This is a genomic window from Cohnella zeiphila (assembly GCF_014212055.1).
Classification (GTDB): Bacteria; Bacillota; Bacilli; order Paenibacillales; family Paenibacillaceae; genus Cohnella; species Cohnella zeiphila.
The window spans coordinates 230687-288151 of sequence record NZ_JACJVO010000002.1; the positions used below are offsets into that span (position 1 = coordinate 230687).

The window sequence follows — 57465 nt, forward strand, 5'->3', positions numbered from 1 at the left end:
GACCCGGCTGCCAAAGCGAGAACCGATAGTCCGCCGCCCCGGCGTCCGCAACGCCCGGATCGGCTCCGAGCCGGCGCAGCGCTTGCCGCAGCACCTCGTCGTTCGTGTCGTAGCCTTCGACGAGCTGCAGCTGCCAGCTCCGCTCGGGCGAATACCAGTCGACGCCGGCGATCTCTTCCATCTGCGCCTGCAGCGCGCCGGAACCGGCCTCCACCAGGAAGTAATGAACCTCCTTTTCCACGGTCGCCTGCTCCGCCGATTCGTAAGAATAGCGAATGACCGACAGCGGAGCGACGATCGCGCCGCGGATTCCCGTCTCCTCGGCGATCTCCCGCAGCGCCGTCTCCCCGATCGTCTCGCCGGGCTCCTGCTTGCCTTTGGCAAGCGCTATTTTGCCGAATCGGTCCCGGATCAGCTGCACTTCGAGGCCGCCGTCCCGCCTCCGGTAAACGACGCCTCCGGCCGATATTTCCTTCATCCCCGACTTCCCCCTCGCGCCCTCGCTTATGTAAGGCGGATAAATCCGCGCCCGATCTGCCCGCTCGAAATAGCAAGGCATGCTATGAAAATGCCAACTATACGTTCAAGAGCCCGTTTCCGTGAAAGGGAAAACCTCCCTTCACTTTGCTCCTTCATGCCCGTTGTTACCGTTAAACGGGAAAATCTCCTTTTAAGCGCGGGCTTCCCGCCGAAAAAGCCGGTCCGAACCCAAATACAAGGAGATTTTCCGTTTCATACGCCTCAAATAGCAAAGAATTCGCCGATAAAAGGAGATTTTCCGGTCCAAAGCCCCCTCGGTCTCACAAATTCGGAAGGCATTCCGCGCCGCGGCAAATCTTCGAAGCCGGAAAGCAACCTTCCTTCCGGCCCGGATATGCCCGTCACGCCGCCTTCTAAGCCCGAAGCGCCTCGGGCCGGGCTCCTTCCAGCATCTCCACCAGCTCGCCGCGGCTCTCGTTGATCCCGCTCTCGGTCATGCGGACGCGGCAGTGCTTGCGGTACATCCATTCCTCGCCCTCGAATTCGATCAGCAGGTAGTTGTCGGAATAGCCCGCCAGCCGGACGATGCCGTCGTCGCCTTTGACCGCGCGCTCGGGAATGACGTCCAGCTCCTGGCCGACCCACTGGCGGCTGTAAGCTCCCTGCATCCGCTCCGACAGGTCGATCAGCTTATGGACGCGCTCGTGCTTGACCGTCTCGTCGACCTGTTCGTCCATCCGCGAGGCGGGCGTGCCCGTCCGCTTGGAGTAAGGGAAAACGTGCATCTCCGCGAACCCGATCCGCTCCATGAACCGGTAGCCGTTCTCGAATTGCTCCTCCGTCTCCCCGGGGAAACCGACGATGACGTCGGTCGTAATCGCCACGCCCGGCATCGCTTCCTTGATCCGCGCGATCTTCTCCGCGAATTCGGCGGTCGTATACTTGCGGCGCATCCGCTTCAGAATCGCATCGTCTCCCGCTTGCAGCGGAATGTGGAGATGACGGCACATTTTGCCGGAGCTGTTGAGCACCGCGATCATCTCGTCGTCGATCTGGCTCGCCTCGATCGAGCTGATGCGGATCCGCTCGAGCCCGTCGATTTTGTCGAGATCGGCGAGCAAATTCGACAGCTTGTACCCTTCCAGGTCGTCGCCGTAACCGCCCGTATGGATTCCCGTCAGCACGATCTCCTTGTAGCCGGAAGCGACAAGCTGGCGCGCCTGATTCAGCACGCTCTCCGGCGCCCGGCTGCGCGACAGGCCGCGCGACCACGGAATGATGCAGAACGTGCAAAAGTTGTTGCAGCCCTCCTGAATTTTCAGGAACGCGCGCGTCCGGTCGGCGAAGGCCGGCACGTCCAGCTCTTCGAACTCGCGGGTTTTCATAATGTTGCGGACGGCGTTGACCGGCTTGCGCGTCGTCTGCACGTCCGAGATGAACGACATCAGCTTGTCGCGGTCCTGCGTGCCGACGACGAGATCGACGCCCGGAATGGCCATGATCTCGGCGGGCGACGTCTGCGCGTAGCAGCCCGTCACCGCGATGACCGCGTCGGGATTGCGGCGCACGGCCCGGCGGATGATCTGGCGGCTCTTCTTGTCCCCCGTGTTCGTGACGGTGCACGTGTTGATCACATAGACGTCCGCCGTCGTCGTCTCGAAGTCGACCTGCTCGTAGCCTTCTTTTTGGAACAGCTGCCACATTGCTTCGGTATCGTAGAAATTGACTTTGCAGCCCAGCGTGTAAAATGCCACGGACGGCATTCCCGTTCAACCTCCCAGCTCTCCGGATTCGTAGGCGAGACAGGCGAGCGCCACCAGCGCCGCCGTCTCCGTGCGAAGAATGCGGCGGCCCAGACCGGCCGCAGCCGCTCCGGCCGCGACGGCTTGCTCCGCCTCCTCGGGAGCGAAGCCGCCTTCCGGGCCAACAAGCAGCAGCGCCCGGGGCGCCGCCCCCAGCTCGTTCTTCTTCGCCGCGTTCAGCACGGTGCGGAGACCTTCCCCGCTCCTGCCCTCTTCCTCATAGCATAACAAAACCAAATCGTAATCCCCGAACGAGCCGAGGAGTTCCTTCCACGAACAAACCGGCCGGACGTCCGGCACGACGCCGCGATGCGCCTGCTCGGCCGCTTCCTTGGCGATCTTGCGCCAGCGTTCCAGCCGCTTGGCTTCCTTGCGCTCGTCGTATTGGACGACGGTGCGCTTCGAGAGGAACGGCCGGAAGGCGAACGCTCCCGCTTCCGTCCCTTTCTGAACGACCGTCTCCAGCTTGTCTCCCTTGGGCAAGCTCTGCGCGACCGTGATCCTCCACGCCATCTCGGCCGGAGACTGCCGCTTCGCTCCGAGCTCCGCTTCGACCAGGCCGGGCGACACCATCGCCGCCTTGGCCGGCCATTCGGCCCCGCTCCCGTCGCAGACGACGAACTCGTCGCCGGGCCGGGCGCGCATCACCGTCGCCAGATGGCGCGCGTCGTCGCCCGTCAGCCGGGCGCGGTCGCCGTCGATCTGCTCGGGAGCTACGAAATAACGCTGCATATGGATCCTCCCGTTTCAATGCCCGTCCCTCATCATACCTCGTTTTGCCTCTTCCGGCTAGCCGATGGTCACACTTGCCAGCCGATTAGGCTCGGGATGATCGGCGAGTCCGAATGGCGGCCGAACAAAAAGCCCATCAGCTCGTGCATGCCGTGCAGAATCGGCAGGCCGAGCGAGAAGAGCGGGTCGATCGTCGCGGCGCTGAGCGGCGGGATGAACACCAGCAGCAGGAACACGAAGACGCCCCACTGCTCGTTCTGGGCCATCTTGACGCGCAGCCGCAGCGGCGCGAACTCTTCCACGATGCGATAGCCGTCCAGCGGAGGCAGCGGGATGAGGTTAAACAGAAACAGGACGACGTTGATATGAAGCCAGTAGGCCATAAAAGTAGCCAGCGTCTCGAGCAACGCTTCGGACGGATGGGCGAGCAGGCCGACGGAGACGAGCACGTACATGACGAGCAGGCCGAGCAGAGCGAGCAGCAAGTTGCTGACCGGGCCGGCCGCCGTCACGAGAATGTTCATCAGCCGCGGGCGCTTGAAGCGGCTGCGGCGCACCGGAACCGGCTTCGCCCAGCCGAAGCCGGCCACGAGCAGGAACAGCATGCCGATCAGATTGAGATGCGCCATCGGGTTCAGCGTGACGCGCCCCTGCTCGTAGGCGGTAGAATCTCCGAACTTCCAGGCTGTCCAGGCATGGGCGAATTCGTGCACCGTGAACGCGACCAGCATCGTCAGGACGACGAACGGCAGATGCTCGAGGGGAAACGCGAGAAAATTCATTCTCCGTCTCCCTTCGGCTTGCCGGCCACGAAGGCGACCCAGTCGTCCTGGCGAACGCGGTCGACAATCTCGAATCCGGCCGCCAGCAAGCCCGCCTCCACATCGTCTTCCTTGTTCTTGTAGATGCCGCTCGCGATATAAATGCCGCCCGGCTTCAGCACGTCCATGACGTCGGCGATGAACAGCAGGATAATCTCCGCGAGAATGTTGGCCACGACCAGGTCGACCGGCGGCTTCACGCTCCGCTGCCCGGCGCCGTCTTCCTGCAGCACGCCGAGGAGGTCGCTGAGCCGGACTTCCACGTCGTCCTGCAAGCCGTTCAGCTTAATGTTCTCGGAGGCGCTGGAGATGGCGACCGGGTCCAGATCGAGCGCGAGCACCCGCTTCGCCCCCAGCTTCATCGCGCCGATCGCCAGAATGCCGGAGCCGGTGCCGACGTCAATGACCGTCTCTCCTCCGGCGATCGCGCCTTCCAGCGTGCGAAGGCAGAGCGCCGTCGTCGGATGCGTGCCGGTGCCGAACGCCATTCCCGGATCGAGCTCGATGATGAGCTCGTCTTCTCTCGGCTCGTACGGTTCCCACGTCGGCTTGATCGTCAACCGCTCCGATACCGCGATCGGCTTGAAATACTTTTTCCAGGCGTCCGCCCAATCTTCTTCCCGCACTTCCGCGACCGAGATCGTGAAATCTCCGGCGTCGTAGCCGAATTCCGGCAGCCCGCGAAGCAGCCCCGCCAGCTCCTCCGATGCCGCCTCCGCGTCCACGTCTTCGCTGAAGTAGCCCTTGATATGCGCAAGCCCTGCCGGTATGTCGTTGAGCGGCTTGTCGTACCATTGCCCGAGCGAAGTGTCCCTCGGCTTGTCAGGCGACCAAGACTCTTCGATCGAGACGCCGCCCGCCCCCAACTCGTGCATGTAGTGGGCTACCATCTCCTGCGATTGCTCCGCCGCTACGACGGTCAACTCGAACCAACGCAACTGTTCGTCCTCCCCGACTGTATCCGATCGCGCGCCCCTGCAGCGCTTCGAATTTTTACCCTTCATTATACACTTTCCGTTTCGATCCGCGCAAAAAATTAACGGGCCGCCTGGTTAATGAAATTCGATTTTTACTCAAAAAGGAAAACGCGCCCGGCATCGCGAATTGAACATTAGCCTGAAAATGAATGAATGGATGGGGGAGAGGATTATGAAAAGCACCGGAATGATGCGGCAAGTCGACGAGCTTGGACGAATTGTCCTGCCGATTGAATTGAGGCGCGTGTTGGAGGTGGCCGAGGGCGATTCCATGGAATTTTTCGTCGATCGGGAAGCCAAGCGGCTCATGCTGCGGAAATACCGGTCGCAGGAATGTTTCTTCTGCAAGTCTTTCGACGAAATTCATTATTATCGGGAAAAATTTATTTGCTCCGCATGTCTTCGGGAGCTGAAATCCGGCGGGTATCCGGACCCGACGGACGAACCGCCGAAGGCGGAGGCTTCGGATTCGCTTCGGCCGCAGGCGGACAGCGCGCCCAAAGCCGGGCGCGGCGCCGTGAAAAGAAAAGATACCTCGGCGCGTCTGGCCGCGGTCATGAAAGAAAACCCGGAAGCGACCCAAAGCCAGTGGGCCCGCATGATCGGCGTGTCCGCCAGCCGCGTCAACCAGCTCCTCCGCAGGGGGCTTCCGGAGTAACGGCGCCGTTGCGGCCATTCGGCGAAGACGGACCCGCCGAACGAGAAACCCCGCGACGGCCGTCGCGGGGTTTCTTTACGTAACGGTGCCGCCGGACTGGGCGATCACTCTTCTGGCCTGGTCCATCGCTTCGGGCGGAACGACGGCCGACAAGCGGAACATCGGCTCGTCCCCCCGGGCGCCAAGCTCGTCCGCGGCTTCGATGCCGGCATCGGCCAGCAGCGACTCCGCAAGCCGGTTCATCGGGACCGCCCCGTCGTAAGCCGTCGACGCCTCCACCGCTCCCCGGACGGGTCGTTCCATGCGAAACCGGTCCGCCCTCAAGGAAGCGAGCTTGCGGATCGCTTCCTCGGCCTGCTCCTGCGAGGAGAAGACAGCCTCGAGCGGCTGCAGCTCCGTCATGGCCGATCCCCCTCATACGCCTGAGCCCGCGCGTCCGCTTCGGCGGCCCGTTGCCGGGCCTCGCGGTCCTCTTCGTCCGCCAGCGCCTCCGAAAATTCCACGTCTTCCGCCCGCGCGATCGGTTCGGCGCCGGCGGCCTGATGGCGTTGATCCTTCGACGTTGTCATATCCGCTACGCTTCCTCCCTTGTCAGCCTTGTAATCGGCTTGCCGTTGATTGGCGTAGTGTGTCTCGGAACTCTCCGGTCTATGCGCTTCAAGCCGCCGGCGCCGGCGCGCAAACGAAAAAGCGCGCCCGCCGGAGGTCTTCCGGTCGAGCGCGCGAACGATCAATCGCCGAGAATGGCTTTCTTCATCCGTTCGAAAATCGATTGGTGCTGCTCCTGCGTCGATTCGCCGGTCTTGGCGGCGAACTCCCGCAGCAGGTCCTTCTGTTCGTCCGTCAGCTGGGTCGGCGTGACGATCGTCACTTTGACGTGCTGGTCTCCCTGCCCGTAACCGCGCAGCTTCGGAACGCCTTTGCCTTTCAGACGGAAATACGTACCCGTCTGGGTGCCGCCCGGGATTTTCAGCTTGACCTTCTCGGTCAGCGTCGGAATCTCGATCTCGTCGCCGAGCGCCGCCTGCGCGAACGTCAGCGGGACTTCGCAGTAAATATCGTCGCCTTCGCGTTCGAAGAAGTCGTGCGACTTCACGCGCAGGACGAGATACAGGTCGCCCGGCGGCCCGCCCCGGACGCCGCCTTCTCCTTCGCCGCTGACGCGAAGCTGGGAGCCGTCGTCGACGCCTGCCGGAATCTTGACGTGAATCTTCCGCTGGCGCTTCACTTGGCCGCTGCCGCTGCACGTCGGGCAGCGTTCGCGGACGATCTTGCCGCGGCCGCCGCACGCGGAGCAGGTCCGGCGGTTGACGATCCGGCCGAACGGCGTGTTCTGCGCCACTTCCTGCTGGCCGGTGCCGTGGCAGACCGAACAAGTGTCGACCTTCGTGCCCGGCTTCGCGCCGTTCCCGTGACAAGTGTCGCACGTCTCCGTGCGGGGAATCGTAATGTCGGTCTCTTTGCCGAAGACCGCTTCCTTGAACTCGAGCGTCATCGTGTATTGCAGGTCGTTCCCCCGCTGCGGAGCGTTCGGATCGCGCCGGCCTCCGCCGCCGCCGAAGAACATGTCGAAAATGTCCCCGAAGCCTCCGCCGAAGTCCCCCGCTCCTCCGCCGCCGAAGCCGGCCGTCGGATCCTCGTGCCCGAACTGGTCGTACCGGGCGCGCTTCTGGTCGTCGCTCAGGACGTCGTAAGCTTCCTTGACTTCCTTGAACTTCGCTTCGGCGTCCGGCTCCTTGTTGACGTCGGGATGGTATTTGCGCGCCAAGCTCCGATACGCTTTCTTGATCTCGTCCGCGGAGGCGCTTTTGCTTACGCCCAGCACTTCGTAAAAGTCATTCTTGCCGGCCACTTCTCCACCTCCATGAGGAAAGTCAAAGCCGTCTCCGGTTGCCGAAAATCATAGGGCAGCCCTTCGTTCTATCGCCTGTGAACGGCTCATATCTTTCTCCGGCCGCTGTCGCTCCACCCATTGCTTGAATGAATTAATCATGGAAGCAATGGGTGCAGCAAAGGCGGGCGTAAACTCCTCCGAAAGATACGAGCCTATTGGCAACACGAAGGGAAACCCGAAATTCGGCAATAAGAGATGCTTTGACTTTCGGTTCGTCAGCAAACCCGATTATTTCTTGTCTTCGTCCACGACTTCGTAGTCGGCGTCGACGACATTGTCTTTCTTCGGAGCGGCTCCCGCATCGGCCGAGCCGGCTTCCGCGCCCGGAGCGCCTTGCTGTGCCTGGGCCGCTTGTTCGTACAGCTTCACGGACAGCTGCTGCACGATCTGCGTAAGCTCTTCGGTCGCCTGCTTGATCTCGTCGAGATTCTCGCCCTCGAGAGCCTTCTTGACTTTCTCTTTGGCTTCTTCGGCTTTGGCGACCTCGCCGGCATCGGCCTTGTCGCCGAGATCCTTGATCGTCTTCTCGACCGTATACACCAGTTGGTCCCCGGCGTTCTTCGCTTCGATCAGCTCGCGGCGCTTGGCGTCCTCGTCCGCATGAAGCTCGGCTTCCTTCTGCATCCGCTCGATCTCTTCCTTGCTGAGGCCGCTGGAAGAGGTGATCGTGATCTTCTGGCTCTTGCCGGTCCCCTTGTCAAGCGCGGATACGTTGACGATGCCGTTCGCGTCGATGTCGAAGCTGACTTCGATCTGCGGAATGCCACGCGGAGCCGGCGGAATGTCGCTCAGAATGAAGCGGCCGAGCGTCTTGTTGTCGCGGGCCATGGCGCGCTCGCCTTGCAGCACGTGAATCTCGACTTGCGTCTGGTTGTCGGCGAACGTCGAGAACACTTGCGACTTGCTCGTCGGAATCGTCGTGTTGCGGTCGATCATCTTCGTCAGGACGCCTCCGGCCGTCTCGATGCCGAGCGACAGCGGGGTGACGTCCAGCAGGACGACGTCTTTGACTTCGCCGGTCAGGACGCCTGCTTGCACGGCCGCGCCGAGCGCGACGACTTCGTCGGGGTTAACCCCTTTGTGCGGTTCTTTGCCGATCAGCTTCTTGATCGCGTCCTGAACGGCCGGAATCCGCGTGGAACCGCCGACGAGAACCACTTTATCGATCTGCGAGGAAGACAGCCCGGCGTCGGACAACGCCTGGCGCGTCGGCGCCATCGTGCGCTCGACGAGAGAAGCGGTCAGCTCGTCGAACTTGGCGCGGGACAGCGTCAGCTCCAGGTGCTGCGGAACTCCGTCGACCATCGTGATGAACGGCAGCGAGATCGTCGTCGTCACGACGCCGGACAGTTCCTTCTTCGCTTTCTCCGCCGCGTCTTTCAAGCGCTGCACGGCCGCTTTGTCCTTCAGCAGGTCGACGCCGTGCTCCTTCTTGAATTCGGCGGACAGCCAGTTCATGATCGCCTGGTCGAAATCGTCGCCGCCGAGATGGTTGTCGCCGCTCGTCGCCTTGACTTCGAAGAAGCCGTTGCCGAGCTCCAGGATCGAGACGTCGAACGTGCCGCCCCCGAGGTCGAATACGAGAATCGTCTGGTCTTCCTGCTTCTCCAGACCGTAAGCAAGCGCCGCGGCGGTAGGCTCGTTGACGATCCGCAGCACTTCCAGGCCGGCGATGCTGCCCGCGTCCTTCGTCGCTTGACGCTGGCTGTCGTTAAAATAGGCCGGAACCGTGATGACCGCCTGGGTGACCGTTTGACCCAGGTACGCTTCGGCATCGGATTTGAGCTTTTGCAGAATCATCGCGGAAATCTCTTGCGGCGTATACTCTTTGCCGTCGATAACTTCCTTATGGTTCGTACCCATGTGGCGCTTGATCGAGATGATCGTGCGGTCCGGGTTCGTAATCGCCTGGCGCTTGGCCGTCTCGCCGATCGTCCGCTCGCCGTCTTTCTTGAATCCGACGACCGAAGGGGTCGTGCGGTTGCCTTCCGGATTCGGAATAACGACGGCTTCGCCGCCTTCCATTACCGCTACGCAAGAGTTCGTCGTTCCGAGGTCGATTCCAATGACTTTGCTCATAATGAATAGTTCCTCCTCGCATCGTATGCACAGATTGGTAGGACTGGGACCGGCAATTCCGTTATCCGCTGACTTTGACCATCGCGGGCCGGAGCACTTTGTCCTTGAGCCAGTAGCCGGGCTGAACCACCTCGACGACCGTGCCTTCCTCGTACTCCTCGGATTCCACCTGCATGATCGCCTGATGGACTTCCGGATCGAACGTCTGGCCGACCGGCTCCATCAGCTTAAGGCCTTCGCCTTCAAGCACTTGCCACAATTGGCGGTAAATCATATCGACGCCCTTGGAGAAGGATTGGCTCTCCGACGATTCCGGGCTCGTCTGCAGCGCACGCTGGAAGTTGTCCACGACGGGCAGCAGCTGGCCGATCAATTTCAGAGAAGCGTATTGAGCCAGCTCCTCTTTCTCCTTGGCGGTTCGCCGGCGGAAGTTGTCGAAATCGGCCTGGGCGCGAAGATAGCGCTGGTTCAGCTCGTCCGCCTGACGCCGCAGTTCGGCGATTCTCGAATCTTCCTGTTCCTGCGGCTGCGCGTCGGCCGTACCGGCCTCCGTCTCCGCCGCATTCGGCTCGGCCGTTTCCGTCTCGTTACGCGCCGCTTCGGCTTCCGCCGCCGCTTCGCGTTCTTGTTCCGTCATCTTTTCAAACTCCTCCGTCTCTGGACTGCTCACGCAGCTTTCGCCTCCTTACCGTTCCCTCCCGCCGCCGGGGACTATTCCCGTCTCACTTCTGCCAGCGGGCCATGAACAGCGCCATGTCTTTGGACAGAAAATCGAGCAAGCTGATCACTTTCCCGTAATCCATCCGCGTCGGTCCCAAAATGCCGATCGTGCCCAGCGACTGGCCGTCGTACGAATAGGATGCCGTAATCAGGCTGCATTGGTTGATCGCCTCGACGACGTTCTCCGTTCCGATCCGCACCTGGATGCCCTCGGGAACGGACTGGAACAGTTGCATGAGCTTGGGCGTCTCCTCCAACATGTCCAGGATGTTTTTGACTTTATCGACGTCCTTGAATTCCGGCTGGGTCAAGATGTTCGTCGCCCCGCTCAGGAACACCTTCGGCTCCGTCTTCTCGGCCAGCGTATTCTCCAACACCTGAAGAAGCTGCTCGCAGCGGTCGACGAACCGGCTCAGCTCCCGGCCCACCTCGTTATGAAGCACCGACTTGATCTTGATGAACGGAACGTCGGCAAGCTTGTCGTTCAGCAGGTTGACGATCTTCTGCACGTCGTCCATTCCGATCCCTTCCGGGAGCGTGACCGTGCGGTGCTCGACATGCCCCGTGCTGGTGACGATAATGGCGACGGCCGACGATTCGTTCAGCGGCACCAATTGGAAATGCTTCAGCGTCGTGCTGAACGTCTCCGGACCGAGAACGATGGAAGTGTAGTTCGTCAATTGCGACAGAATGGTCGCGGCATGAGACACGACTTCTTCCCAAAGGTTCATCTTCTCGGCGAAAAATCCCCGGATCTTGAGTACGTCCTGCTCGCCGACGCCGCCGAGGCGGATCAGGTGGTCCACGTAATAGCGATAGCCTTTAATGGAAGGGATGCGACCGGCGGACGTATGCGGCTGCTCCAGCAGCCCCAGCTCTTCCAGATCGGCCATCTCGTTGCGGATGGTGGCCGGGCTGTAAATGACGTCGCCGCGCTTCGAGATGCTGCGCGATCCGACCGGCTCCGCGGAACGGATATAGTCGTCGACAATGGCGGTCAGAATCATCCTTTGACGTTCGCTCAGCATTCCCTGATCCCTCCTTCGCTGTCGTCGTTAGCACTCAATATAAGCGAGTGCTAATCGTTACTACAAAAATACCAAACCGTTCCGGTCGTTGTCAAGAACGATCCGGCCGATTTGGCCTTAAGCCCATATGTGTCCGTATGACGGAGGGAGCGTCTATGACAGAATCTTCACCACGGCGATCTCGTCGCAGCGGTCCTGCTTGCTGCAGTTGACGCAGTCCGTCCACACCTTCTCGGGGAAAATCTCTTTGTCCACGACCTGAAAGCCGTTCTTGACGAAAAACGAAACGGCGTACGTCAGCGCCATCACTTTGGGCACGTTCAGCTTGCGGGCTTCGGCGATGAGGGCGTCCACGATCAGCGTGCCGAGCCCCCTTCCCTTGTAGCCTTCCGCCATGCCGAGCGAACGAATCTCGACGAGGTCCGAGCCTAGCCGGAAAAGCGAACCGCAACCGATCAGCTTGCCCGCTTCCTCGGCCACGATGAACGAGTCCAAATGGCGCAGCAGCGCCTCTTTGGATCTCGGCAGCATAATGCCCTGCTCGGCATAGCCCCGAATCAAGTCGTACAGCGCGTCTACGTCCTCGGGCAGCGCCTTGCGGCAAGTGATCGTCATGTTCATTGCAGGTCCCTTCTTTCCGGCTCGCCGTAAAATGAATGATGTGTATAAATATACAACAATGCGAATGAAAGCTCAATACCGAAATGGGCGGCAAATCGTAAATATTTCGCGCTCGGCTTCTCTATGAATTCGCTAATCGCTTCTTTCTATATAATTGGGCTCGAATGCTTGCCCAGGGATTGACAGCCGTCCGGCTTCGCAGTAGTATTTCAGCATACTACTAAAATTCGCGGGGGACCGTGCGACTATCGACGGCGAACGGGGTGAATCTTGGTGTCCGACATGATCGAACGCCTCAAAAAACTCGGCTTGTCCGAGCTCGAAGCCAAGTGTTATCTGGAACTGCACGGGCAAGCGAGAATGACCGGCTACGAAGTCGCCAAGCGGGTCTCGGTATCGCGCACGAACGTCTATGCCGCCCTTCGGTCGCTGACGGACAAGGGATTATGCCGCACGATCGAGGGCGACCCGGTGCTCTACGGCGCCGTTCCGATCGAGCAAGTGATCGGCTATCTGCGCTCCGACTTCGAGCAGAACGCCGACGTTCTCGTGAGCGAGCTGAAGGCTCCGCTTCGCGAACCGGCCTTCTTTAATTGGCAGGGAGAAGACAAGCTGCGCATGGCCGTCTTGCGGCTAATCGCCAATGCCGAATCGAGCGTGCTCGTGGACATCTGGTCGGAAGACGTTCCGATCGTCGAGAGCGCGCTGGCTGAAGCCGAGAGACGCGGCGTCGACGTCCGGGTCGTGACGCTCGGGCCGTCGAACTCCCGCCTGAGCAACGTATTCGTCCATAAACGAATGGAATGGCCCGAAGGAGGCAACCGGAACTTCTCCATTCTATGCGACGAACGCTTCGCGCTGATCGGCTCGTTCGGCGATGCGGTCAAGGCGGCCGCGCTGGAGACGGATCATCCGTCCATCGCCTACATGCTGGTAAACGCCTATTATCACGACATGATCATGATGGAGGTGGAGAAAGACTTCGGCGCCCGCCTGACGGAAGCGTACGGAGAGCATTACGACGCGCTGACCGAGCGATTCCGCATCCGGCGCGCCTTATCGTAGAGAGAGAAGCTAAAGACGCGAGAGGAGAATACCGTATGTCCAAAACCGCCTCAGCCGCGGTTCCCGCAGCCGTCACCGTGTTTCCCGTGCTGTTCGCCATCAGCGTCGTTCACCTGTTGAACGATACGATGCAGTCGACCGTGTCCGCGCTGTTCCCGATCCTGCGCGAATCCCAGCATCTCAGCTTCGGCCAGATCGGCTTGATCGCGTTCGTCATGAACATGACGGCGTCCCTGCTGCAGCCGCTGGTCGGCCTCTATTCCGACGTGAAGCCTCGGCCTTATATTTTGCCGCTCGGGGTATGTTTCACCCTGATCGGCGTATTCTCGCTGGCGCTTGCGCCGAACTTCGCGACGGTGCTGCTGTCCGTCGTTTCGCTGGGCATCGGATCGGCCGTTTTCCATCCGGAATCGTCGCGCGTCGCTTATCTGGCCGCGGGCAACAACCGGGGACTCGCCCAATCGATTTTTCAGGTCGGCGGCAATATCGGCTCGTCGCTCGGCCCGATCATGACGGCGCTGATCTTCGTGAAAATCGGCCAGCACGGCGTCATGTGGTTCGTGATCGCGGCCGTGCTCGGCATTCTGATCCAGTTTTTCGTCGCCCGGTGGTACGCGGGCAGCAGCTCGGCGCCCCGTTCCGGCGCCCGCCGGCAAACGGCGACGATCGATACGGCGGACCGGCTGCCGAGGCGGACGCTCACGCTCGCGCTGACGATCCTCGTGCTGCTCGTGTTCTCCAAGCACGTGTACATTTCGAGCATTACAAGCTTCTACTCCTTCTACCTGATCGACGATTACGGCGTCTCGGTAGACGGCGCGCAGTGGTACTTGTTCGCGTTCCTCGCCGCCTCGGCGGTCGGCACGTTCTTCGGCGGCCCGCTGGCGGACCGCTTCGGACGCCGCAGCATCATCTGGCTGTCGATCCTCGGCACGGCGCCGTTCTCGCTGCTGCTGCCTTACGCCAACCTGTTCTGGTCGGGCGTCCTGGTCGTCTGCGCGGGCTTCGTGCTATCCTCCGCTTTCTCGATCATCGTCGTCTACGCGCAGGAATTGCTGCCCGGCAAAGTCGGCCTCGTCTCCGGCCTGTTCTTCGGCCTGGCGTTCGGCCTCGGCGGGCTCGGCTCGGCCTTGCTCGGCACGATCGCCGACGCGACGAGCATCGCCTTCATCATGAAGCTGTGCGCCTTCTTGCCGCTTATCGGCTTGTTCGCGATCCTGCTGCCAAAGGATCGCAGGCTGCGGAATGCCGCGGCGTAAACGACGGAATACAGCGAAAACGGGCGTCGCCTCGAAGGGATCGCCCGTTTTTTTTCAAGAAATGAAGTAGTGTTCTTGTTCGAGATCCGGGATCAATGCGGGATGCGCCGGCCGCCATCCCAGTCGTTCCTGGGTCCGTGCGCTCGACATCGGGTTGTCGGACGACGTAAAGGCGCCGAGGAAGCCGAAGTGGGCTTCTGCCTCTTCACGGGCAATGCCGATCACCGGCAAGTTCAGGCGGCGACCGATGACGCCGGCGATGTCGCGGAACGGCACGCCTTCTTCGCCGACCCCGTGCAGCCGGGAGCCGGCCGTTGCGGATTCGAGGGCGAGACGGTACAGACGCGCCGCATCAAGGCGATGAACGGCCGGCCAGCGGTTGGACCCGTCGCCGATGTAGGCGGAGACGCCCTTTTCGCGAGCAATGCCGATCAGCATCGAGACGAAGCCATGATCGCCCGGGCCGTGCACGGACGGCGCGAGACGGACGACCGAGGATCGCACCCCGCGCTCCGCCAGCGCGATCGCCGCGTTCTCCGCCGCGCCCCGGGGCACGGCGTCGTCGACAGCGACCTCCTCCGTCCCGAGAAAGCCAAGCGGGGTCGACCAAGCGACCAACAAGGTCCCCGAGGTGAACACGAACGGCTTGTCCGAGCCCTCAAGCGCCGCACCTAACGTCTCGACGGCGCGCAGGTCGGCTGCCACTGCGCCGGGGAAGTCCGAGAAGTCGGTCTTGAAACCCAAGTGAATGACTCCGTCTGCCGCGACAGCGCCCTTATGCAGGCTGTCGAGGTCGTCGAGCGCTCCGCGGTGCGCCTCCGCCCCGACTGCCGCCAGCGACTCGGCAGCCTTGTCCGAACGGGCAAGACCGATTACCCGATGCCCTGCGTCGATGAGTTCGCGGACGACGGCGGAACCGATGAAGCCCGTCGCTCCCGTGACAAAAACACGCATAATGAAGTCCTCCTAAAGCTGCCTAGCAGCAGATCTGCTTGATCCGACGGCGGTACGCATCATCGATCGGCCACCGCCGGCCCCAAGGATAAACTCATTATAGTTTTCGTCTCGTCCGGATAGATGCCTGTTCCTCGCCGCTTCTTGCCCGATCCTCCGGAACCGAAGCATCCTGCCCTCCGACACAAACGGCTCAGTCCCGAATTGGCGTTCGATGGCGCCATTCGGCGACGTCTCTGCTTGGCGGGCTTCCGAAAAAGCGGCTGTAATCCCTGCTAAATTGAGAGGCGCTCACATACCCCACCAGCCGGCATGCGGTTGTCGCATCCATGGAGTCGGAAATCATCAGACGCCTTGCTTCATGAAGACGCAACGCTTTTTGATATTGCAGCGGGCTCATCGAAGTGACGGACTTAAAATGCTCATGAAACGCGGACGGGCTCATATGTACCAGCTCGGCCAAGTCGGCCACCTTCATCTGGAGGGAAAAGTTGTCGCGCAGCCAATCAATCGCCTTTACAACCCTCTGCATGCCCGAATCCGCCAAACAAATTTCCGCGACGTACGCGCCGATGGGGCTGCGCAGGATTCGTATCAAAATCTCGTCCATCGCGAGCGGGGCGAGCCATTCAGCGTCGCCGGGATCGGAGAGACATTCTACTAATCTCGTCACGGCTTTGACCATGCCCAAGTCGGCGCTCATGACGTAACCCGCGCTCCGGTTCCGTACGGCAGGCAGGCCCCGGGGATACACTTTCCGTACCAGCTCGGCCATCCTTTGCGGGTCGAGGTTCAGCTTAACGTTCAGAAAGGGGTCGGAAGGGCTGGCATGCGCGGTCTTCGCGGCGATCGGAAGGGCGACGGGGAGGATGAGCATATGCGACCGGTCGTACCGATAAACCTCCTGCCCCACCGTGACGACCTTTGCCCCTTGCGCGGCGACTAACAGAGAAGGAATGTCGAAGGTTCTTACGTAGTTCATGTTTACTCGCGAATAGCGGCCGACGTGCAAACCGGGGAAGAGCTGGCTAAAGGTACCGTCATGCGGAGTAAGGGTTCGGATCAGACGGGCCAGACGGGCCGTCTCGGCATCGAGCGATTCGTCGGCGTTGCCTGACGCCGTTGGAAGCGAAGGGTCATCCGGCATCTTCATCGTTACGAGAGCAACTCCATTTCATGTTGATCAAATCCGATCCGCTCTATTTACGCCAGAAAAGCCCCGAATACCTCGTTGCCGAGCGGAACGCCGAGCTCGGTCAGCCGGTAGCCGGCCTCGTCGCCGGCTCCGAACTTTTCCAGCAATCCTTGGCGGCACAGCTTCTCGAATACCGGCCCGAAAACCGTCTCCGCCTCGGAGCCGCCGAATTGCCTCCGGAAGTTAGCGAGCCGGATGCCATCCAGCAGCCGAAGGCCGACCATCATGAAGTCTTCCATCGCTTCTTGCGCCGGCACTTCGCTCGTCTCCTTGCGCGGCAAGCCGAGCGCCGCGGCGTCGATGTAGGCCTGCACGCCCTTGACGTTGAGGTGCCGCCGCCCGAGCGCGTAACCGTGGGCGCCGGCGCCAAGGCCGTAATACGGTTCATTGTGCCAATACGTCGAGTTATGCCGGCTCTCGAAGCCGGGCTTCGCGAAATTGCTGATCTCGTACTGCCGATAGCCGGCTCCGCCGAGCTTCTCCCGCAGATGCTGGAACATCGCCACTTCGACGTCCTCTTCCGGCAGCGGAAGCTCCCCCCGCTCGTAAAGGCGGTGGAATAAGGTGTTCTCCTCCACCTTGAGGCTGTACAGCGAATAATGCGGGAGATCGAGCTCGAGCGCCTTCTCCACGCTGTCCGCCAGCTGCTCCAGCGTCTGGCGCGGCAGACCGAACATCAGGTCGATCGACAAATTTGCGAAGCCCGCCGCCCGCGCGTGGGCGATGCTGTTCACGACATCGCGCGCCTCGTGGATCCGGCCGATCGCCGCAAGCAGCTTGTCGTCAAACGACTGGGCGCCGAAGCTGATCCGGTTGACGCCGCCGGCCCGCATCGCTTCCAGCTTGGCGGGGTCCGTCGTCCCCGGATTCGCCTCCATCGTAAACTCCGCGTCCCCCGCCACCGGGAAGTGCCGGGCGACCGCCTCCAGGAACCGCTTCATTTGCTGCGGATTCAGCACGGTCGGCGTGCCGCCGCCGACGAATACCTTGCGGATCGTCTCCGGCGGCAGCTCGCGCACGGTCCGCTCCATCTCCCGCTCCAGCGCGTCCAAGTATGCGTCCACCGGCTGTCCTTCCACGACATAGGAATTGAAGTCGCAGTAGAAGCATTTGTTCGTGCAGAACGGAATGTGAATATATAGCGCGCGCGGGGTCCACGCATGCAGGGGAACGGCCCGTGTCCGGCCGCCCGGTTCCGAGATGATCGTATCGGACATGATTTGCTGCCCCTCCTTGCTTGCGCAGACGCCCGTTCGCGCGCCTCCGAACCAGGGACGGTCCGGGGCGCCGACGGGCGCCTTGCGGTTATTCGTCGATTTTCAGAACGGCCATGAACGCTTCCTGCGGAACCTCCACGTTGCCGACCTGCTTCATCCGCTTCTTGCCTTCCTTTTGCTTCTCCAGCAGCTTCCGCTTCCGCGAGATATCGCCGCCGTAGCACTTCGCCAGCACGTTTTTGCGCATCGCCTTGATCGTCTCGCGGGAGATGATCTTCTGCCCGACGGCGGCCTGGATCGGCACCTCGAACATCTGCCGGGGAATCAGATCCTTCAGCTTCTCGCAGATGACGCGCCCGCGCTGGTAGGCCCGCTCGCGGTGCACGATGAACGACAGGGCGTCGACCTGCTCGCCGTTGAGCAGAATGTCCATCTTGACCAGGTTGGACTGGCGGTAGCCGGACAGCTCGTAATCGAACGAGGCGTAGCCTTTGGTGCCGGACTTCAATTGGTCGAAAAAGTCGTATACGATCTCGGCCAGCGGAATGTCGTACTTCAGCGTCACGCGGTTGGCGTCCAGGTACTGCATGTCGATGAACTCGCCGCGTTTGCCCTGGCACAGCTCCATGATCGCGCCGACGTAATCCTTGGGCACGATGATCGACGCTTTGACGTACGGCTCTTCGACGAATTCGAGCTTGCCGGCTTCCGGATACTCGGACGGGTTCGAGATGTCGAGCCGCTGCCCGTTCGTCAGCGTCACCTTGTAAATAACGCTCGGCGCCGTCGTGATGAGCGGGATGTTGAACTCGCGCTCGATCCGCTCCTGGATGATCTCCATGTGCAGCATGCCGAGAAAACCGCAGCGGAAGCCGAAGCCGAGCGCCTGGGACGTCTCCGGCTCGAAACGCAGCGAAGCGTCGTTCAGCTCCAGCTTCTCCAGCGCGTCGCGCAGGTCGTTGTAGTCCGACGAATCGATCGGGTACAGGCCGCAGAACACCATCGGGTTGATCCGGCGGTAGCCCGGCAGCGCCGTCGCGGTCGAATGCTTGGCGTTCGTGATCGTGTCCCCGACGCGCGTGTCCTTGACGTTCTTGATGGACGCGGTGACGAAGCCGACGTCGCCCGGCCCGAGCTCGTCGACGACGGTCGCGCGCGGCTTGAACGTGCCGACCTCGACGACGTCAAACGTCGCGCCCGTCGCCATGAACTTGATCGGCGTGCCGGCGCGGATGGAACCGTCGATGACGCGGATGTAGCAGACGACTCCTTTATAGGCGTCATAGTGGGAATCGAAGATAAGCGCCTTGAGCGGCGCGTCGATATCGCCCTGCGGAGCCGCAATCTTATGAACGACCTGCTCCAAAATTTCCTTGATGCCGATGCCGTTCTTGGCCGAAGCCAAGACCGCTTCGCTCGCGTCGAGCCCGATGACGTCCTCGACTTCCTGCTTCACCCGTTCCGGCTCGGCGCTCGGCAGGTCGATCTTGTTGATGACCGGCAAAATTTCGAGATTGTTGTCGAGCGCCAGATAGACGTTGGCCAGCGTCTGCGCCTCGATGCCTTGGGCGGCGTCGACGATGAGCAGCGCTCCTTCGCAGGCCGCGAGGCTGCGCGACACCTCGTACGTAAAGTCGACGTGTCCCGGGGTGTCGATCAGATGGAGCGTGTACGTCTCGCCGTCGTCCGCTTTATATTGAAGGCGGACGGCCTGCAGCTTGATCGTGATGCCGCGCTCGCGCTCCAGGTCCATCGAGTCGAGTATCTGGTCCTGCATCTCCCGGGAAGTCAGCGTCCCCGTGTATTCCAGAATCCGGTCGGCCAGCGTCGATTTGCCGTGGTCGATATGGGCGATGATGCAAAAATTGCGTATATGGCTCTGTTTGCGTTGATTGTCTGCCATCTGTAATCCGTTACCTCCACCGAATCCTCGCTTCATGTGGCTATCCAATCTATTATAGCAATGGAGCGGCGCGCCAGCAATCGGCACTTCTCGGCGCGGCGCGCCGCCCCTTTGCCTTGACCGCGACTCGGCGTCTTAAGCCGTCAGGACTCGGGCGGCTTCTCGATAGAGAGCCCTTCCACGTGGCGCTTGCCCATCAGCTTGCGCTTTTTGCGGTCGGCTACCGTCTCGAAGACGATATCCAGATCGTAATCTTCCGGATACAGCTCCTTCCCCCGTAAAAACAGGCTGACCCGCTTGCGGTTGATTTTGATTTTCTCGCCGCGAACCTGGACGACCAGGTCGCCTCGTTCGTCCGGGAGCCGATAGACGATCCCTCGCGACCCCAAGCTCGGAATCCAGACGGCGTCGCCGACGCCCAGTTCAACCTTCTCGGCGGATTCCGCCGCCGAAGCCGGAGCGGCGGAGCGCTCGCGGCGATCGCCGGGCGAGGACGGAGCGGCCGCGCGGTACGCGCCGCCGGAGTCCGCGGAAGACGACGCCTCCGCGCCTCCGCCCGGCAAGTCCCCCGCTGCCGGGACCGGCGACAAGGGACGGCCGCTCCGCAGGCTCTCCGCGATCTCCTTGGCCCGGCCGACGACGTTCTCCCCGATCCCCAGCTTGCGGGCGATCACCAGGGCGTAGCTGCTGCCGGCCTCGCCCATGTCCAGCCGATACAGCGGGCGCAGCGTATCGAGATCGAACGCCATCCGGGCGTTGCGGAAGCCCGGCGTCGTCCGCGCATATTCTTTAATTTCATTGAAGTGGGTCGTCGCCAGCACGACCGATCCGCGACGGTGCAGTTCCTCCAGCACGGCGATCGACAAGCCGACTCCTTCCTCCGGGTCGGTTCCCGTCGCCAGCTCGTCAAGCAGCACGAGCGTGCTCCGGTCCGCGGCCGCCAGAATGTCGATCACGTTGCGCAAGTGCGCGGAGAACGTGCTCAGCGACCGGTCGAGGCTCTGATCGTCGCCGATGTCCGCTTCGACGGCGTGAAAGACCGACAGCCGGCTTCCTTCTCCGGCCGGCACGAGCAGCCCCGTCTGCGCCATCAGCGTCAGCAGGCCGACCGTCTTGATGGCGACCGTCTTGCCGCCCGTATTCGGGCCGGTGACGAGCAAGGTGCGGTACGCTCCGCCGACGCTGACGCCGAGGGGCATCGCCTTCCCGGGCAGGAACGGATGCCTTGCGTCCCGAAGCTCGATGACGCCGTCCTCGTTCCATTCGACCGGCCGGGCGTCCAGCGCGAGCGCCCATTTCGCCTTGGCGAACAGCAGGTCGTAGTGCCCGACCGTCTCGATATTGATCGAGAGCTCGCGGGCGCAGCCTTCCGCCTCCGCCGTCAGCCGGGCGAGCACCTGCAGCTCCTCCCGGCTCTCGTCCGCGCGGCAGGCGGACAGTTCCTGCTGGAGGCCGGCCGTCTCCAGCGGCTCGACGAACACCGTCTGGCCGCTGGCCGATTCGTCCAGCACCGTGCCGGGAATCCGGCGCCGCAGCTCCCTTTTGACCGGGAGCACGTACCGCCCGTTGCGCTGGCTGACCAGCCGCTCCTGCAGGCAGTCCGCATGCTTCGAGAGCAAACCGTCCAAGCGCCGGCGCAGCCTCTCTTCCGCCGCCCGCACCCGTTTGCGGATCTTGGCGAGCTCCGCGCTCGCCGAATCGAGAATCGTTCCCCGGTCGATGCTGTTCTCGATCGCCGCGAGCAATTCCCGCAGCTCATACAATGACGAGGCGTAGGAGGCGACCGTGGCCGCTTCCGCCGACTTCGCGCTCATATACCGCGCAAGCTGTCCGCAGCTGCGGATGAACCTCGCCAAATGTCCGAACTGCTGCTCGGACAAGACGTACCCGGTCCCGAGCAGCGCCATCGTCTCTTCCATTCCTTCCAGCGACGGGAGCGGCGTCTGCGCCCCTTTGGCCATCAGGCGGCGCGCCTCCTCCGTCTCCCGCTGGCGGGCGGCGATCGCCTCAACATTCGTCAGCGGGCGCAGCTCCCTCGCCAGCTTCTTGCCCGGATAAGTGACCGCGTAGCCTTCGACCGTCTCCAACGCGCGGACGTAATCCAATTTATTCCACGAAGCTTCTCTCATCGTTTTCGACCTCCAAATTGAGAATGAAAAAAGCCGCGGCGACGCCAAAATCGGCGAAGCGCGCGGCCTGCGGCGGCGAAAGGATCGGGGGCGCGAAAGCGGGCTTGCCGCCGCTTCTGCAGCAGCTGCGACAAGCCGTAGCCTTCGCTGAGAACGCAAAAAAACCGCGCCCGAGCGAGCGCGGTCTGGTCCCCGAAAGATTCGCCGATTCGGCGGGGCGGACTTTACCGGTTCTTCACTGGCCATTAGAGTGCCGCATCTCTCCGTGCGCAAACAGACCGAACCATCCGGCCCCATGCGAAAGAAGACGATAACGGCGTATCCAATTGATCAGTTCAGAACCAAGACCAACATGAAAATTTCCCCTTAAACCGAAGTTATTTATATTTTATCCCGGAAGGGATTCGGAAGTCAATGACGCCCGCGCCCGTACTTCATGATTCCTCGTCCAGCTTGCGCCTGAGCAGCGCCGGATCCGTCAGTCGGATCTGGCGGCTGCGGATCGCGATCAACCCTTCGTCCTGCAGCTCCTGCAAAATTTTGGACACCGTCTCCCTCACCGCCCCGACCATGTCCGCGAGCTGCTGGTGCGTGAGCCTCGGAACGATCGCATCCGGATAGGCAGGGTCGTCGGCGGATCGGCGCTCGTGCAGTTGAAGAAGCTGCTTCATCATCCGGGCCCGCACGCTCAGAAACGTCAAATCGTATATTTTCTGATTCGCGTCGGTCAGCCGATCCATCATATTCATCAGCAGATGATGAACGAAGGCTCGTTCCTGCTCGACCAGCCCGCGGAAGTCGTTCTTGCTGAGCGCATACAGCCGCGTCTGCGTAAGCGTCTCCGCCGTCGCGGACCGGCCCGCCTTCTCGCAGATGAGCGCGATCTCTCCGAACAGTTCTCCCTCCCGGAGGATGCTGAACACGACCTTCTTCGTCTTGTTCAAGGTCGACACCATGACGGAGCCCGAGACGATGAAGTATACTTCTTCTCCCTTCGCGCCTTCCAGGAAAATCAGCGTTCCCTTGCGGTACGCTTTCTCCGTCATGCGGGAAGCGACGCGGACAAGCAGATCTTCGTCCATGTTCCGAAAAAAAGGAAAAGCGGCCCTCAGCCTGGCGATCGATACGGTCATGCCGGACGCCCCCTTCCGCCGTCCCGCCTAGCGGGCATCCAGCACTTCTTCGATCATGAAGGTCGTATACTCCATCAGATCGAACTTCGTGCCGAATTGCTTCAAGCGAACGATCGGACGGCAGGAATGTCCACGGTTCTGCTCGCAGACGGTAGCGACCAGTCCCCCGGTCAGACGCACCGTCGTTCCGTCCGGATACGGCTGGAACGCTTGAATAAATGCCCGAACGACGTCGTAGTCGTAAGAGGAGTCGATCTTGGACATGACGAAGTCGACCCCGTCGCCGGGCAGACGGCACTCCTGTCCGTCGTTCATGAAACGGTCGAATTCGCTGCACAAGCCGACGATCTGCGCGGCCTCGGACAATTGGCTGCCGGAGATTCGGCCGGGGTAACCGGCCCCGTCCAGCCGTTCGTGGTGCTGCAGCACGATCGCAAGCGATTCGGGCGGAAAATCGGGAATCTTCCTGAGCAGCTCGTAGCCGACTTGGGGGTGCTGGGTAAAAAAGCTGCCGTCGTGAGGAAGCGCGAGACCGATGTCGTGAAGCAGGCTGCCGAGCGCGACGTCGTGAATTTGACTTTCGTTATAACCCAGCGCCCTGGCCGTCATCATCGCGAGCAGGTTGACGTTCAGGCTGTGGGCAACCAGTTCGGAGTCGATCCCCTTCAGATCTTCAAGGTAGACCGTCGCCTCTTCGTCGGAAGATACGGAATAGGCCACGTGATCGGCCCAGTCCATCAACGGCTCCACGGGAACGCCGCCGCCGGCCCGCAAGGACTCGAACGTTCGGTGCAGCAAATCTCTCGTCAGCTGGCGCAAGTCGCTTTTGTAATTCGCCTCTTCGGACGCATGCTTCTCCTGCTGATGAACGAATATGTACTGATGGCCTCGCTTTTTGATGCCTTCGATCAAATGGCTGTTCAGCTTGACGCCCTGCTGCAGCAGCAGCCTGCCTTCGGGATCGTACAAGCCTCTTCCGAGCAGATCGCCCTCTTCCAATCGGTCCACCGGGATCATTCGCATGGAATCTCTACACTCCCTGTCGCTGTCTCTCTCTCTATAATGAGAAAATAGTACCATAGATCCCGGTATCTTTTCTGTAACTAAAATCACAAAATTTTACGATTTTCGGGTCTTTCGACTCAAATATTCTGTCTATCCGCCTATTCTGTCGTTTTGCTGAACAGCTTGGAGATCAATTGGATCCCTTTCTTGGACACCGACTGAAGCAAATCGGCCGTTCCCCCGGCGATCCGGTCCACGACGGGTTTATGATCCAGGCGGGGAATGCGCGGATCGTCCGCGCCGCTCACCGAGATGCCGTCCGGTTCCTTTCCGTACCATCCCTGATCCGCATTGCCGGACGCGTCCGCGTTCGCCCCCGCCTTCCCCGTCTCCTTCTTGATGTCGTCCGCCTGTTGCTTCGCGGCGGTTGCCGCCGACGGATCGACCGGGCCGTACACGTTGGAGATGCCGCTGGAGGCAAGCTCCATGCCGAACATGACCGCGAACAGCAGAAGCGCTCCCGCGAGCAGCAGCTTGATTCCGTCCCGTGCCATTCTAACCGCCTCCTAGCTTTTATTCGATGCAGCCGTGCCGGAAGTATCGCTACCTCCGTTCGCCTTGATCGCATTCCCGTTCTCCCGGACGATGTCGGCGATCACCTTCGCCAGCACGTCCGCCGTCCGATCGCATTCCTCCAGCGTGTTGTCGACGCCTCCGATCTCGATCAGCACGCTGTCCGGAGATACCGATTGGTTGTATTCGCCGTTGCCGCTCGCCGCCGTTTTGCCCCAGATTCCTTTTGACAATCCGGGGTAATCCTTCTCCAGCACCTGGTGAATGGAATTCGCGAACGCCTCGTTCTCCGCCCAATCCGGATTGCGGTGGCCGATGATGAAGAACACCTGGGCGTAATCCTTGCCGTCGATCGTCGTCGTCGTATCTTTGCGGTGCAGCGAATCCCGATGGATGTCGAAAAAGAACTTCAGGCCCTTGTTCCGGGCCATCGCCTCTTGAACGGTTTGCAGCGAATATTTGTAGGAATAGTTCCAGTTGTAGTCCTTGACCGAAGAAGAGTAATCCGCATCGGAATGAAGGGCGCCGATGCCGAGCTTCGCAAGCTGATCGGTCAGCCGCTTGCCGACCAGGGTGATGTTCGTCTTGCTGTCGTTCGGATCCTTGATGCCGGCCTTCAGTTCCGGGAACCAAGATTCCCGGTTGTGAGAATGATAGACGAAGACGACGGGAGTCTCGGCCGAAGCGGGAGGCGGACTGGAGGATGAGCCTCCGCCCGGGTCTTGCGAAGCCGTTCCGCCGGACGTTCCTCCATCGGGCTTCTGAACGGGCGGCTTGTCCCCCGCCCCGTCTTGCGGACCGGCTCCGGCGCCATCCTTGCCGGCATCGGCACCTCCCGGGCCGCCGCCGCCCGACGCGTCCGCGCCTCTGGCGTCTCCATCCGAGCCGCTGCCCGCGTCGTCCGCTCCTGCGCTTCCGTCCCCGTCCGGACTGCGATCCTCCGGCGCCTCCCCGTCCCCTCCCGATCCGGGGCGGAGCAGGACCGCATCGTCCCCGTTCACGGCGGGCATCCCGATCTCCAGGAGGCTTTTCGGATCGTTCGGGTTCAGGTCGGTCATGAACCGGACGAGGAACGCCGCCATCTGCTCGCCGGAAAAAGGAGATTTCTCTACTTGCTTATCCATATGCGGCAATTCCATACTCAATAGAGAAGAAAAAAACGAATTCGATACAGAAGCGGCAAAACCCTTCATCGACTGGACGGGCGAAGGTGCCAAACGGGTTTGCAGCGCCCCTCCGACGCCGAGCAGGACGAACGCGATCATGGAACAGAAGCTGATGACCGCATAGGCTTTGCCGGTGGCCAGAAACGCCCTCGGCTTGTGCGGAGTCCGCCCGGAGCGGCGCAGGACGACGATACGTCTCATGATGTTCCTCCCTCACTTGCCGCGCGGAGAATTCTCTTATCTGTGCATCCGGCAGCTTTGGTAGATAGTGGAGTATATGAGAGAGGGAGATTTGATAGAACGGAAAAGAGAGATAGGAGGTTCATAGGTTCTGCTATAAATGGGAGATTTCGAAGCAAGGGCGGAAGGCTCATATCGAGCCGGCGGGTCTTCCTGAGCGTGGGGGATTTCGAAGCAAAGGCGGCCGGAGAGACGAAAGAGGCGTCCCGGCCGGATGCCGGAACGCCTCATGGCTTGACGCTTGTCAGGATGGTTCGCCGATCTTAATAGCCGAGATCCTTTTTGGCTTTGGCCCATTTGCCGTTCATATCGTCGAACGCTTTCTGGAGATCCTTGGCCGTGATCAGCTCTTGGTCGATCGCTCCCGTGCCGACCGCGAGCTCCGCCTTGTTCATGATCTCGTTGTACTTCGGATCGGTCGCTTCGCTCTCGATGTAGGTCGGGTTGAAGGAATTGAATTCGGCGAGCTGCGGGCTTTCCGGCTTCTCGGACTTGACGATCGGCATCATGCCGGAATCGGCTTGATACCCGGACTCCTTCACGAAGAAGTTGACGAAGGCTGTCGCCAGCTCTTTGTTTTTGCTGTCTTTGCTTACGCCCATGTAGTAGTCGCCGCCCAGCGGAGCGTTGTACTTGCCGCTGTTGTCGTACGGGAGCGGGAAGAAGCCGATGTCTTCCGACTTCGCGCCGGCGCCGACGATCTGCGGGATGACCCAGTTGCCGAGGAAGTACATTCCCGCCTTGCCGGCAGCGATCTCGCCCTTGGACATTTCCCAGTTGTTCGTGGACAGGTCCTTCTCGACCCAGCCCTTCTCGACGAAGGTGCGGGCGATGTTGATCAGCTTGCCCCACGGGCCGTCGACGGTAAACGGAGCGTCCGAAGCGAGCAGCGTGTCGGTCCACTTGGCGTTGCCGGCCACGTACCCGTAGGAGTTCTCGCCCCAGTTGGATACCGGCCATTGCGCGCCGTAGTTCATGTACAGCGGAGTGATGCCCGCGTCCTTCAGCTTCTGCGCGTCGGCGTACAGCTCGTCGAGCGTCGTCGGCACTTTGTCGATGCCCGCTTGCTTGAACGCTTGTTTGTTGTATACGATGCCTTGCGTATTCACGCCTGTCGTAATGCCGTAGCGCTTGCCGCCGGTGGCCCAGAAATCCGGGAAGTAGACGTCGTCGAACATGGAGTCCGGAAGCGGCTCGTAATACTTCGGAAGATCGGTCGACGCCAGGCCGGAATCGATCATGTTGACGTCGCCGGCTTCGCCCGTCGTGAGGCGAACCTTAATGTCCGTCGCATAGTTGGTCAACCCTTCGAATTCGATCTCCGCGTTCGGATATTTCTCTTTGAACTTGGCGGCGTAGCGATCCATCGTGCCGTCATTGACCAAGTCGGTGCGATGAGTCAGCACTTTGATCTTGCCGCTCAGGCTGGTGTCGGGAGCGCCGCCGGCCGATGCGGAAGGGGATGCGGCCGCGGATCCCGACGGCGATGCCGACGGAGAAGCGGACGGCGACGCTCCGTTATTGTTGTTATTGCCGCTGCCGCAAGCCGCCAGAACGGATGACAGCAAGAGCAGAGACAAGACGGTCAACGAACTTTTTTTCATCTTTTACTCAACCCCCAAGATAAGTTTGCGAATCGCTGGGATCGCTTACATTTCCTCATTATACGCTCCTGGGTGACAGAGAACAGGCAATTATTTTGTTTTTATGGTCATCATTTATGATAACAAATGGCTAAATTTAGTTTACAAAGTGTTTGCCGGAAGCAAGGGCCGGGAACGCAATCGGGTTCTTACAGCCCGGTTGCTTCTAATCGAGTCTCTCCAGCTTCTCCAGCCTTTCCAGCGCTTCGAAGCAGGCGCGGCTGTTATGATACGGGCACTTCCAGGCGCCGACCTTCGGGTGGGAGCCGCCCGCCGCGGGAACGCCTTCCCGCGTCACTCGCCAATGCCATTCGCCGCCCTCGCGGTCGCTGATGCGCAAAGTGATAAATGACCAGCAGTTCCGTGCCGCTTCGAGGTACTTCCGGTCGCCGGACAGCTGGCAAGCGTTCAGAAAGCCGACCATCGCTTCGGCCTGCGGCCACCAAATCTTGGAATCGTCGAGATGGCTGCCGTCGAACTCGTTGAACACGCCGCCGTCGTCGTCGACGCCTTGCTCCAGCGTCGCCTCCGCCATGCGCAGCGCGATCTTCTTCACGCGGGGTAGCAACGCCTCGTCGCCGAGAACCTCCGCCGCTTCCCAGAGCAGCCAGCTGCCTTCGATGTCGTGGCCGTACGAGACGTCGGCCGTCTTGGAATTCCACTCGTCGTCGAAAAACAGCCGGAAATGGCCCGCCGCCGGATCGACGATCTTATCCAGATGCACATCGATCAGTTCTTTGAGCTTCGCGCGCAGCCCTTCCGGCTTCCAAACCCGATACAGGTTCGTGTACGCTTCCAGCACGTGAAGATGGGTGTTCATAGACTTGCGTTCGTTCAGATCCTTGCCGCTCAGCGACAGATCGTCCGTCTCGGTCCAATCTCGGGCGAGCGCCTCCACGTACCCGAGATGAACCGGATCGTACGCGTGCTTCTCGAGCAGCCGGTAAATGTCCTCCGCCCAGGCCAGGGCGTCCGCCGCATCCGCCTCGGATGCGCGGGCGAATTCCGCCAGCGCGTAGATGACGAACGCCTGGCCGTACACCTGCTTCTTCGCCTGAACCGGACGGCCCTGAACGTCGATCATCCAATACAGCCCGCCGTGCTCCGGGTCCCGGAAACGGGCGTTCAGCGTCTCGTAGGCGCGCCTGGCCAGCTGCAAGTAAACCTCATCCCGCCGCCAGCGGTAAGCGGAAGCGAACGTCCATAGGATGCGGGCGTGAAGCACGAGCCCTTTGTCCGCTTCCGCCACTTTCTCGCCGTTGCCGCGGACTTCGCCGACGAACCCGAAATAAATGTCGTCGACCGTGTTTTTCTGCCAATAGCCCAAGATGTTGTCCTGCAGCTCGTTCGTCAACTTCTCCTGCCATCTCTCGCGCGTCAGTTCGCTCTTCACCGGAATTCCTCTCCTTTGTCGATAATGACTTGACCTCATCGTCAAGCTTGTTCCGCTGCCGCTCCGCCGCTCGTATAGTACCGCCGGACGACGTCCGCCGCCGATTTGCCGTACATGCAGTAATCGTCGTTCTCGGCCGCGCGGGACGCGTCGTAAAGCCGGGCCGGCCAGTCCCACAGGACGAAGCCGCGCATCCAGTCGCGCTTCGCGCAAGCCGCGAACATATCCTCGTAGTATCGCTTCTGCGCTTCCTCGGAAGGCGCTCCCGGCAGCGACCAGTCGTTCGGTCGCCGCGGCGAGTTTTCCCGGCTCGGACATCCGGCTTCCATGAAGAAAAACGGCTTATCTCGCCGGCGAACCACAGCTTCAATTCGGTCCAGATGCGCTTTCCACTCGCCGATCGGGTAATACCCGCTCGATGAGATGATGTCGACCGCGTCCCACCACTGCACGCGCCCCTCTTGGTACTTGTCGCAGTTGTACGTGATCAGCCCGCGATAGATCGGCCGCACCGAAGCGATGAGCTCGCGCCATTCGGCCTCGCGCTTGTCCGTCTGCACCATCTCGCAGCCGACGCACAGCATCTCGCAGTTTTCCTCCTCGGCGATCTTCGCATAGTGACGGATGAAATCGCCATAAGCCATAAGGAATTTCCGTCGATTGGGCCGTCGCCTGATAGTCGCCCAGCGCGATTCCCGCCCAGTTGACGCCCAGCTTCGCCATCTCTTCCATCGACCGTTCCGCTTCCGGACCGGTCCATGTCCCGCGAATCCCCGTCCGCCCCCAGGTCATGCCGTTCACTTTTTCCGTCCACGCCGCTTGATTCAAGGCGGTTCACTCCCCTCGTTTTCGTAAACTCATTTTATCATATTGTTATTTATTTGTTTCGTAAATAGGATAACAATCTACAGCATTAAAAAACTCTCCGCCGAAGTGACCGGGGAGAGCTTGTTGAATGGATTAGGAAAGCAGGAAAACCGCGGCCCTCAAGGGCAGGGAGCGGTCGATTGCCGCAGCACGAAATCGCCGGACAGCAGGATGCGTTCCTTCGGCCCGTCGGGATGGCGAATCCGCCACAAGAGCGTCTCCACCGCCCGTTGGCCGAGCGCTTCCTTGTTGACGTGAACCGTGCTCAGCGTCGGCTTCGCCAAAGCCGCATCGTCGATGTTGTCGAAGCCGGTGACCGAGACTTGGCCGGGCACGTCGATGCCGAGCCTCGCGAGCACCGTCATGACGCAGATCGCGATCGAATCGTTGGCGCACACAAGCGCCGTCGGCAGGCGGCGTTCTTCCGCCATCCGGCCCAGCACGGCATCGAGCGCTTCGGTCATCTCGGAGCGGTTCTCGCCTTCGAACGCCAGCAGCTCCGGCTCCTGCTCGAGCGGCGTCTCGTTCTCCTCCATCATCGAGCGAAAACCGAGCCAGCGGTCGTAAAAGCTTCGCGAGTAGCGGGTATTGCCGACGAACTGTATCCTGCGGTGGCCGTTGCCGAACAAGTAGTTCGTCACCCGCCGCATGCATTCGTAATTGTTCATGAACAGCGCATCCGAAGGAATGAGCGGATCTTCGTGATCCACCATCACGAACGGAATCCCCAGGTTTCGGATTTCAAGGAGCAGTTGGTTGGAGATCAGGCCGACGCCGACCAGGCCGAGCACCCCTTCGGGATTGATCAACTTCGCGAAATTGTCCGTAATATGCTCGGTCACGATCAGGATGCCGATCTGATGCTCTTCGAGGCCGGTCGTGATTCCGTCGATAATTCTTCCCCAATAAAAAGAGTGGCGGTTCTGGTAACGGACATTCGGAATCAGCACGATAATCGTATCCCGATCGGCCTTTCCCGCGGGCTCCGCCCCGGAACGGGCCGCGCCGACTTTCGCCCGCTTCTGGGCGAAATAGCCGAGCTGGGTCGCCGCGCCGATAATCCTCTCTCGCGTGTCGGCGCTGACGCCCGACTTGCCGGCAAGCGCTTTGGAAACGGCGAATTTCGACACGCCGACGTGGTCGGCGATCTGCTGCATGGTTACTTTCTTGGACAATCCGGCCCTCTCCTTCGCTAATCATGCGGTTCCGCTTGGATAACAATTGTTATTGTTATCATAACATACCGCAGTCGTTAGCGAAACGGCCGCCTAACCGGATTACTTGACCGCCCCGTTCGTGACGCCGGCGAAGATAAAGCGCTGCAGGAACAGGAAGATGACGATCGTCGGAATGAAGATAATCAGGATGCCCGCCGAGATGACGTTAAGCTGGGCCGCGTTCGGTCCGATGAACGAGTAGATCGCCGTCGACACGACGCGCAGCTTCTGGGCCGGCATATACAGGTAAGCCGTGTAGAAATCGTTGTAGATGTTGATCGTCTTCATGATGACGAGCGTAGCCGTCGCGGGAGCGAGGAGCGGGAAGATGACCGAGCGGTAAATGCGGAACAGCGACGCTCCTTCGATCATCGCGCTCTCGTCCAGGTCCTTCGGAATGCTGTTGATAAATTGCAGGTAGATAATGATCTGCAGCACGTCCGCTCCGAGGTAAAGCACGATCGGCGCCGCCAGGTGATTGTACAGGCCGAAAAACTTGACGACGCTGAACGTCGCGACCTGCGTCGTGATCATCGGAATGACCTGGGCGACGAGGTACATGCCCATGATCGGCTTTTTGAGCTTGAAGTCGAAGCGTCCGAGCGCGTAGGCCGTCATCGTCCCGATCAGAATGTTGCCCGCCACCGAAACGACGAGAATAATGCCGATGTTCCGGAAGCCGAGGCCCAGCTTGCCGACCTGCATCACCCGCTTGAAGTTGTCGAAGTCGAGCCAGTTATGCGGCAGCCGCATGCCCGATTGGTAATATTCGATCTGCGTCTTGAACGCGCCGATCACGACCGAGTAAACCGGGAAGAAGACGACGAACAGGCCGACCGCCAGCGTCGCGTATTTGAAGATCGTCCACGCCTTGTTTTCGCGCACCATCGGTTACTTCCCCTCCCGGAACAGCAGTTTGCGTTGGATCACGATGAACAGCAGCACGATGAGCAGCAGCACGACCGCCATCGCGGAGGCGAGTCCCGCCTGCTTGAACCGGAACGCCATGTCGACCGTCTTGCTGACGAACGTGGCCGTGCCGTTGGCGCCGAGCATCATGATGAACGGAATGTCGAACGCTTCGAGCGCTCCCGTCAGCGTCAGGATCATCATCAGCTCGATGACCGGGCGGATGCTCGGAAGCGTAATATAGCGGAACGCTTTCCAGCCGGAGGCGCCGTCGATCTTGGCGGCTTCGTACAGATCCGCTGGAATCGATTGAAGCGCGCCGATGAAGATGACCATGCTCAGGCCGAAGTATTTCCAGAGCGAGATGAATGCCAGCGAGAAGTTGACGAGATGGGGATTGCCGAGCCATTCCTGCTGCCAGGAAGGCAATCCGATCGCCTGCAGGAACAGGTTCAGCGAGCCGTATTCGGAATGGTACACGTTTTTGAACATGATGACGATGGCGACGCTGTGGAGCACGTAAGGAAGAAACAGCATGGCGCGGAACGCGTTGCGTCCTCTCAGCTTGCCCGTCAGAATGACGGCGAAATAGAGCGCGATCGCGGTCTGAACGAGGCCGCCGACGAAGTAGTACGCGTTCGTGCGGAAGACGGTGAAGATCTCCGGGCGGGTGAAGATCTCCTTGTAGTTGGCGAAGCCGACCCAATGCATCTCCCAGCCGAGGCCGGTCCAGTCCGTGAAGCTGTAGTACAGGAGCGAAATGGCCGGATAGTACGAGAACGTAAGGGACAGCAGAACCGGGATCGTCAGAAATCCGAAAAGAATCAGGTACCGCTGCGTTTTGTAGCTGAAGTTGAACATAGACACCCCATCTTTCCAAAAAAGAAATCGCTTACAGCCATTATAGCCAAATATGTTATTGTTTTTAAGGTTCTATGTTTGTTTTCATTGCACTCTATTTGGATAACTACAGCCTAACACGCTCGCGGTATTCTTTTGGAGTCAGTCCGACCACCTTTTTGAACACTTTGTTGAAATAGGTAGGATCCGGATAGCCGACCCGTTCCCCGATCTCGTATGTTTTGAGCGCGGGCTCCTTGATCAGCCGCTCCTTGGCCCGCTCGATCCGCACGGAAATGATGTAGTCGGTAATCGTCTCTCCGGTCTCCGTCTTGAACAGCTTGCTCAGATAGCTCGGGGTCAGGAAAACGGTGTCTGCCAGCCGTTGAAGCTCCAATTCCTCGGTATAATGCGTCTGGACGAACGCTTTGACCGTCTCGACGACCCGGTTCTCCTGCTTGGCGCTTCCCAGCGCCCCAAGCTGTTTCTCCGCCGCCGCGAGGAAGGCGGCGGAGAATGCCGCTCCGTTCGGGAACAGAACGGGGACGAGCGCGGCCGCGTCTTCCGTTTCCTCGCCGACGGGCAGCCGTCGCTCACGCTTCTCGCACCGGATCAGATCGAACACGGCTTCGCTTCCTTCCCTAAGCGTCCGCCAAGACGCCCTTCGCCCGATCAAGTCGTCAAGCCAGCCGCGAAGAGCTTGTCCCGCCCGGTCCAGGTCGAGCAGCTGCAGCGCCGGACGAAATTCCCGGTCCAACATCAGCGCGGGATTGGGGTCCGTCTCGGCGGGTTTCGGCGCATGGAACGCGTCGAGCATCGCCTTCGCTCCCGGCTCGTACCAGCAGGTCTGCAGGCAGTTCTCCGCCTCCAGATAAGCTTCCCGCAGCTTGGCCGGCCCTTGGTGAATGCCGCTTGCCCCGACCCGCGCCTGCGTCGACTGCGGCAGGCGCTGCAGCAGCGTGTGCCCGAGCTCGCGAATCGTATCCGCGTGGTCTCCCTTGCCGATCGCCGCCGCGATGACGAGAAGACGCGGTTCCCAAGCGATCACCTTGCGCTCGCGCGACCAGACGTCCGTGCTCCGTTCGATCGCTTCCGCCGCCGCATCCGGCTCGCAGCGCAGCACGAACACCGCGAAATGATCGCGCAGCAGGCTCGTCCGGCCCAGCTCCCGGACCGCGCCCTGCGCCATATGCTCCGGAAGATGCTTGATTTCGCTGCGCAGCAGCAGCCGCAGATGCTCGTCGACCGCCACCGACTTGCGATAGCGTTCCTGCTCCGCCTGGCCGTGAACCCGATGAAGCAGCTCCGCCAGCTCTTCCTCGTCCACCGGCTTGAGCAGATAGTCTTCCACGCCGAACCGGATCGCCTGCCGGGCGAACGCGAAATCGTTGAAGCCGCTCAGCACCGCGAACTTCACCTTCGTATCCCGCCGGCGCACGCGCTCGATCATTTGCAGCCCGGTCATTTGCGGCATCTTGATATCGGTAATGATGAGATCGAGACGAAGCCCGCCCATTCGGTCCAGCAGCTCCTGACCGCTGGCGCAGGCGGCCACGACCTGAAAAAGCTCGCCATATTGCCCGATCAGTTTGACCAATCCGTGCCGAATTCTCTCTTCGTCGTCTACGACCGCGATCCGGATCATGCTTGGTCTCCTCCCTTCCGCCTATGGGGCAGACGCACCGTGACGGTCGTTCCTCTCCCAGGCTCGCTGTCCACCGTCAGTCCGTAGGCTTCCCCGTAGCGCAGCTTCAGCCGCTCGTTCACGTTGCGCAGGCCGATGCCGCCCTGACCGGCCGCCTCGGCTGCAGAGAGGCGCAACGCCGCCTGCAGATTCGCCAGCGTCTCGACGTCCATGCCCGAGCCGTCGTCGGCGATGTCGAATAGATCGTCCGTTCCTTCCGGCCGGTAGCGGATCCGGATCCGCATGCCGGCCTGCGAATCGTCCAGCCCATGGTAGACCGAATTTTCCACGATCGGCTGGAACAGCAGCTTCATCACCTGAAGCCCTTCCGTCTCGCGAGGATCGGGCAGGTCCAGGACGAAGCGGTTCCCGTAGCGATAGTTAAGCAAAGTGACGTACATGCGCAAATGCCGCCACTCCCGATCGATCGGGACGAACTCGAGGCCGGCGTGAAAGCTGTACCGCAGCAGCTTGCCGAGCAGCTGCGTCATATCGCCGACCTCCTTGTCGTCGTTCAGAACCGCGGTCATGCGGATCGACTCCAGCGTGTTATAAATAAAATGCGGGTTGATCTGGTGCTGCAGCGATTCCAGTTCCGCTTCCTTCTTGCGCTGCTCCACCTGGTAGATATCCTGGATCAGCGTCTTCATCCGGTCGATCATCCGGTTGAACGCGCTGCCGGCCAGTCCGATCTCGTCCCGCCGGCGCGCGGGGAAAAAGACGTTCATGTTGCCGTTCTGCACCTCCTTCATGTGGCGGACGAGAGAGCGGAGCGGCCGCGTGATCGCGAATACGAGCACGAGCGAGATGAGAAGCGCGAACGCCATGATGACGATGGCGGTGACGATCGTGAAATTGCGCGTCTTCGTCGCGTCTTCCATCAGGTGGTTCTCGGGAATCGTGATGAGCACCCGCCAGCCCGTCGCCTCCGACTGCTTGTAGATCGTCAGCACCGGTTGGCCGTTTTCCGTATGGTGGAAGCTTCCCTGAGAGCCCGGCATCTTCGCGAGCAGCTCCTGCCGCGACCATTTTTGTCCCAAGTATTTTTTCTCGCTGTCGTAAATGACCCGACCGCCGTCGTCCGTAATGAGCGTCGTTCCGTGCGTGACGTTGTCCAAATTCATGACGATGTCCTCGATTACGCCGATGTTGGCGTCCACGGCGATGATGCCGAGAGTGTCGAAGTTGGCCGGGTCGATGATCTCCCGAACGACGGTGAACACGTACCGCTTCCCGCTCATCGTCGGCGTGACCTCCTGCGTGCTGAGCAGCACGGGCGTTCCGTGGGCGTTCGCCGCCACCTTTTTCCACTCCGGATAGACGGCGGACAGGTCGGAGCGGACGTCGAGCACTTTGGCCGAATAGTAGACGTGGCCGAAAGCGTCGAACAAGTAAACGGTGTTCGTACCGCTCTTGATATTATTGAGAAAATAAATGCTGTTGCCGATTTTCTTCCGGATATCGATCGTCCGCTGCTGATTGCTGGGCAGAATGCTCACCGAATCGCCGCCGCCGTCCGGCTGGCCCCGGTAAAACTCGTTGGACATCTTAAGCCCGTCCTTGATCTCCCCCAGATAAGACGGAATGATCGAGATTTTCTGCATGTCCTGCATATAATCGTCGAGCTTGCCCATCATGCTGTCGGACAGCTTGGAGACGTACGCGATCGTGTTGTCCTCGATCGAATGCGAGTAGCGCTGCGCCGACAACAGGGTGAGCGCGCCGATCGGCAGCGCTATCAAGAACACGAACACGACGCTGAGCTTGCTCTCCATCCGGCCCGTCCATCTCGGCATCCGCCAGTTCACTCGCATCCCCCTCTTTACCATTCAAGCCTGCAACAATGGATCCTAACAAAATAATAATAATTAGGCAATCGAACGTCAAAAAAAGAGAAACAAAAAGCGGCCAAGAGGAAATTTCCCCTTCAGCCGCTTCCGTTCCCGCCGGGTCAGTGCGTATAAGCCGCCACGTTGTCGGTGTCCACCGCCGTATGAAGCGCCGCGTTCAAGCCGCTGGCGATGATGTTGCCGATATCCTCGATGAACTTGTCGATCTCCTTGGGCGTCACCAGCAGATCGTGTCCGAGCGGTTCCAGCACTTCCTTGACGAGCTGCAGCCGCTCCGTCTCCGCCATCTTGCCGAACACGCCGAACAGCGGGTCGGTATTGTCCGTATGCCGCTTCATATGCTCGAATACCATGTCCATCGTGTTGTTCACCATCGTGGAGGCGTAGACGACGGTAGGGACGCCGATCGCGATGCAGGGCACGCCCAGAATGTCCTTCGTCAGCCCTTTGCGCTTGTTGCCGATGCCGGATCCGGGGTGGATGCCCGTATCGGCAATCTGGATCGTCGTGTTGACCCGCTCCAGCGAACGGGCCGCCAGCGCGTCGACCGCGATGATCAGGTCCGGCTTCGCTTTCTCGGCGATCCCCTGCACGATGTCGCTGGACTCGATGCCCGTCGTTCCGAGCACGCCCGGCGCCACCGCGCTGACCGGACGGTATCCGTCGCTCACCTGGTCCGGCATGAGCTCGAAAAACTGCCGGGTCACCATCGTGTTCTCCACCACGATCGGCCCGAGCGCGTCCGGCGTGACGTTCCAGTTGCCCAGTCCGACGATAAAGACGCTGGCCGTCGGGCCGATGCCTAGCCGCGACAGGAACGCTTCGAATTCCCTCGCGAACGTCGTCGCCACCTGATCCTGAAGATCGGTGTCTCCCCGCCGCAGCTCCGGCACTTCCAGCGTCACGTAATGGCCCGGCATCTTGCCGATCGCCTTCGCTCCTTCTTCCGTCTGCACGTGCATCCGGGTCACGGAAATCCCGTGTTCCTTGACCTCCTCGGACCAGACGCCGGGAATCTCTCCTCCCTGCGCGCCGGCCATCTCCCGGGCTTCGATTGCCAGGTCGGTCCGGATACCGTACAAGCTCATATCCAATTCACGTTCCGTCACTGCATGGTTCCCCCTTCCGTCATGGGAGGCGCCGCTTTCGGCGCTTGGCGCCCAGGGCTTGCGCCGCTTAAAATCGCTTGCGTTTTGCCCCCTTGCATGATAGAATGTTACAAGTTGTCTAGAGAAATACTTACGGTTTTGCAGGAGGTGAAATCAATGCCGAACATCAAATCCGCGATCAAGCGCACGAAGACGAACGACAAGCGCCGTTTGCGCAACGCATCCCAGAAATCCGCTCTTCGCACCGCCGTGAAGCAAGCCGACCAAGCCGTTATCGGAACGGACGTCGCCGCTGCCAAGGCAGCGCTTCAACTGGCGCAGAAGAAATTGGATAAAGCGGTAACCAAGGGCCTCATTCACAAGAACGCGGCTGCCCGCAAGAAGTCCCGTTTGGCTCAGAAGCTGAACAAGTTGTCCGCGCAAGCGTAAGCTTCGAATAAAGCGCAGACAAGTACGGATACGGTAAAATAAAAGGTTGGCCCTTTCAGCGGAACCGTCCGCTTCGCGGGTCAACCTTTTTTGTTGCGTTTAGAGCGCAAGACGCTAGTCGGTACGCTTCTTGGCTCGGTTCGCGCCGCATGCGCCGCAAGAAGCTCAACTGCTGCGCTCCTTGGCGCCGTCCGCGCCCCGGTCCGTCACCCTCCGCCTTCCGATCCCGTGCGCAGCAGGAACAGCTCCAACCCGAGCGTCTTCTCGACCCGGCCCGTCTTCATCTCGTAGTCGAGCTCGGCGAGCCGCTCCAGTACCGCGGCCAGCCGCTCCAAGCTGAAGCCGCGCGCCTGCTCCGCCGTAATTTTGGCCGCGTAGGGATGAAGGCCGAGCTGGCCCGCCATCTGCTGCGGCGTGAAGCCTTGCTTCCTCAGCTCCTTCACCAGCAGCATGTTGCGGAATTGCCGGACGAGCAGCGCCGTCAGCTTGATCGGTTCTTCCCGCTGCTTGAGCAGATCGTAGTACAAAGCCAGCGCCCGGTCCGTCCGCAGCGCGGCAATCTCTTCCGTCAGCTTGAAGACGCTCTGCTCCGTGCTGGCGGACACAAGCGTTGCGACCGCCTCCGCGGTCACCGTGCCGCCTTCCCCCGCGTGCAGGCAGAGCTTGTCGATCTCGGCGGCGATCGCGCCCATCTCGCTTCCGACCCGGCGCAGCAGCTCGTCCACCGCTCCCTGTTCCATCCGGCGCTTCTGCCCTTCCGCCCTCCGGATCGCCCACTGCGACAGCTCCTCCGCCGCCATCGGCGCGAACGAGACGACCGCATCCTTGTCCTTCGCGTACTTGACGAGCTTTTTGCGCTCGTCCAGCTTCTCGTGCGGCACGACGAACAGCAGCACCGTGCTGTCCAGCGGGCCGCTCATATAACCCTGCAGCCGCTCCGGCCGATGCTCGACTTTCGCCGAATCGCGCCCGGACGCGAACACGACGCTGTCGCGAACCACGACAAGCTTGCTCGGCACGAGGAAAGGCGGCGTCTCCGCTTCGTCCACGATCTCGTCGAGCGGATTCTCGGACGTGCTGAACCGGACAAGCCCCATCTCCCGGTGCTCCGGCTCCATCAGCGCGGCGATCAGGCGCTCGATAAAATCGTCGATCAGATAGCTCTCCGTTCCGTAACAAACATAGTACGGTTTGATACGGCCTTCGCGCAGCTCCCGCAGCGCTTTGCGGTATTCCATGGCGATGCCGGGCTCCTTTAGCTAACAAGATACGAACAGTTTATCAGAAAAGTGCCGGCTTGTCCCGCCGAGGCGGCCTCTTTCGCAGCGGCCGAACGGAACAAATCCCTCAAAAGTGAAGTGATGCTCTGAAGTTAAATCCGATTCCTTTTGGGGGAGCCCCCGGTTATCCACAGGAAATTTAATCGCATCATTTCCTAAACAAGCACGAAGGGACGGCGCTTATCCTAGAAGCGCCATCCCTTCGTCTCTTGGACATCTATGTCAACGTCCGCCGGCCGGCCCATGGTACCGTGCGCGAACGAGCGTGACCGTCGTCCCGGCGTCCCTCTTCGGAGCGCCTCTTCTCTTTCGTCTCTACAGCATACGCATGTGGCCTGCCCGATGTGACGAACCTTGACTTTTACTGCCCGGTATCTTCCGTCTCCTGTCCGGTCTCGGCCGTCCAGAGCAGCGCCTTCTTCGTTCCGTCGGCATCCGTACGGACGTAATGAAGCGCCGAGGAGTCTTCCTCCCACTTCATAATGTCGATCGCGCCGCCTTCCGGCACCGCGGTTTCGAACGCCACGGAGTTGTCGTCCGTCCGCACGATGTCCAGCTTCCCGCCGTTCACGCTGGCCTGCAGCTTGCCGTCCGGCGACTGCCAAATCGAGGAAGGAACGAAGCCCTCGACCATGGAGCTCGAGGCCGTACCTTCGCGATCCGAAGCCGCGGGCGACCCGGATGCCGCCGCGCCGCCCGCGGCGGAATCGCTCGCTCCGGCATCCGGCGGATTGTCCGCTTTCGAAGGAGCGACGAGATCCTTCTGGACCGAGTATGTGTCGGCCGACTTGCCGTCCGCCGCAGCGGAATCAGGCTGCGCCGCAGAAGCCGGAGCGTCTCCGGCCGGCGCCGAACCTTCCGAGGACGATGCGCCCCCGGCTCTGACCTTGTCTTCTGCGCTCGGCTCGGCCGGAACGCTCTCGTCGAATTTGACGCTCGGCGGGTCCGAAGCTTGCGGCGCCTGGGCGGACTCGTCCCCTTCGGCGCTCTTCTGCATCGGAGCGGCGAACAATTCGGTCTTGGGTTCCTGCGCCGAATTCGACGAAGCCGCCGAATCTCCGCCGCCGGACAGCGCCTCGGATTGCGAGGCGGCGTCGTAGTCTACGCCCGACGAATGCAGCCACGAGAGCGGATGGGCGAACAGCAGCAGACCGGCTACGACGCCGGCCGCCACCACGCCGGAGACGCGCTGGAGCGTCCTGCGGCGCCTCCGGGAGGAGCGAGGACCGAACGGCGCGTCGGAAGGCTGCGCCTCCGCCCGATCCGCCGCCGGGGCGGAAGAATCGCCTTGCGCGATCTCGATCTGTTCGAGCTGAGGCAGAATCGAATCGACGATGCTGAAGCTCGGAACGACCCGAGGCAGCTGGGCAAGGCCGTTCGATAGACGGGTCAAGCGTTCCAACATGGCGGCGCAATCCGGGCAAGATCGGATATGTTCCGTCATGAGCGACGTTTCGGCCGCATCCAAGTCGCCGTCAAGCGAACGCTGCATGAGTTCCATCACCTCTTGGCAATTCATCCCCGGACACCACCTTTCTGATAATCTCGAAGCAGCGAATGCAGTTGCTGCCGGGCTCTGAATAAGTAGGATTTCACCGTATTGAGGGGCAGATTCAGCGATTCGGCTATCTCGTTATAGGAGAAATCCTGCAAATAACGAAGCACGACCACCGTTCGGTGATGCTCGGGCAGCTTGCCGATCGCTTCGCGAATCTCCTCCGAATCGAACGAGGACATCACCTCGGCCTCCACGTTGTCTCCCGCCTGAAAAACGAGCTCGTGCTCGTCGATCGAGACGGAAGGCCGGCTCCGGCGAAACTTGTCGATGCAGATGTTCGTGACGATTCGCTGCACCCAGGTACGAAACTGGGCTTTTTCCTCGTACGTATGAATTTTGGAATAAATGCGGATGAGCGCCTCCTGCGAAGCGTCCAGCGCATCCTGCTCGTTCCCCAGCAGATAATAAGCCGTTCGGTAAACGTGTTGCTCGATCTCGCGGAGCAGCGCGACAAGGGCGTCGCGATCGCCGGCTTGCGCGTTTTTGATCAACTCCGGCTCCACCACAGAAGATCCTCCTCTCCTGCATCCCCATTGACGCGTTCGTTCGTCAAAAGGTTGCACCCAACTTCCGCCTGTTCAAAAGGAAACTTATCCCCCTATGATTCTCTGGGCACTTACACCCACTAAGTCTAGCAAAAAAACGGCCGTTTGTCCGCTGCCAGTCATAGGGAAGGCGGCGCGGACGCCTTCATCTCCCGGCGCTCCAGCCGGCCGGACGGGGAGACGCGATATTGGATCTCCCCGTTCTCGTCCGTCCGGAAATACGGAATGCCGTCGGCGTTCAAGCGATCCAGCACCTCTTCGTTTGGATGACCGTACGTATTGTTGCGGCCGACGGAGATGACCGCTTGAGCCGGGTTCCACCGGCGGAGCCAGTCTTCCGAGGTGGATGTCCGGCTGCCGTGATGGCCCGTCTTGAGCACGTCGACGTAGGCCGGCAGCGAAGCCGCGACAGGATCGCGGAGGATCCGGCGCTCTCCGGGAGCCTCCAGGTCGCCGGGCAGCAAAAACGTACGGCCGTATAGCGCGAGCAATAGGACGACGCTGCGGTCGTTTTGTTCTTTGACCACGGGGATGGCGCCCCCGGTCTCTTCTCCTTGCGGATAAAGGGCCGTCAGGCGGGCGGAGCGCCCCCAGGACCAGCTAAGGCCTTCTTCCGCGGCATACATCGGAATGCCGCGTTCGTCTGCCATTTGGAATAGACGATCTACGACCCCATCCGGTTTGATCGAGCCGTTGAACAAAATTCGCTTGACCGGAATGTCGGCCAGCACGGCGGCCGCGCCGCCGATATGATCCTGGTCGAGATGCGTCAGCACCAGCCAGTCGAGCGACCGGACTCCCCTCTGCTTCAGGAGGGGGACGACCGTCTTTTTGCCGACTTCGTAAGGGTCCCGCTTATCCCGCCATTCATCGCTCTTTTTGCGGAACGTCAGCGTGCCGCCGGTATCGATCAGACCGTACTTTCCTTCGCCCGTGCGGACGAGAATGCTGTCGCCCTGCCCGACGTCGAGAAACATCACCTTCGCATCCCGGTCGAGCCATGCAGGCTGGACACCCCACAGCAGCCAGACGAGCCCGGCCAGCGCAAGCGTCCCTCCCGCGAGCGGCAGTCTCCGCCGGCTTCGCCGCTCCGGAGGCGGCTCGGGAAGGGGATTTTCGAGAAGCGGGACGGTCGATTCGTCTGCCGCGGCCGATGCTTGGCGCGCATAGGCCGCGACCCGCGCCGCCCGCTCGCGGGGATCGAAGCCCGGAGCTTCCGCTTGACGCAGCCGTTCCTCCAACGTGCTCCGTCTCGTCCGCTCCGCTTGCCTGCTCTGCAGCCACGCCGCCGCCGCGAACAGGAGCGCGTACGTGAACAGAACCCAGATAAGCGACGGCTGCGGCCAATACGTCTGCATGCCGGGAACGGAACCGAGAACGGCGATCGCGGAATCGGTCAGCCAGTTGCACCAGGACGCCGCTTGGGCCGCGATCGCGCCCAGCGGATGCCAGCATGCGGCAAGAACGACCGAAGCCATGCCGAGCGGCATGACGACGGCGCTGATGAACGGAACGAGCGCCAGGTTGGCCAGAAGGGATAGGAGATGGAACTGGTGGAAGTAATAGACCGACACCGGAAAAGAAACGGCTTGCGCCGTGACGGCGACCGCCAGCGAGCTGCGCAGACCGGGCCGGCGCAGCGGCAACGCAGCGGAGACGGCGGGAACGAACAGGATGAGCCCGGCGGTGACGATGAACGACAGCTGGAAGCTGACGTCCTCGATGACGAGCGGATTCCAGACGAGCATGGCAAGCGCCGAGGCCACGAGCAGGTGAAGCCCGTCCTTGAGCCGGTTGCGTCTCGCCATATACAGCGCCAGCATGCCCATCAGGCAAGCCCGGATGGCCGATGGCGACGCTCCGGTCAGCAGCATGTAAGCCGGCAGCGCCGCGATGGTCAGTTCGAGCGAGCGCTCGCGCGTCAGCCGGAGCAGCGCGCCAAGGCGAAGCAGAATGAAGATAACGACCGCGACATGAAGGCCGGAGATCGCCAGGACGTGAGTCAGCCCGAGCCGGGAAAAGGAAGCGTACTGATCGGGGTCCACGTCGTCCTGGATGCCCGCGACGAGCCCTTTCATATAGCCGGCGTCGGGCTCGTCGTAGATCGTGTCCATGAGCGCCGCGATTCGCGAGCGAAGCTCGTCCGCCATCCGGAGCGGCACGACCGGCCACGGCGCCCGGTCGCGAACGACGTCGACGGAAGCCGCCCCTTTGGCGCTTACCGACCAATGAATACGCTGCTTCTGCAGATACTCGCGGTAATCGAAGCCGCCGAAGTTGCCGGCGACAGCCGGCCGCTGAAGCTCGCCGCTCACCCGAACGGCGTCTCCCCGCTTCCACCTCGCCGCCGTCTTCAGTTCATCTTTGGCCGCCAGCCGAATGCGGACGAGCACCGTTTCCTTCAGCGAAAAAGCGGATTCTTCCGCCGGCGGACCGGCCTCGCTCTCGGCTTCGCGCGCCTGCCCGGCTGAAAGCGAAGACTCGCCATTCCCGGCAGCCATTCCGTTTGCGCGCAGCTTGAACGTCACCGTGTCGCCGTCAATCGAAACGGGCGATGCGATCTCTCCATTAACCTGGACGGACGCACCGTCCGGGTCTTCACCGAGCAGACGGTCGATCTGCGAAACATTATGCTCGTCGACCCACAATCGCTGTCCGGCCGCAAGGACCAGCGCCAGCCCGCAAGCCAGCGCCGCCTGCCGCGGCATGTTCGCCAGCCGCGCGCAGCCAAGCAGCAGCACCAGCGCCCCGGCGACGGCCGCGATCCCCGGCAGCCCGTGGCGTAAGCCGATGAGCGCGTCGCCTAACGTCCAACAAACGACGAAGGCGACCAACGGCCTTCTTTTCAAAATCGATCCGCTCCTTTCCCTTAGCTCGCGCAAAAAACTACTGTGGCATAATGAACGAACACGATTGATCTTCATTCCTTCGCCAATCCCCGAAAACGGTGCAATCATGTACCGCAAGCGCATCGGCTCGCCGTCGAAAACTGGCGGATGGGCTCTTGACGCGATGATTTGCATCGTTAGCGCATGCGCCAGGCTTCGGAATGCGCAGCTAACGATGTTTCGCATCGCAAGCGCATCGGCTCGCCGCCGAAATCCGGCGAACGGGCTCTTGATGCGATGATTTGCATCGTTAGCTCATCGCATCAGGCTTCGGAATGCGCAGCTAACGATGTTTCGTATCGCAAGCGCATCGGCTCGCCGCCGAAATCCGGCAAATGGGTTCTGGATACGAAAACTTTGTTATTCAATAATGCCGTCGTTGAAAAAAAAGAACCCCGCGCCAAAAGCTTGGCGACGAGGTTCTTCCTCACGTATGCGGTCCGGCCCGCTTCAGGCCGATCCGTCCTGCACTTCCGTATCCGGCGGGGGCACGTAGCCTTCGAGCCGGCGGAACACGATGCCTCTCTGCTGCATGAGCGCGGCCACCTTCTCATAATCCTTCGGGTAGAATCGATGGTAGACGATCTCGCTGACGCCGCTGTTGGCCAGCATGTTCGCGCACGTCCAGCAGGGCTGATCCGTCACGTAAACGGTCGAGCCTTCGCGGTCGTTGCGGTCGGTGAACAACAGCAAATTTTGTTCGGCGTGGATCGTCCGGATGCAGCGCTGTTTTTTGATCATCGCTCCGCCGTCCTGGGAAGGCTCGAACTCCTCCACGATCATGCAGCCCGCCTCCGAGCAGTCCGGTACGCCCATCGGCGCTCCGTTGTAGGCGGTGCCGAGCAGCTTCTTGCCTTGCACGAGCACGGCGCCGACATGCCTTCTCGGGCAGCGGGAGCGGGTCGACGCCATAAAAGCGATATCCATGAAGTAAGTGTCCCAGTCTTTGCGCACCGCTTGGGTTTGTGCCATCTTCCTCGTTCCCTCCGCTCGCTTTGCCGTCGCCTTACCGGACGCCTTTTATGCCTGGCTCGCAGCCAGCGCCTGCTCCAGATCGTGCAAAATATCGTCGATGCCTTCGGTCCCGACCGACAGCCGGAGCATGCCCGGCTGCACGCCTGCGGACGCCTGCTCTTCCTCGCTGAGCTGTTGGTGCGTCGTGCTCGCGGGATGAATGATCAGCGACTTCGAATCGCCGACGTTGGCGAGGTGCGAGAACAGCCGGACCGCGTTGATCACTTTTTTGCCCGCTTCGATGCCGCCCTTGATGCCGAAGGTCAGAATCGCCCCTTGCCCCTTCGGCAAATAACGTTGAGCCTGTTCGTAGGACGGGTGGTCGGACAAGCCCGGGTAGTTGACCCACTCGACCGCGGAATGCTCCTGCAGGAACTTCGCCACCGCCAGGGCGTTGCTGCTGTGGCGTTCCATGCGCAAATGGAGCGTCTCGAGCCCTTGCAGAAACAAGAAGGAATTGAATGGCGACAGCGCCGCCCCCATGTCCCGAAGCAGTTGAACCCGCATCTTGATAATATATGCGATCGGGCCTACCGCATCCGTATAGACGACGCCGTGGTAACTCGGATCCGGCTGCGTCAGGCCGGGAAACTTGCCGCTCGCCTTCCAGTCGAACTTGCCGCCGTCGACGACGATGCCGCCGATCGAAGTGCCGTGGCCGCCGATAAACTTCGTGGCCGAATGAACGACGATGTCGGCGCCGAAGTCGATCGGCCGGCACAGATACGGCGTGGCGAACGTGTTGTCGATAATGAGCGGAATCCCGTTCTCATGAGCGATGTCCGCCACCGCCGCAATGTCGAGCACGTCGCCCTTCGGATTGCCGATCGTCTCCGCGTAAAGCGCCTTGGTGTTCGGCGTGATGGCGGCGCGGAAATTTTCCGGGTTGCCGGAGTCGACGAATCTGACCTTGATGCCCAGCTTCGGCAGCGTTATGGCGAATAAGTTATAAGTCCCGCCGTACAGGCTCGACGAGGCGACGATCTCGTCTCCCGCGCCGGCGATATTGAAGATCGAATACGTGATGGCCGCTTGACCGGACGCGACGGCCAGCGCCCCCGCTCCGCCTTCCAGAGCGGCGACCCGCTGCTCGAAGACGTCCGAGGTCGGGTTCATGATCCGGGTGTAAATGTTGCCAAACTCTTTCAGGGCGAACAGGTCGGCCGCATGATCGGTGTCGCGGAAGCCGTAAGAGCTCGTCTGGTAGATCGGCACGGCGCGGGACATCGTCGCCGGATCGATCTGCTGGCCGGCATGAACCGCGAGCGTTTCCAGCGAAAGTTCTCTTTCTTTTGTCATATTCGTTCCTCCCGGGATAGGATCGAAGTCTAAAGTCACATTCTTCCTTATTGTCGCATATTTTCCGCGAAAGAGGAAGACGAGCTATACCGTCACATCGGCACGAATGCCGGCCAGCAGCTTCTCTCCGATTCCTTTGACGTTCAGCAAGTCCTCCACGCTGCGAAACGGACCGTTCTGCTCCCGGTAGGAGACGATCGCCTTGGCCTTGGACGGGCCGATTCCCTTCAGCTCGTCCAATTGCTCGGCCGTCGCCGCGTTGAGGTTAAGCAAGCCGGCGGCGTTGGACGGCGGCGAGGCCGCCGACGCCGGAGGAGAGAATGGCGGGGTCGCCGGTGCCGAAGGAGCGGACGGCGGTGCCGGGGGTGCAGACACGGATGGGGACGCGACCGCCGCAGCGGATGCGGAAGGCGGCTCGTCGCCCGCGGCGGCGACGAATGGCGCGGAAGAACCAGCCGGTGTCGGACTTGCGGTCGCCTGATTCAGGCTCGGGCTTGCCGCCGCGTCCAGCGCGGCCATCACTTGGTCATTGACCGGCTTCCAGCCCGGAACGGACGCCTTTCCGCCCGGCGAGATCAGCGCGCAAGCGAGAATCGCGGCGCCGGCGAGCGCGACGGCTCCCGCCGCCTTCCATTGATGAAAGAAACTGTTGCCCATTATTTCCTCTCCTCTTCGCAATTTAGTCATGTCGGCCAAACCGTCGTTCATAAGATGGGATGAGTTGGAGCGTCATGGAAGGAGGACTCAGGATGAAGATCGGCTTTATCGGCGCGGGCAGCATGGGGAGCTTGCTGGCGGCATCGTTCCTTCGCTCCGGAGCGCTGAAACCCGCGGATGTGACGATCGCGACCCGCACTCCCGCCAAGGCGGAAGCGCTGGCCGTCCGGTTCCCCGGTCTGACGGTCGCCCCTTCCAACGCCGACGTCGCGCGGATGGCCGATATCTTGCTGTTGTGCGTCAAACCGCTCGATTTCCGAGCCGTTCTGGACGAGATCGGCCCCTTGCTGTCGCCTCGGCAGATCCTGGTCTCGATCACGAGCCCGGTCCGGATCGACAGCCTGGAGTCGTTCGTCCCAAGCAAGGTGGCCAAAATCATTCCGAGCGTCGTGAACGAAGCGTGCTGCGGAGCTTCCTTGTTCATGTTCGGATCGCGTCTGGAAGCGGAAGACCGCGAACGGCTGCGGAGTTTGTTCTCCGCGATCAGCCAGCCGCTGGAAATTCCGGAGGAGGAGATCCGCGTCGCTTCGGACTTGTCCAGCTGCGGGCCCGCTTTCATGGCGCAGCTGCTGGAGCAGTTCGTCGACGCCGCGGTCGAATCGACCGGCATCGACCGGGAATTGGCGACGAAGCTGGCCTGCGAGATGCTGCTCGGCACGGCGAGGCTGATGCTGGAGCAAGGCTGCGATCCCGCCGAGCTGCAGAGACGGGTCTCCGTCCCGGGAGGCATTACCGCCGTCGCGCTGGAGGAGCTGCGCCGCTCCACCCAGGGCGCCTTCCTGCGCGTGCTAAAAGTTACGCACGAGAAATTCGCGGAAGATTTGATCCGGGTCGAAGCCTCCCTTCAGGGAACGGGCGCGCAGCCGGCAGCCGCGAATCACCGCTCACCCGGCAGCCGAACGCCGGAATCCGGCTGACGGACGAATCGCCGAAAAACGACAAAGGGGCGCGCCTCTCCCTGGAGAGAGGCCGCCCCTTCTTCGTTAGTTGGCTACAATGTTGACGAGCTTGCCCTTGACGGCAATGATTTTGCGAACCATTTTGCCTTCGATCAGCGCCTTCACCTTATCCAAGGCGAGCGCCGCATCCTGCATGCCCGCTTCGTCGAGGTCCGACGCGATCGACACGCGCTCGGCGATTTTGCCGTTGACCTGCACGACGATCTCCACTTCCGCGTCGACCGTCAGCGCCGGGTCGTATTCCGGCCACGGCACGTACGAGACGGTGCCTTCGTGGCCGAGCCGCTCCCACAGCTCTTCGGCGATATGCGGCGCGCTCGGCGACAGCATCTGCACGAAGTGCTCCAGCGCTTGCTTCGGCAGCGCCTCCGCCTTGTACGCCTCGTTCACGAAGATCATCATCTGGCTGATCGCCGTGTTGAACCGCAGCGCTTCGTAATCCTCGGTAATCTTCTTGATCGTCCGGTGCCAGACGCGGCGGAACGCGTCGTCTCCGGGTACGTCCCGGATCTTCGGATTCAGCTTGCCTTCGTCGTCGACGAACAGCCGCCAGACGCGTGCCAGGAACCGGTGCATTCCTTCCACGCCGTTCGTGTTCCACGGCTTCGTCGCCTCCAGCGGCCCCATGAACATCTCGTACAGCCGCAGCGTGTCGGCGCCGAACTCGTTCACGATATCGTCCGGGTTGATGACGTTGCCCCGCGATTTGGACATCTTCTCGTTGTTCGTGCCGAGAATCATGCCCTGGTTGACCAGCTTCCGGAACGGTTCCTTCGTCGACACGACGCCGATATCGTACAGCACCTTGTGCCAGAAGCGGGCGTACAGCAGGTGCAGCACCGCGTGCTCCGCGCCGCCGATATACAGGTCGACGGGCAGCCACGTCTTCTGCTTCTCGAAGGAGACCAGCTCCTTGTCGTTGTGCGGATCGATGAACCGCAGGAAGTACCAGGAGCTGCCGGCCCATTGCGGCATCGTGTTCGTCTCCCGGCGGGCCTTCCGTCCCTGCTTGTCGACCACGTTCACCCAATCGGCCGCGTTCGCGAGCGGAGATTCTCCGGTGCCCGACGGCTTGATCTCGTCCATCTCCGGCAGCAGCAGCGGAAGCTCGTCTTCCGGCACCGTCTCCATCGTGCCGTCCTCGTAATGCAGCACCGGAATCGGCTCGCCCCAGTACCGCTGTCGGCTGAACAGCCAGTCGCGGAGCCGGTACGTCACTTTCCCGCGGCCCTTGCCGTTCTCTTCGAGCCAGGCGATCATGCGGGCGATGGCGTCCGGCGTGGACAGGCCGTTCAGGAAGTCCGAGTTGACATGTTCGCCGTCGCCCGTATAGGCGGCTTCCTTCACGTTCCCGCCGCTGACGACTTCGAGAATCGGCAAGCCGAACTTCGTCGCGAACTCCCAGTCGCGCTCGTCATGCGCCGGAACGGCCATGATCGCGCCCGTGCCGTAGCCGCCGAGGACATAGTCCGCGATCCAGATCGGCACCTGCCGGCCGTTCGCCGGATGGATCGCGTACGCGCCGGTGAACACGCCCGTCTTATCCTTCGCTAGGTCGGTCCGCTCCAGGTCGCTCTTGCGCGCGGCTTGCTCGATATACGCATCGACCGCCGACTTCTGCTCGGCGGAAGCGATGACGCCCACCAGCTCGTGCTCGGGAGCGAGCACGCAGTAAGTGGCGCCGAACAGCGTATCCGGACGGGTCGTGAATACGGTCAGCGAGGCGTCCGCATGCCCTTCGATGGCGAACGCGACTTCCGCGCCGGTCGACTTGCCGATCCAGTTGCGCTGCATCTCCTTGATGCTCTCCGGCCAGTCGACCTCTTCCAGGTCTTCCAGCAGCCGTTCGGCATAAGCCGTAATCTTCAGCATCCACTGGCGCATCGGCATGCGGATGACCGGATGGCCGCCGCGCTCGCTGACGCCGTTAATGACTTCTTCGTTGGCGAGCGTCGTGCCGAGCGCCGGACACCAGTTGACCGGTACTTCCGCGACGTAGGCAAGCCCTCTCTTATAAAGCTGGATGAAAATCCATTGCGTCCACTTGAAATACGCCGGATCGGTCGTGCTGATCTCGCGGTCCCAGTCGTAAGAGAAGCCGAGCGACTTGATCTGGCGGCGGAAGTTGTCGATGTTGAGCAGCGTGAAATCGCGAGGGTGCTTGCCCGTCTGGATCGCATACTGCTCGGCCGGCAGGCCGAACGCGTCCCAGCCCATCGGATGAAGCACGTTGAAGCCGCGCATCCGCTTGAAGCGGCTGACGATGTCGGTCGCCGTGTAGCCCTCCGGATGCCCGACGTGCAGTCCGGCCCCGGACGGGTAGGGGAACATGTCGAGCGCGTAAAACTTCGGCTTGCCCCCGTCTTCGGTCGTGCGGAACGTCTTGTTCTCGTCCCAGTAACGCTGCCACTTGGGCTCGAGCGTCTGCGGCTTGTAGCCGGCTTGATTGTCCTGTGCCATGTCGCTAGAAAACTCCTCTCGGGGTTGTGCGTCGCTTCATCAAAAAACCTCCCGCCCCCGCGTTATGAACGCTAGGGACGAGAGGTCGAATTCCCGTGGTACCACCCTAGTTGACGGACGCCCTGCTTGGGCTGCCGTCCACTCTTGCTCCTTAACGCGGAGACGACGCCGCGCTTCCCGTTCGCCGCGGCGGCGAAAGGCTTGCGCGCGGAGGCTCCAAGGCGAGTTCGCGGACAAACGTCAACCGGCTTGCACCACCCGCCGGCTCTCTGAATGACATCTGACGGCTACTGTTCCTTTTCCCAGCCCCAAAAAGTATGAAAATATTATAGCCAACGACCGCGAACGATGTCAAGCACTGGCAATCGCAAACGATCGAAGCTTGTCCGGAGCCGTCAGCCCCGCCGCCCGGCGCCGTTCCAGAACAGCTCGACGATTCGCCTTGGCAGTTCCTCCTCCGATACGCCGATGAAGTGAGCTTCCCGATTGCCGACCCGCATCATGGCGGAAAAAGAGTACGCCAACAGCATCGGGCCTAGTCCCGGCGCAAGCTCGCCGTCCTCGATCGCTCTCGCGAAGCAGTCCGCGAGCACCTTGTGAATGCCATGCTCGGCTTGGCGGATCTCCTCCTGCTGGCTTTCCGACAACGAGGGCAGCGCTTCCCGCATCATCGTCTCGAATTCCCCGTGCGATGCCGCCATGTTCGCTTTGGCGATCGTCTCCAGCCGCTCGCTCAAGCTTTCCTCGCCGGCCAGAATGCGGGACGAGACCGCGGCGATGCGCTTCATCATCTCCGTGACGGCGGCGGTGAACAAGTCCGCTTTGTTCGGAAAATAATAGTAGACCGACGCTTTGGTGACGCCGGCTTTCTCCGCGATCTGATTCAGCGAGACGTGCGCGAACCCGTGCTCCATGAACATTCGGGAAGCTTCGGCCAGCACCGTGTCTCGGATCGATACCGAGGGACCCGGGTGTTTGGGCCTTCCCGGCGCCCGGCCCGATTCCGTTTTTTTCACGTCTCTAACCTCCCTTGCCGCATCGTTCGGACTTTTGCAATAGAATATTAACCTTCCGGTATATATAATTAAATCGAATGCCATTGCGGATCGTCCATTCCGCATGCTGCGAGGGGGAGTCTGATTCATGGGACGAAACAATCTTTTGGGAAAATGGGTCGCCGGGCCGCGCGGCCGCTGGATCACGCTGCTTGTCTGGCTGCTCGCCGCCGGACTGCTGAGCGCGCTGCTGCCTTCCGAGAACGGGCAAGAAGATAACGGCGCAGCCAACCTGAGCGCTTCGAAGCCCTCCGTTCAAGCGGCGGCCGTCGCTTACGAGGAGTTCGAAGGCGGAGCGGACCTGCCTGCGCTGCTTGTCTGGCATCGGGGAAGCGGTTTGACCGACTCGGATCTTCGGAACATTCAGGAGCTGTCGGCCGCGCTGACCGCCTCACCCGTGCCGCACCAGACCGGCGTGCCGCCTCTGCAGCAGCTGCCGCTTGAGTCTTTGAAGGCTCAGCTGTCCAAGGACGGAACGACGCTTGTCACCGCCGTCCTGTTCGATCCGAAAGCCGACGCGGACGGGCTGAAGAAAGGCGTGGATCAGCTTCGGAAACAAACGGGCGAAAGGTTCGGCCAAGATCCGTTCGCCGCCGGCGCCGATGCCTCGGATGGGCTGAGCGCCCGGGTAACCGGGCCCGTCGGCATCCGGATCGATGCGACCGGCCTTTTCCAGAACGCGGACTTTACCTTGCTCATGGCGACCGTGCTGATCGTCCTCATCCTGCTCCTGCTTATTTACCGTTCGCCTATCCTGGCGTTCATTCCGCTTGTCGCCGTCGGCATCGCTTACGGCGTCGCCGGGCCGATTCTGGGCTGGATGGCCGGCGAGGGCTGGATTGTCGTCGATTCCCAGAGCATCTCGATCATGACGGTGCTGCTGTTCGGCGCGGGGACCGACTACTGCCTGTTCCTCATCGCCCGGTTCCGCCAGCTTTTAAAGAAGGAACAGAGCCGGTCGGCCGCGCTCCGCGCCGCGCTGTCCGGCTCTTCCGGCGCGATCGCGATGAGCGGCTTCACCGTCGTTCTGGCCCTGTTCTCCCTGCTGCTGGCCCAATACGGGGCTTATCGGCGCTTCGCCGTTCCGTTCGCGATCGCGATCCTCGTCATGGCCGCGGCCAGCCTGACGCTCGTTCCGGCGCTGCTGGCCGTCATCGGCCGCGCCTCGTTCTGGCCGTTCGTGCCGCGCACGCCGGCCGAGCGGGCGGAACGGGCCGCCCGCCAAGGCAAGCCGGCTCCGGCCCCCGGGAAGGAGCGCCGCGGATGGATCGGCTCGCTCGTCGTGCGCCGCCCCTGGACGATCGTTCTTGTGTCCGTCCTCGTTCTCGGCGCGCTGGCCGCCGCCTCAACGCAGATTCGATTCACCTATGATCTGCTCTCGTCGTTCCCGAAGGACATGTCGTCGCGCGAGGGCTTCGAGCTGATCGGCGACAAGTTCTCGCCGGGCGAGCTCGCCCCGGCGAAAGTGATGGTCGATTCGCAAGGAAAAGACGTCTCCAAGCTGGCGGACGATCTGCGGTCGCAAGATTACGTCAGCCAGGTCGGCGAACCCGCGAAGGGCCGGATTCATTCCGACATCGTCTCTCTCGACGTTCAGTTCGCGATGAATCCGTACTCCGCCGAGGCGATGGATCGGATTCCCGATCTGCGCCGCGCCGCCGAGGACGCTCTGTCGCAGGCAGGCGTGAAGGACGCGGCGGAGCATGTATGGATCGGGGGGCAGACGGCAGAGCAGTACGACAACAAGACGACGGGAGACCGCGATACGCGCGTCGTCATCCCCGTCGTCATCGGCTTGATCGCCCTGCTCTTGCTGCTCTACTTGCGATCGATCACGGCGACCGTCTACCTGGTGCTTACGGTCATCTTGTCTTACTTCTCGGCGCTCGGTCTCGGCTGGCTCGTCGTTCATTACGCGTTGGGGGCCGACGCCATTCAAGGAGCGATCCCGCTTTATTCTTTCGTCTTCCTCGTCGCCCTCGGCGAGGACTATAACATCTTCATGATCTCGAGCATTTGGCGCAAAAGCCGCCGGATGCCGCTCCGGCAAGCGATTCAAGAAGGCGTCGGCGAGACCGGCTCCGTCATTACGTCGGCCGGCCTCATCCTGGCCGGCACGTTCGCCGTCCTGGCCTCGATGCCGATTCAGGTGCTCGTTCAGTTCGGCATTATCACCGCGATCGGCGTCCTGCTCGACACGTTCGTCGTGCGGCCGTTCCTCGTGCCCGCGATCACCGCGCTGCTCGGGCGGCGCGCCTTCTGGCCGGGCAAGGTCCGAGAGCCTTCAGGCGATCGGGCGAACGGATGACCGCCAGCGGCGGACTATACCTCGCCCCAGTAAATCTCGGTCTCGTAGTCGAAGCTGACCGTTCCGTCCTGCTGGGTCGAATCGAATAGCGTACGCAGCGCCTCCATCATCGGCTCGTAGTTCGGATGTCCGGGCAGCGGGCAATAGGAAGAGGACATGACTCGCCCGGCCAGCCCCTCCAGGTCGAACAACTGGCGGTAGGGGAACCGGGCGACGTTCATTTCCCGGAAAAAGGGCCTCAGATCCGTTTCCGAAATATTTTTGTGCGAGACGACATGGTAGTCCGTTCCGAACTGGCGGAGGAGCGCTTCGTATCCTTCCAGGAACGGCGTTCCGCTCATCAAGCGGGAGTTCCAGATGAGAACCGCTTGGCCTCCCGGCCGCAAAATGCGGCCGAATTCCCGCTTCGCGGCAGGACGGTCGAACCAATGAAACGATTGCGCGCACGTGACGAAATCGACCGAACCGTCCGGAAGCCCCGTATGTTCCGCGGTTCCTTCCACGACTCGCAGCCCCTTCTCCCCGCCGCGCGACCGGATCAGTTCTTCCCTCATCGACCCGTTCGGCTCTACCGCCGATACTTCGCTTCCTCTTTTCAAAAGCAGCGCCGTGAAAAGGCCGGTACCCGCGCCTACGTCGGCGATTTGCGATCCGGTCCGGAAACCGACGGGACCGTACAGATAGTCCAGCGCCTCCTCCGGGTAGCTCGGCCGATACTTCGCGTAGATATCCGCCCGATCCGTGAACCTGTCGGTATTGTTCATCTTCTTTTCCTCGCTTTCGTATGCAATGAAGAATGTTTTGGCGAAAAAAGCCTCATCTCCGCGGCTGCGGGACAGAGGCTTCCTTAGACGTTATTTGGGTTTGCGCGCTACGAAAAACAGGCGCTCCGCGTCGGCGTCCGGCTCCGACCAGGTAAAATCGGCGCATCGCCGCAAAACTTCGAAGCCGGCCGCGGCCAGCTGCTTCGCCAGCCATTCCGGGTCGTACGCGCGTTGGGTGTGCGCTTCTTCGAAGCGCCGGTACAGCCCCGCGCCGGCGGCCGACTCCTCCCGGACGAAGAACGTCAGCTCATGATCGATCTCCATGCGGTTCGGATCGTACTCGCAAGTCCACAGGTAGGCGATGTCCTTCTCGTCGAGAACGAACGGCTGCTCCTCCGCATAGCGTTCCAACTGCTTGGGCGCATGGACGTCGAACAGGAACAGCCCGCCCGGCACGAGGCCCTCGTAAGTCCGGCGGAAAGCGGCGGTCACGTCTTCCGGCTCCGTCAAGTAATTGAGGCAGTCGCAGAAACAAAGCGCCGAATCGACGGGCGAGGGCAGTTCCCAGTCCCTCATGTCCTGCTGCAGCCAGCGGATCGATCCGGGTTCGGGGGCTTTGGCGCCCGAGCCGCTCTCCCACTTGCCGCGCGCGACCGCCAGCATGTCGGCCGAGAGGTCGATGCCAAAGACGGAAAAGCCGGACTTGGCAAGCGGAATGGCGATATTGCCGGTACCGCAGCCCAGGTCGACGACGGATGCCGGCATGCCGTAACGGTCCCAGCAGCGGCGGGCGAAGCTCATCCATTCCGCATACGGCATCTCCTCCATCAGACGGTCGTACACCGAAGCGAATTGCCGGTAAGATCGCATTCCTCGTCCTCTCCTTCCGAAGCGATATCCTAGTTGTCTGACACAGTTCGAATCTCCGGCGCCGCCCGCCGGTTCGCCTAGTAAATCGTTTCGAAATTAACGAACAGACCACCGCTAACGAAACGAGCAAACGCTATTTGGCACGATTTCGAGTTTGCGGAATTTTAACGAAAGGGAAAGACGCTATTTGCTCCCGAAACCATTTATTTGAGCTTATAACTGCCCAATAAGGTCGCTACGTTTTGTTAGGTTCAAAAATCCGTTCATTTCGTTCGAATAAGGCTCGTACGGTTCGTTAAAATTTGAACCACAGCTTGCTGCCGTTTGATTCGACCGCTTAACGTACCGTTACCTTTGGAACGAAGCACTAGTCGCTACCCGAAACGCCGTCGGCTTCGGCCTGCCCTTCGGCCGTCAGCTTGGTCCAATTGCCTTCCTGCGTTACGAGACGCTCCTTCATCAGCTTGCCGAGCGCCCGCTTGAACGCCGATTTGCTCAGGCCGAACCGCCGCTGGATCAGATCGGCCGGCGTCTCGTCGCTGTACGGCATCGCGCCGCCGGGGCGCTCCCGCAGGAAAGCCAGCAGACGGTCCGCATCTTCCAACCGCCCCTTCTCCTTCGCCGGACGAAGCGACAGCGTGACGCGGCCGTCCTCGCGAACCTGGGTGACGCGGCCGCTCACTTTCTCCCCCAAACGCAGCGCGCGGGGCAGCGAAGCGTTCGGAATGTAGCCGAGCGCGCCGAAGCCAAGCAGTCCGCCGTCGACGATGACGAACACGCCGTCGCGGAACACGTCGGTCACCCAGGCATCCTTCTGCTGATGGTGCCAGGAATCCGGCGCGCGGAAGACGGCCGGCTCGAAGTCCTCGATCCGCGCCAGTCGGGCCAGCATCCGGCCTTCCTTGTCGTGCTTCATGACGACGTAGAGCTCGTCGCCTTCGCGGGGCCACAGCTCCTTGCGGTCGCCGAGCTCTTTGACCGGCAGCAGCAGCTGACGGCCGATGCCGATCTCGAGGAAGCATCCGTATCGGGGATGGAAATCGGCCATGACGAGCCGGCCCAGCTCGCCCAGCTTCAGCAGCGGCTGCCTTCGCGTCGCCGTCATCCGGCCTTGGTCGTCGTGGAACAGGAAGACGTCGATGTCTTCGCCTTCGGCCGGATGCGCTCCGGAGGCTTCCGCGTAGGGCAGCAGCAGTTCCGGTCCTTCTTCGTCCCCCTCGCCGAGGAACCAGCCGAACGGCGGTTTCTCCCGTCGGACCCTCAGCCGGGCGATCGTGCCGGCGACGAAGCTCATGCGAACGAGACCGCCTTCGCGTCGGACCAAAGCCGCTCCAGATTGTAATACTCCCTCTCGTCCCGATGGAACACGTGAGCGACGACGTCGCCCATGTCGATCAGCACCCATCGCGCCGTGTCCATCCCTTCAAGGCGGACACGAACGCCCAGTTCCTCGGCGCGCTTGCGAATCTCCGTCGCGATCGCCTGTACCTGCGTATCCGAGTTCCCGTGACAGATCAGGAAGTAATCCGCGACAAGGGAGATGCCCTTCAAATTAAGCGCCACCGGATCGTGGGCCTTTTTCTCCTCCGCCGCATCCGCCGCCGTGCGCAGCAATTGGTCTGACGTTACTGCCATATCCCAGCCTCCTCATTCGGTTCCAATCGATTGGTTTTTTTCCAAATCACGAATCAAGTCGTTGCGAGCCAGAAACGTGAGCGGAAAGATGACTTTCCTTCGCTCCGTCAGCAGCCGGATCGTCGAATCGAAGCCGGCGACAAGCGCCTCTTCCAAGCTTCGGGCGGCCAGCTCGCGAATGCGGTCCACGCCGGGAAAATCCCGCCCGGGCTCCATATAGTCCGCCAGGCAGACGATCTTGTCGAGCAAGGTCATATTCTCGCGGCCGGAGGTGTGGTAGCGGATGGCGTCCAGCACTTCCTCGTCGTCGATGCCGTGCTCCTGCCGGACGACCCAAGCGCCGACATGGGCGTGCCACAGCTCCTTGTCGTGATCGAGCAGCTCCGCGGGCAGCCTTTGCTCCCGGATGATCTTCTCCATCCGATCGGTCGGCCACGCCTTCGTATAATCGTGCAGCAGCGCGGCCAGCCACGCTTTGTCGCGATCGCCTCCGAACCGTTCGGCCAATTCGACCGCCGTGT

Annotated in this window: 50 protein-coding genes, 1 pseudogene and 1 other annotated feature (2 of these 52 only partly in view); of the genes and pseudogenes, 6 read left to right on the plus strand and 45 right to left on the minus strand. The window is 61.4% G+C overall.

Features of this window, described 5'->3' with window-relative positions; genetic code table 11:
- The 5 genes from deoC to prmA form a co-directional block, all read right to left on the minus strand.
- Positions 1-478: the beginning of a deoxyribose-phosphate aldolase gene (deoC, locus tag H7C18_RS35665; RefSeq protein ID WP_185127388.1), read on the minus strand. Its footprint begins 668 nt before the window's first position; only the first 478 of its 1146 coding nucleotides appear in the window; its start codon is at positions 476-478; its stop codon lies off the left edge, out of view.
- A gap of 415 nt (positions 479-893) precedes the next feature.
- Positions 894-2243, minus strand: coding sequence for a tRNA (N(6)-L-threonylcarbamoyladenosine(37)-C(2))-methylthiotransferase MtaB (gene mtaB / locus H7C18_RS02305; protein ID WP_185127389.1), 1350 nt, complete (start codon positions 2241-2243; stop codon positions 894-896).
- A 6-nt stretch (positions 2244-2249) separates the two neighbouring features.
- Positions 2250-3014: an RsmE family RNA methyltransferase gene (locus tag H7C18_RS02310; RefSeq protein WP_185127390.1), complete on the minus strand. Its 765-nt coding sequence runs from the start codon at positions 3012-3014 to the stop codon at positions 2250-2252.
- A gap of 68 nt (positions 3015-3082) precedes the next feature.
- Complete coding sequence (locus H7C18_RS02315) at positions 3083-3796, minus strand: site-2 protease family protein (RefSeq protein WP_185127391.1); 714 nt, start codon at positions 3794-3796, stop codon at positions 3083-3085.
- Positions 3793-4773: a 50S ribosomal protein L11 methyltransferase gene (gene prmA / locus H7C18_RS02320; protein WP_185127392.1), complete on the minus strand. Its 981-nt coding sequence runs from the start codon at positions 4771-4773 to the stop codon at positions 3793-3795. Before prmA ends, H7C18_RS02315 begins: the two co-directional genes overlap by 4 nt.
- 211 nt (positions 4774-4984) lie before the next feature.
- Between prmA and H7C18_RS35470 the strand changes: the two genes are divergently transcribed.
- Positions 4985-5470 carry an AbrB/MazE/SpoVT family DNA-binding domain-containing protein gene (locus H7C18_RS35470; RefSeq protein ID WP_185127393.1) on the plus strand — a complete coding sequence of 162 codons (486 nt, stop codon included), beginning with the start codon at positions 4985-4987 and terminating at the stop codon, positions 5468-5470.
- Between the two features lie 75 nt (positions 5471-5545).
- Here the strand turns inward: H7C18_RS35470 and H7C18_RS02330 are convergent, their stop codons facing one another.
- From H7C18_RS02330 to H7C18_RS02360, 7 genes are all read right to left on the minus strand, one after another.
- A complete protein-coding gene (locus H7C18_RS02330; protein WP_185127394.1) occupies positions 5546-5872 on the minus strand; it encodes a hypothetical protein in 327 nt (108 codons plus the stop codon).
- A complete protein-coding gene (locus H7C18_RS02335) occupies positions 5869-6039 on the minus strand; it encodes a YfhD family protein (RefSeq protein ID WP_185127395.1) in 171 nt (56 codons plus the stop codon). The genes H7C18_RS02330 and H7C18_RS02335 overlap by 4 nt, the downstream gene beginning before the upstream one ends.
- Positions 6040-6200: 161 nt before the next feature.
- Positions 6201-7322: a molecular chaperone DnaJ gene (dnaJ, locus tag H7C18_RS02340; RefSeq protein ID WP_185127396.1), complete on the minus strand. Its 1122-nt coding sequence runs from the start codon at positions 7320-7322 to the stop codon at positions 6201-6203.
- Positions 7323-7592: 270 nt separating this feature from the next.
- Positions 7593-9443 carry a molecular chaperone DnaK gene (gene dnaK, locus H7C18_RS02345; protein WP_185127397.1) on the minus strand — a complete coding sequence of 617 codons (1851 nt, stop codon included), beginning with the start codon at positions 9441-9443 and terminating at the stop codon, positions 7593-7595.
- A 61-nt stretch (positions 9444-9504) separates the two neighbouring features.
- The gene (gene grpE, locus H7C18_RS02350) at positions 9505-10080 is read right to left on the minus strand and encodes a nucleotide exchange factor GrpE (RefSeq protein WP_185127398.1); all 576 of its coding nucleotides are present in this window, start codon (positions 10078-10080) and stop codon (positions 9505-9507) included.
- A gap of 85 nt (positions 10081-10165) precedes the next feature.
- Complete coding sequence (gene hrcA / locus H7C18_RS02355) at positions 10166-11191, minus strand: heat-inducible transcriptional repressor HrcA (protein WP_185127399.1); 1026 nt, start codon at positions 11189-11191, stop codon at positions 10166-10168.
- A gap of 153 nt (positions 11192-11344) precedes the next feature.
- A complete protein-coding gene (locus H7C18_RS02360; protein WP_185127400.1) occupies positions 11345-11812 on the minus strand; it encodes an N-acetyltransferase in 468 nt (155 codons plus the stop codon).
- 282 nt (positions 11813-12094) lie between these two features.
- Between H7C18_RS02360 and H7C18_RS02365 the strand changes: the two genes are divergently transcribed.
- Entirely contained in the window at positions 12095-12877 is a 783-nt protein-coding gene (locus H7C18_RS02365) for a TrmB family transcriptional regulator (RefSeq protein ID WP_185127454.1), read from the plus strand.
- A gap of 35 nt (positions 12878-12912) precedes the next feature.
- Positions 12913-14136: an MFS transporter gene (locus tag H7C18_RS02370; protein WP_185127401.1), complete on the plus strand. Its 1224-nt coding sequence runs from the start codon at positions 12913-12915 to the stop codon at positions 14134-14136.
- 54 nt (positions 14137-14190) lie between these two features.
- Here H7C18_RS02370 and H7C18_RS02375 read toward each other — a convergent pair whose 3' ends face one another.
- The 19 genes and pseudogenes from H7C18_RS02375 to gpr form a co-directional block, all read right to left on the minus strand.
- Positions 14191-15090, minus strand: coding sequence for an SDR family oxidoreductase (locus H7C18_RS02375; protein ID WP_185127402.1), 900 nt, complete (start codon positions 15088-15090; stop codon positions 14191-14193).
- A 193-nt stretch (positions 15091-15283) separates the two neighbouring features.
- Entirely contained in the window at positions 15284-16243 is a 960-nt protein-coding gene (locus H7C18_RS02380) for an AraC family transcriptional regulator (RefSeq protein WP_185127403.1), read from the minus strand.
- A 50-nt stretch (positions 16244-16293) separates the two neighbouring features.
- Positions 16294-17502 (minus strand): radical SAM family heme chaperone HemW, encoded by a 1209-nt coding sequence (hemW, locus tag H7C18_RS02385; protein ID WP_185127404.1) that lies wholly within the window; start codon positions 17500-17502, stop codon positions 16294-16296.
- An 88-nt stretch (positions 17503-17590) separates the two neighbouring features.
- A complete protein-coding gene (gene lepA / locus H7C18_RS02390) occupies positions 17591-19405 on the minus strand; it encodes a translation elongation factor 4 (RefSeq protein ID WP_185127405.1) in 1815 nt (604 codons plus the stop codon).
- Positions 19406-19548: 143 nt separating this feature from the next.
- On the minus strand, positions 19549-21534 hold the full coding sequence (locus H7C18_RS02395; protein ID WP_185127406.1) for an endonuclease MutS2: 1986 nt from the start codon (positions 21532-21534) through the stop codon (positions 19549-19551).
- A 434-nt stretch (positions 21535-21968) separates the two neighbouring features.
- A complete protein-coding gene (locus H7C18_RS02400) occupies positions 21969-22667 on the minus strand; it encodes a Crp/Fnr family transcriptional regulator (protein ID WP_185127407.1) in 699 nt (232 codons plus the stop codon).
- A gap of 27 nt (positions 22668-22694) precedes the next feature.
- Positions 22695-23690 (minus strand): HD-GYP domain-containing protein, encoded by a 996-nt coding sequence (locus tag H7C18_RS02405; protein ID WP_185127408.1) that lies wholly within the window; start codon positions 23688-23690, stop codon positions 22695-22697.
- Between the two features lie 140 nt (positions 23691-23830).
- On the minus strand, positions 23831-24226 hold the full coding sequence (locus tag H7C18_RS02410) for a DUF3679 domain-containing protein (RefSeq protein WP_185127409.1): 396 nt from the start codon (positions 24224-24226) through the stop codon (positions 23831-23833).
- A 12-nt stretch (positions 24227-24238) separates the two neighbouring features.
- Complete coding sequence (locus tag H7C18_RS02415; protein WP_185127410.1) at positions 24239-25612, minus strand: stage II sporulation protein P; 1374 nt, start codon at positions 25610-25612, stop codon at positions 24239-24241.
- A gap of 302 nt (positions 25613-25914) precedes the next feature.
- The gene (locus H7C18_RS02420; protein ID WP_185127411.1) at positions 25915-27255 is read right to left on the minus strand and encodes an ABC transporter substrate-binding protein; all 1341 of its coding nucleotides are present in this window, start codon (positions 27253-27255) and stop codon (positions 25915-25917) included.
- A gap of 205 nt (positions 27256-27460) precedes the next feature.
- A complete protein-coding gene (locus H7C18_RS02425; protein ID WP_337912750.1) occupies positions 27461-28687 on the minus strand; it encodes an AGE family epimerase/isomerase in 1227 nt (408 codons plus the stop codon).
- A gap of 41 nt (positions 28688-28728) precedes the next feature.
- A complete protein-coding gene (locus tag H7C18_RS02430) occupies positions 28729-29331 on the minus strand; it encodes a glycoside hydrolase family 113 (protein ID WP_420481827.1) in 603 nt (200 codons plus the stop codon).
- A 55-nt stretch (positions 29332-29386) separates the two neighbouring features.
- Positions 29387-29479, minus strand: a pseudogene (locus H7C18_RS35935) (glycoside hydrolase family 113); the annotation flags it as partial.
- A 194-nt stretch (positions 29480-29673) separates the two neighbouring features.
- The gene (locus H7C18_RS02435; RefSeq protein WP_185127413.1) at positions 29674-30729 is read right to left on the minus strand and encodes a LacI family DNA-binding transcriptional regulator; all 1056 of its coding nucleotides are present in this window, start codon (positions 30727-30729) and stop codon (positions 29674-29676) included.
- Between the two features lie 102 nt (positions 30730-30831).
- A complete protein-coding gene (locus H7C18_RS02440; protein ID WP_185127414.1) occupies positions 30832-31659 on the minus strand; it encodes a carbohydrate ABC transporter permease in 828 nt (275 codons plus the stop codon).
- 3 nt (positions 31660-31662) lie between these two features.
- Entirely contained in the window at positions 31663-32541 is an 879-nt protein-coding gene (locus tag H7C18_RS02445; protein ID WP_185127415.1) for a carbohydrate ABC transporter permease, read from the minus strand.
- 106 nt (positions 32542-32647) lie between these two features.
- On the minus strand, positions 32648-34165 hold the full coding sequence (locus H7C18_RS02450) for a response regulator (RefSeq protein ID WP_185127416.1): 1518 nt from the start codon (positions 34163-34165) through the stop codon (positions 32648-32650).
- On the minus strand, positions 34162-36012 hold the full coding sequence (locus H7C18_RS02455) for a cache domain-containing sensor histidine kinase (protein ID WP_337912752.1): 1851 nt from the start codon (positions 36010-36012) through the stop codon (positions 34162-34164). Before H7C18_RS02455 ends, H7C18_RS02450 begins: the two co-directional genes overlap by 4 nt.
- Before the next feature lie 143 nt (positions 36013-36155).
- Positions 36156-37142 (minus strand): GPR endopeptidase, encoded by a 987-nt coding sequence (gene gpr / locus H7C18_RS02460; RefSeq protein WP_185127455.1) that lies wholly within the window; start codon positions 37140-37142, stop codon positions 36156-36158.
- A 177-nt stretch (positions 37143-37319) separates the two neighbouring features.
- On the opposite strand from gpr, the gene rpsT reads away from it, so the two are divergent.
- The gene (rpsT, locus tag H7C18_RS02465) at positions 37320-37592 is read left to right on the plus strand and encodes a 30S ribosomal protein S20 (RefSeq protein WP_185127418.1); all 273 of its coding nucleotides are present in this window, start codon (positions 37320-37322) and stop codon (positions 37590-37592) included.
- Between the two features lie 206 nt (positions 37593-37798).
- Here rpsT and holA read toward each other — a convergent pair whose 3' ends face one another.
- The 7 genes from holA to H7C18_RS02500 all read right to left on the minus strand — a co-directional run bounded on the left by holA (position 37799) and on the right by H7C18_RS02500 (position 46833).
- Positions 37799-38830 carry a DNA polymerase III subunit delta gene (gene holA / locus H7C18_RS02470; RefSeq protein WP_185127419.1) on the minus strand — a complete coding sequence of 344 codons (1032 nt, stop codon included), beginning with the start codon at positions 38828-38830 and terminating at the stop codon, positions 37799-37801.
- 403 nt (positions 38831-39233) lie between these two features.
- Entirely contained in the window at positions 39234-40391 is a 1158-nt protein-coding gene (locus H7C18_RS02475) for an anti-sigma factor family protein (RefSeq protein WP_185127420.1), read from the minus strand.
- A complete protein-coding gene (locus H7C18_RS02480) occupies positions 40388-40936 on the minus strand; it encodes a sigma-70 family RNA polymerase sigma factor (protein ID WP_185127421.1) in 549 nt (182 codons plus the stop codon). Before H7C18_RS02480 ends, H7C18_RS02475 begins: the two co-directional genes overlap by 4 nt.
- Positions 40937-41094: 158 nt before the next feature.
- Positions 41095-43824, minus strand: coding sequence for a ComEC/Rec2 family competence protein (locus H7C18_RS02485; protein ID WP_185127422.1), 2730 nt, complete (start codon positions 43822-43824; stop codon positions 41095-41097).
- Positions 43825-44313: 489 nt separating this feature from the next.
- A complete protein-coding gene (locus tag H7C18_RS02490) occupies positions 44314-44835 on the minus strand; it encodes a deoxycytidylate deaminase (protein WP_185127423.1) in 522 nt (173 codons plus the stop codon).
- 48 nt (positions 44836-44883) lie between these two features.
- Positions 44884-46176, minus strand: a complete 1293-nt coding sequence (locus H7C18_RS02495; RefSeq protein ID WP_185127424.1) for a homocysteine synthase — start codon at positions 46174-46176, stop codon at positions 44884-44886.
- An 84-nt stretch (positions 46177-46260) separates the two neighbouring features.
- Positions 46261-46833, minus strand: coding sequence for a ComEA family DNA-binding protein (locus H7C18_RS02500; protein ID WP_202886903.1), 573 nt, complete (start codon positions 46831-46833; stop codon positions 46261-46263).
- Positions 46834-46925: 92 nt separating this feature from the next.
- Between H7C18_RS02500 and comER the strand changes: the two genes are divergently transcribed.
- Positions 46926-47810 (plus strand): late competence protein ComER, encoded by an 885-nt coding sequence (gene comER / locus H7C18_RS02505; protein WP_185127425.1) that lies wholly within the window; start codon positions 46926-46928, stop codon positions 47808-47810.
- 66 nt (positions 47811-47876) lie between these two features.
- On the opposite strand, the gene leuS is transcribed toward comER, so the two are convergent.
- Both leuS and H7C18_RS02515 read right to left on the minus strand, forming a co-directional pair.
- Positions 47877-50312 (minus strand): leucine--tRNA ligase, encoded by a 2436-nt coding sequence (gene leuS / locus H7C18_RS02510; RefSeq protein ID WP_185127426.1) that lies wholly within the window; start codon positions 50310-50312, stop codon positions 47877-47879.
- A 70-nt stretch (positions 50313-50382) separates the two neighbouring features.
- Positions 50383-50625: a binding site (T-box leader), on the minus strand.
- A gap of 82 nt (positions 50626-50707) precedes the next feature.
- The gene (locus H7C18_RS02515) at positions 50708-51328 is read right to left on the minus strand and encodes a TetR family transcriptional regulator (protein ID WP_185127427.1); all 621 of its coding nucleotides are present in this window, start codon (positions 51326-51328) and stop codon (positions 50708-50710) included.
- A 127-nt stretch (positions 51329-51455) separates the two neighbouring features.
- Between H7C18_RS02515 and H7C18_RS02520 the strand changes: the two genes are divergently transcribed.
- Positions 51456-53675 carry an MMPL family transporter gene (locus H7C18_RS02520; RefSeq protein ID WP_185127428.1) on the plus strand — a complete coding sequence of 740 codons (2220 nt, stop codon included), beginning with the start codon at positions 51456-51458 and terminating at the stop codon, positions 53673-53675.
- Between the two features lie 14 nt (positions 53676-53689).
- Here the strand turns inward: H7C18_RS02520 and H7C18_RS02525 are convergent, their stop codons facing one another.
- The 5 genes from H7C18_RS02525 to yqeK all read right to left on the minus strand — a co-directional run.
- The gene (locus H7C18_RS02525) at positions 53690-54439 is read right to left on the minus strand and encodes a class I SAM-dependent methyltransferase (RefSeq protein WP_185127429.1); all 750 of its coding nucleotides are present in this window, start codon (positions 54437-54439) and stop codon (positions 53690-53692) included.
- 90 nt (positions 54440-54529) lie between these two features.
- Positions 54530-55309 (minus strand): class I SAM-dependent DNA methyltransferase, encoded by a 780-nt coding sequence (locus tag H7C18_RS02530; RefSeq protein ID WP_185127430.1) that lies wholly within the window; start codon positions 55307-55309, stop codon positions 54530-54532.
- Between the two features lie 367 nt (positions 55310-55676).
- Positions 55677-56603, minus strand: coding sequence for a CvfB family protein (locus H7C18_RS02535; protein ID WP_185127431.1), 927 nt, complete (start codon positions 56601-56603; stop codon positions 55677-55679).
- The gene (rsfS, locus tag H7C18_RS02540; protein WP_185127432.1) at positions 56600-56944 is read right to left on the minus strand and encodes a ribosome silencing factor; all 345 of its coding nucleotides are present in this window, start codon (positions 56942-56944) and stop codon (positions 56600-56602) included. The genes H7C18_RS02535 and rsfS overlap by 4 nt, the downstream gene beginning before the upstream one ends.
- A 12-nt stretch (positions 56945-56956) precedes the next feature.
- On the minus strand, positions 56957-57465 hold the 3' portion of the coding sequence (yqeK, locus tag H7C18_RS02545) for a bis(5'-nucleosyl)-tetraphosphatase (symmetrical) YqeK (protein WP_185127433.1). It continues 79 nt past the right edge of the window; only the last 509 of its 588 coding nucleotides appear in the window; the start codon falls outside the window, past its right edge; the stop codon is at positions 56957-56959.

What these genes read in the sequence shown, in the direction of transcription:
- mtaB (WP_185127389.1), bottom strand. Translation starts at nt 2,243, where the DNA reads ATGCCGTCCGTGGCATTTTACACGCTGGGCTGCAAAGTCAATTTCTAC.
- H7C18_RS02310 (WP_185127390.1), bottom strand. Translation starts at nt 3,014, where the DNA reads ATGCAGCGTTATTTCGTAGCTCCCGAGCAGATCGACGGCGACCGCGCC.
- H7C18_RS02315 (WP_185127391.1), bottom strand. Translation starts at nt 3,796, where the DNA reads ATGAATTTTCTCGCGTTTCCCCTCGAGCATCTGCCGTTCGTCGTCCTG.
- H7C18_RS35470 (WP_185127393.1), top strand. Translation starts at nt 4,985, where the DNA reads ATGAAAAGCACCGGAATGATGCGGCAAGTCGACGAGCTTGGACGAATT.
- H7C18_RS02330 (WP_185127394.1), bottom strand. Translation starts at nt 5,872, where the DNA reads ATGACGGAGCTGCAGCCGCTCGAGGCTGTCTTCTCCTCGCAGGAGCAG.
- H7C18_RS02335 (WP_185127395.1), bottom strand. Translation starts at nt 6,039, where the DNA reads ATGACAACGTCGAAGGATCAACGCCATCAGGCCGCCGGCGCCGAACCG.
- dnaK (WP_185127397.1), bottom strand. Translation starts at nt 9,443, where the DNA reads ATGAGCAAAGTCATTGGAATCGACCTCGGAACGACGAACTCTTGCGTA.
- grpE (WP_185127398.1), bottom strand. Translation starts at nt 10,080, where the DNA reads ATGACGGAACAAGAACGCGAAGCGGCGGCGGAAGCCGAAGCGGCGCGT.
- hrcA (WP_185127399.1), bottom strand. Translation starts at nt 11,191, where the DNA reads ATGCTGAGCGAACGTCAAAGGATGATTCTGACCGCCATTGTCGACGAC.
- H7C18_RS02360 (WP_185127400.1), bottom strand. Translation starts at nt 11,812, where the DNA reads ATGAACATGACGATCACTTGCCGCAAGGCGCTGCCCGAGGACGTAGAC.
- H7C18_RS02365 (WP_185127454.1), top strand. Translation starts at nt 12,095, where the DNA reads ATGATCGAACGCCTCAAAAAACTCGGCTTGTCCGAGCTCGAAGCCAAG.
- H7C18_RS02370 (WP_185127401.1), top strand. Translation starts at nt 12,913, where the DNA reads ATGTCCAAAACCGCCTCAGCCGCGGTTCCCGCAGCCGTCACCGTGTTT.
- H7C18_RS02375 (WP_185127402.1), bottom strand. Translation starts at nt 15,090, where the DNA reads ATGCGTGTTTTTGTCACGGGAGCGACGGGCTTCATCGGTTCCGCCGTC.
- H7C18_RS02380 (WP_185127403.1), bottom strand. Translation starts at nt 16,243, where the DNA reads ATGAAGATGCCGGATGACCCTTCGCTTCCAACGGCGTCAGGCAACGCC.
- hemW (WP_185127404.1), bottom strand. Translation starts at nt 17,502, where the DNA reads ATGTCCGATACGATCATCTCGGAACCGGGCGGCCGGACACGGGCCGTT.
- lepA (WP_185127405.1), bottom strand. Translation starts at nt 19,405, where the DNA reads ATGGCAGACAATCAACGCAAACAGAGCCATATACGCAATTTTTGCATC.
- H7C18_RS02395 (WP_185127406.1), bottom strand. Translation starts at nt 21,534, where the DNA reads ATGAGAGAAGCTTCGTGGAATAAATTGGATTACGTCCGCGCGTTGGAG.
- H7C18_RS02400 (WP_185127407.1), bottom strand. Translation starts at nt 22,667, where the DNA reads ATGACCGTATCGATCGCCAGGCTGAGGGCCGCTTTTCCTTTTTTTCGG.
- H7C18_RS02405 (WP_185127408.1), bottom strand. Translation starts at nt 23,690, where the DNA reads ATGCGAATGATCCCGGTGGACCGATTGGAAGAGGGCGATCTGCTCGGA.
- H7C18_RS02410 (WP_185127409.1), bottom strand. Translation starts at nt 24,226, where the DNA reads ATGGCACGGGACGGAATCAAGCTGCTGCTCGCGGGAGCGCTTCTGCTG.
- H7C18_RS02415 (WP_185127410.1), bottom strand. Translation starts at nt 25,612, where the DNA reads ATGAGACGTATCGTCGTCCTGCGCCGCTCCGGGCGGACTCCGCACAAG.
- H7C18_RS02420 (WP_185127411.1), bottom strand. Translation starts at nt 27,255, where the DNA reads ATGAAAAAAAGTTCGTTGACCGTCTTGTCTCTGCTCTTGCTGTCATCC.
- H7C18_RS02430 (WP_420481827.1), bottom strand. Translation starts at nt 29,331, where the DNA reads ATGGCTTATGGCGATTTCATCCGTCACTATGCGAAGATCGCCGAGGAG.
- H7C18_RS02440 (WP_185127414.1), bottom strand. Translation starts at nt 31,659, where the DNA reads ATGGTGCGCGAAAACAAGGCGTGGACGATCTTCAAATACGCGACGCTG.
- H7C18_RS02445 (WP_185127415.1), bottom strand. Translation starts at nt 32,541, where the DNA reads ATGTTCAACTTCAGCTACAAAACGCAGCGGTACCTGATTCTTTTCGGA.
- H7C18_RS02450 (WP_185127416.1), bottom strand. Translation starts at nt 34,165, where the DNA reads ATGATCCGGATCGCGGTCGTAGACGACGAAGAGAGAATTCGGCACGGA.
- gpr (WP_185127455.1), bottom strand. Translation starts at nt 37,142, where the DNA reads ATGAGCTTGTACGGTATCCGGACCGACCTGGCAATCGAAGCCCGGGAG.
- rpsT (WP_185127418.1), top strand. Translation starts at nt 37,320, where the DNA reads ATGCCGAACATCAAATCCGCGATCAAGCGCACGAAGACGAACGACAAG.
- holA (WP_185127419.1), bottom strand. Translation starts at nt 38,830, where the DNA reads ATGGAATACCGCAAAGCGCTGCGGGAGCTGCGCGAAGGCCGTATCAAA.
- H7C18_RS02475 (WP_185127420.1), bottom strand. Translation starts at nt 40,391, where the DNA reads ATGAATTGCCAAGAGGTGATGGAACTCATGCAGCGTTCGCTTGACGGC.
- H7C18_RS02490 (WP_185127423.1), bottom strand. Translation starts at nt 44,835, where the DNA reads ATGGCACAAACCCAAGCGGTGCGCAAAGACTGGGACACTTACTTCATG.
- H7C18_RS02495 (WP_185127424.1), bottom strand. Translation starts at nt 46,176, where the DNA reads ATGACAAAAGAAAGAGAACTTTCGCTGGAAACGCTCGCGGTTCATGCC.
- H7C18_RS02500 (WP_202886903.1), bottom strand. Translation starts at nt 46,833, where the DNA reads ATGGGCAACAGTTTCTTTCATCAATGGAAGGCGGCGGGAGCCGTCGCG.
- comER (WP_185127425.1), top strand. Translation starts at nt 46,926, where the DNA reads ATGAAGATCGGCTTTATCGGCGCGGGCAGCATGGGGAGCTTGCTGGCG.
- leuS (WP_185127426.1), bottom strand. Translation starts at nt 50,312, where the DNA reads ATGGCACAGGACAATCAAGCCGGCTACAAGCCGCAGACGCTCGAGCCC.
- H7C18_RS02520 (WP_185127428.1), top strand. Translation starts at nt 51,456, where the DNA reads ATGGGACGAAACAATCTTTTGGGAAAATGGGTCGCCGGGCCGCGCGGC.
- H7C18_RS02525 (WP_185127429.1), bottom strand. Translation starts at nt 54,439, where the DNA reads ATGAACAATACCGACAGGTTCACGGATCGGGCGGATATCTACGCGAAG.
- H7C18_RS02530 (WP_185127430.1), bottom strand. Translation starts at nt 55,309, where the DNA reads ATGCGATCTTACCGGCAATTCGCTTCGGTGTACGACCGTCTGATGGAG.
- H7C18_RS02535 (WP_185127431.1), bottom strand. Translation starts at nt 56,603, where the DNA reads ATGAGCTTCGTCGCCGGCACGATCGCCCGGCTGAGGGTCCGACGGGAG.
- rsfS (WP_185127432.1), bottom strand. Translation starts at nt 56,944, where the DNA reads ATGGCAGTAACGTCAGACCAATTGCTGCGCACGGCGGCGGATGCGGCG.